Source organism: Comamonas guangdongensis (assembly GCF_041079535.1).
In the GTDB taxonomy this organism is placed as follows: domain Bacteria; phylum Pseudomonadota; class Gammaproteobacteria; order Burkholderiales; family Burkholderiaceae_C; genus Comamonas; species Comamonas guangdongensis.
In genome coordinates, this window is the sequence record NZ_JBFYGN010000014.1 from 57,672 (window position 1) to 112,223 (window position 54,552).

The 54,552-nt window shown below is 64.4% G+C and carries 43 protein-coding genes and 1 pseudogene (1 of these 44 cut by a window edge); 21 read left to right on the forward strand and 23 right to left on the reverse strand.

What is annotated here, in order from left to right; translation table 11 throughout:
• On the reverse strand, window positions 1-575 hold the 5' portion of the coding sequence (gene purU / locus AB6724_RS13310; protein WP_369339010.1) for a formyltetrahydrofolate deformylase. It extends 274 nt beyond the left edge of the window; only the first 575 of its 849 coding nucleotides appear in the window; its start codon is at window positions 573-575; its stop codon lies off the left edge, out of view.
• Window positions 576-626: 51 nt separating this feature from the next.
• Between purU and AB6724_RS13315 the strand changes: the two genes are divergently transcribed.
• Window positions 627-3,341 carry a sensor domain-containing protein gene (locus tag AB6724_RS13315; protein ID WP_369339011.1) on the forward strand — a complete coding sequence of 905 codons (2,715 nt, stop codon included), beginning with the start codon at window positions 627-629 and terminating at the stop codon, window positions 3,339-3,341.
• 21 nt (window positions 3,342-3,362) lie between these two features.
• On the opposite strand, the gene AB6724_RS13320 is transcribed toward AB6724_RS13315, so the two are convergent.
• Window positions 3,363-4,241 carry a ChaN family lipoprotein gene (locus tag AB6724_RS13320; RefSeq protein ID WP_369339012.1) on the reverse strand — a complete coding sequence of 293 codons (879 nt, stop codon included), beginning with the start codon at window positions 4,239-4,241 and terminating at the stop codon, window positions 3,363-3,365.
• Between the two features lie 148 nt (window positions 4,242-4,389).
• Here AB6724_RS13320 and AB6724_RS13325 point away from each other — a divergent pair, with 148 nt between their 5' ends.
• Complete coding sequence (locus AB6724_RS13325; protein WP_369339013.1) at window positions 4,390-5,496, forward strand: AbrB family transcriptional regulator; 1,107 nt, start codon at window positions 4,390-4,392, stop codon at window positions 5,494-5,496.
• A gap of 85 nt (window positions 5,497-5,581) precedes the next feature.
• On the opposite strand, the gene AB6724_RS13330 is transcribed toward AB6724_RS13325, so the two are convergent.
• The 4 genes from AB6724_RS13330 to AB6724_RS13345 form a co-directional block, all read right to left on the reverse strand.
• Window positions 5,582-7,705 (reverse strand): c-type cytochrome, encoded by a 2,124-nt coding sequence (locus AB6724_RS13330; protein WP_369339053.1) that lies wholly within the window; start codon window positions 7,703-7,705, stop codon window positions 5,582-5,584.
• A gap of 492 nt (window positions 7,706-8,197) precedes the next feature.
• On the reverse strand, window positions 8,198-8,494 hold the full coding sequence (locus AB6724_RS13335) for a BTH_I0359 family protein (protein ID WP_369339014.1): 297 nt from the start codon (window positions 8,492-8,494) through the stop codon (window positions 8,198-8,200).
• A gap of 241 nt (window positions 8,495-8,735) precedes the next feature.
• On the reverse strand, window positions 8,736-9,848 hold the full coding sequence (locus AB6724_RS13340) for a DUF3108 domain-containing protein (RefSeq protein WP_369339015.1): 1,113 nt from the start codon (window positions 9,846-9,848) through the stop codon (window positions 8,736-8,738).
• Window positions 9,849-9,881: 33 nt separating this feature from the next.
• Entirely contained in the window at window positions 9,882-10,673 is a 792-nt protein-coding gene (locus AB6724_RS13345; RefSeq protein WP_369339016.1) for an IclR family transcriptional regulator, read from the reverse strand.
• Between the two features lie 110 nt (window positions 10,674-10,783).
• Here AB6724_RS13345 and AB6724_RS13350 point away from each other — a divergent pair, with 110 nt between their 5' ends.
• The 3 genes from AB6724_RS13350 to AB6724_RS13360 all read left to right on the forward strand — a co-directional run bounded on the left by AB6724_RS13350 (window position 10,784) and on the right by AB6724_RS13360 (window position 13,953).
• Window positions 10,784-11,845 (forward strand): fumarylacetoacetate hydrolase family protein, encoded by a 1,062-nt coding sequence (locus AB6724_RS13350; RefSeq protein WP_369339017.1) that lies wholly within the window; start codon window positions 10,784-10,786, stop codon window positions 11,843-11,845.
• Window positions 11,846-11,862: 17 nt separating this feature from the next.
• Entirely contained in the window at window positions 11,863-12,891 is a 1,029-nt protein-coding gene (locus AB6724_RS13355; RefSeq protein ID WP_369339018.1) for a TraB/GumN family protein, read from the forward strand.
• A gap of 87 nt (window positions 12,892-12,978) precedes the next feature.
• A complete protein-coding gene (locus AB6724_RS13360) occupies window positions 12,979-13,953 on the forward strand; it encodes a Bug family tripartite tricarboxylate transporter substrate binding protein (protein WP_369339019.1) in 975 nt (324 codons plus the stop codon).
• 92 nt (window positions 13,954-14,045) lie between these two features.
• Here AB6724_RS13360 and AB6724_RS13365 read toward each other — a convergent pair whose 3' ends face one another.
• The gene (locus AB6724_RS13365; RefSeq protein ID WP_369339054.1) at window positions 14,046-15,575 is read right to left on the reverse strand and encodes a sensor domain-containing diguanylate cyclase; all 1,530 of its coding nucleotides are present in this window, start codon (window positions 15,573-15,575) and stop codon (window positions 14,046-14,048) included.
• 183 nt (window positions 15,576-15,758) lie between these two features.
• Window positions 15,759-17,819, reverse strand: a complete 2,061-nt coding sequence (locus AB6724_RS13370; protein ID WP_369339020.1) for a molybdopterin-containing oxidoreductase family protein — start codon at window positions 17,817-17,819, stop codon at window positions 15,759-15,761.
• A gap of 160 nt (window positions 17,820-17,979) precedes the next feature.
• On the opposite strand from AB6724_RS13370, the gene AB6724_RS13375 reads away from it, so the two are divergent.
• Complete coding sequence (locus tag AB6724_RS13375; protein WP_369339021.1) at window positions 17,980-19,134, forward strand: ABC transporter substrate-binding protein; 1,155 nt, start codon at window positions 17,980-17,982, stop codon at window positions 19,132-19,134.
• Window positions 19,135-19,218: 84 nt separating this feature from the next.
• The gene (locus AB6724_RS13380) at window positions 19,219-20,424 is read left to right on the forward strand and encodes a M20 aminoacylase family protein (RefSeq protein WP_369339022.1); all 1,206 of its coding nucleotides are present in this window, start codon (window positions 19,219-19,221) and stop codon (window positions 20,422-20,424) included.
• Window positions 20,425-20,530: 106 nt separating this feature from the next.
• Here the strand turns inward: AB6724_RS13380 and AB6724_RS13385 are convergent, their stop codons facing one another.
• Window positions 20,531-22,075 carry an MFS transporter gene (locus AB6724_RS13385; RefSeq protein WP_369339023.1) on the reverse strand — a complete coding sequence of 515 codons (1,545 nt, stop codon included), beginning with the start codon at window positions 22,073-22,075 and terminating at the stop codon, window positions 20,531-20,533.
• Between the two features lie 38 nt (window positions 22,076-22,113).
• On the reverse strand, window positions 22,114-22,638 hold the full coding sequence (locus AB6724_RS13390; RefSeq protein WP_369339024.1) for a MarR family winged helix-turn-helix transcriptional regulator: 525 nt from the start codon (window positions 22,636-22,638) through the stop codon (window positions 22,114-22,116).
• Window positions 22,639-22,834: 196 nt separating this feature from the next.
• Between AB6724_RS13390 and AB6724_RS13395 the strand changes: the two genes are divergently transcribed.
• The gene (locus tag AB6724_RS13395) at window positions 22,835-23,089 is read left to right on the forward strand and encodes an acyl-CoA-binding protein (protein WP_369339025.1); all 255 of its coding nucleotides are present in this window, start codon (window positions 22,835-22,837) and stop codon (window positions 23,087-23,089) included.
• Window positions 23,090-23,200: 111 nt separating this feature from the next.
• Here AB6724_RS13395 and AB6724_RS13400 read toward each other — a convergent pair whose 3' ends face one another.
• Window positions 23,201-24,199: an isopenicillin N synthase family dioxygenase gene (locus tag AB6724_RS13400; RefSeq protein ID WP_369339026.1), complete on the reverse strand. Its 999-nt coding sequence runs from the start codon at window positions 24,197-24,199 to the stop codon at window positions 23,201-23,203.
• Window positions 24,200-24,672: 473 nt separating this feature from the next.
• Between AB6724_RS13400 and AB6724_RS13405 the strand changes: the two genes are divergently transcribed.
• The 5 genes from AB6724_RS13405 to AB6724_RS13425 are packed head-to-tail and all read left to right on the forward strand — an operon-like array spanning window position 24,673 to window position 28,970.
• Complete coding sequence (locus AB6724_RS13405) at window positions 24,673-25,689, forward strand: ABC transporter substrate-binding protein (RefSeq protein WP_369339027.1); 1,017 nt, start codon at window positions 24,673-24,675, stop codon at window positions 25,687-25,689.
• A 13-nt stretch (window positions 25,690-25,702) separates the two neighbouring features.
• The gene (locus AB6724_RS13410; protein WP_369339028.1) at window positions 25,703-26,203 is read left to right on the forward strand and encodes a nucleoside deaminase; all 501 of its coding nucleotides are present in this window, start codon (window positions 25,703-25,705) and stop codon (window positions 26,201-26,203) included.
• 53 nt (window positions 26,204-26,256) lie between these two features.
• Complete coding sequence (locus tag AB6724_RS13415; RefSeq protein ID WP_369339029.1) at window positions 26,257-27,285, forward strand: ABC transporter substrate-binding protein; 1,029 nt, start codon at window positions 26,257-26,259, stop codon at window positions 27,283-27,285.
• Between the two features lie 57 nt (window positions 27,286-27,342).
• Window positions 27,343-28,191: an ABC transporter ATP-binding protein gene (locus AB6724_RS13420; protein WP_369339030.1), complete on the forward strand. Its 849-nt coding sequence runs from the start codon at window positions 27,343-27,345 to the stop codon at window positions 28,189-28,191.
• An 8-nt stretch (window positions 28,192-28,199) separates the two neighbouring features.
• A complete protein-coding gene (locus tag AB6724_RS13425) occupies window positions 28,200-28,970 on the forward strand; it encodes an ABC transporter permease (RefSeq protein WP_369339031.1) in 771 nt (256 codons plus the stop codon).
• 98 nt (window positions 28,971-29,068) lie between these two features.
• Here AB6724_RS13425 and AB6724_RS13430 read toward each other — a convergent pair whose 3' ends face one another.
• Both AB6724_RS13430 and AB6724_RS13435 read right to left on the reverse strand, forming a co-directional pair.
• Window positions 29,069-30,751, reverse strand: coding sequence for a phosphoethanolamine transferase (locus AB6724_RS13430; protein WP_439329867.1), 1,683 nt, complete (start codon window positions 30,749-30,751; stop codon window positions 29,069-29,071).
• Between the two features lie 66 nt (window positions 30,752-30,817).
• On the reverse strand, window positions 30,818-32,023 hold the full coding sequence (locus AB6724_RS13435; protein WP_369339033.1) for an aminopeptidase: 1,206 nt from the start codon (window positions 32,021-32,023) through the stop codon (window positions 30,818-30,820).
• A 42-nt stretch (window positions 32,024-32,065) separates the two neighbouring features.
• Here AB6724_RS13435 and AB6724_RS13440 point away from each other — a divergent pair, with 42 nt between their 5' ends.
• The 3 genes from AB6724_RS13440 to AB6724_RS13450 all read left to right on the forward strand — a co-directional run bounded on the left by AB6724_RS13440 (window position 32,066) and on the right by AB6724_RS13450 (window position 34,408).
• The gene (locus AB6724_RS13440; protein ID WP_369339034.1) at window positions 32,066-32,683 is read left to right on the forward strand and encodes a hypothetical protein; all 618 of its coding nucleotides are present in this window, start codon (window positions 32,066-32,068) and stop codon (window positions 32,681-32,683) included.
• A gap of 121 nt (window positions 32,684-32,804) precedes the next feature.
• Window positions 32,805-34,067: a class I SAM-dependent methyltransferase gene (locus AB6724_RS13445; protein ID WP_369339035.1), complete on the forward strand. Its 1,263-nt coding sequence runs from the start codon at window positions 32,805-32,807 to the stop codon at window positions 34,065-34,067.
• 11 nt (window positions 34,068-34,078) lie between these two features.
• On the forward strand, window positions 34,079-34,408 hold the full coding sequence (locus AB6724_RS13450; RefSeq protein ID WP_369339036.1) for a DUF1840 domain-containing protein: 330 nt from the start codon (window positions 34,079-34,081) through the stop codon (window positions 34,406-34,408).
• A gap of 67 nt (window positions 34,409-34,475) precedes the next feature.
• On the opposite strand, the gene AB6724_RS13455 is transcribed toward AB6724_RS13450, so the two are convergent.
• The 8 genes from AB6724_RS13455 to AB6724_RS13490 form a co-directional block, all read right to left on the reverse strand.
• Entirely contained in the window at window positions 34,476-35,468 is a 993-nt protein-coding gene (locus AB6724_RS13455; protein WP_369339037.1) for a tripartite tricarboxylate transporter substrate-binding protein, read from the reverse strand.
• A 173-nt stretch (window positions 35,469-35,641) separates the two neighbouring features.
• On the reverse strand, window positions 35,642-36,889 hold the full coding sequence (locus AB6724_RS13460) for a phenylacetate--CoA ligase family protein (protein ID WP_369339038.1): 1,248 nt from the start codon (window positions 36,887-36,889) through the stop codon (window positions 35,642-35,644).
• Between the two features lie 189 nt (window positions 36,890-37,078).
• A complete protein-coding gene (locus AB6724_RS13465; protein WP_369339039.1) occupies window positions 37,079-37,918 on the reverse strand; it encodes an ABC transporter ATP-binding protein in 840 nt (279 codons plus the stop codon).
• A gap of 117 nt (window positions 37,919-38,035) precedes the next feature.
• Complete coding sequence (locus AB6724_RS13470) at window positions 38,036-39,349, reverse strand: ABC transporter substrate-binding protein (protein ID WP_369339040.1); 1,314 nt, start codon at window positions 39,347-39,349, stop codon at window positions 38,036-38,038.
• A 185-nt stretch (window positions 39,350-39,534) separates the two neighbouring features.
• Window positions 39,535-40,599 (reverse strand): branched-chain amino acid ABC transporter permease, encoded by a 1,065-nt coding sequence (locus AB6724_RS13475; RefSeq protein ID WP_369339041.1) that lies wholly within the window; start codon window positions 40,597-40,599, stop codon window positions 39,535-39,537.
• An 18-nt stretch (window positions 40,600-40,617) separates the two neighbouring features.
• Window positions 40,618-41,547, reverse strand: coding sequence for a branched-chain amino acid ABC transporter permease (locus AB6724_RS13480; RefSeq protein WP_369339042.1), 930 nt, complete (start codon window positions 41,545-41,547; stop codon window positions 40,618-40,620).
• Between the two features lie 139 nt (window positions 41,548-41,686).
• A complete protein-coding gene (locus tag AB6724_RS13485) occupies window positions 41,687-42,472 on the reverse strand; it encodes an ABC transporter ATP-binding protein (protein WP_369339043.1) in 786 nt (261 codons plus the stop codon).
• Window positions 42,473-42,483: 11 nt separating this feature from the next.
• The gene (locus AB6724_RS13490) at window positions 42,484-44,412 is read right to left on the reverse strand and encodes an AMP-dependent synthetase/ligase (protein ID WP_369339044.1); all 1,929 of its coding nucleotides are present in this window, start codon (window positions 44,410-44,412) and stop codon (window positions 42,484-42,486) included.
• 235 nt (window positions 44,413-44,647) lie between these two features.
• Between AB6724_RS13490 and AB6724_RS13495 the strand changes: the two genes are divergently transcribed.
• From AB6724_RS13495 to AB6724_RS13520, 4 genes and pseudogenes are all read left to right on the forward strand, one after another.
• On the forward strand, window positions 44,648-45,379 hold the full coding sequence (locus tag AB6724_RS13495; RefSeq protein WP_369339045.1) for a Crp/Fnr family transcriptional regulator: 732 nt from the start codon (window positions 44,648-44,650) through the stop codon (window positions 45,377-45,379).
• A gap of 88 nt (window positions 45,380-45,467) precedes the next feature.
• Window positions 45,468-47,402 carry a pseudouridine synthase gene (locus tag AB6724_RS21840; RefSeq protein WP_439329868.1) on the forward strand — a complete coding sequence of 645 codons (1,935 nt, stop codon included), beginning with the start codon at window positions 45,468-45,470 and terminating at the stop codon, window positions 47,400-47,402.
• Window positions 47,403-47,705: 303 nt separating this feature from the next.
• The gene (htpG, locus tag AB6724_RS13515) at window positions 47,706-49,649 is read left to right on the forward strand and encodes a molecular chaperone HtpG (protein WP_369339049.1); all 1,944 of its coding nucleotides are present in this window, start codon (window positions 47,706-47,708) and stop codon (window positions 49,647-49,649) included.
• A gap of 91 nt (window positions 49,650-49,740) precedes the next feature.
• Window positions 49,741-51,148 (forward strand): annotated as a pseudogene (locus AB6724_RS13520) (IS3 family transposase).
• Between the two features lie 86 nt (window positions 51,149-51,234).
• Here the strand turns inward: AB6724_RS13520 and AB6724_RS13525 are convergent.
• A complete protein-coding gene (locus tag AB6724_RS13525; protein ID WP_369339050.1) occupies window positions 51,235-52,062 on the reverse strand; it encodes a hypothetical protein in 828 nt (275 codons plus the stop codon).
• 513 nt (window positions 52,063-52,575) lie between these two features.
• Between AB6724_RS13525 and AB6724_RS13530 the strand changes: the two genes are divergently transcribed.
• A complete protein-coding gene (locus tag AB6724_RS13530; RefSeq protein WP_369339051.1) occupies window positions 52,576-53,808 on the forward strand; it encodes an anion transporter in 1,233 nt (410 codons plus the stop codon).
• A gap of 82 nt (window positions 53,809-53,890) precedes the next feature.
• Here the strand turns inward: AB6724_RS13530 and AB6724_RS13535 are convergent.
• On the reverse strand, window positions 53,891-54,552 hold a 662-nt coding region (locus AB6724_RS13535), incomplete at its 5' end, for a diguanylate cyclase (RefSeq protein WP_369339052.1).

Here is a 54,552-nt window from a genome sequence, read left to right on the forward strand (position 1 = left end):
CTGTGGTGGATGTTGATCGCGCGGCCGGACAGCTTTTTGCACAGATCGTTGGACAGCACCTGCATGTAGCGGGCCAGCACCACGAGTTCGGCGCCTTCTTCCTGGATGATCTCGTACTGGCGCTCCTCGGCCTGGGCCTTGGTGGCCGCGGTCACGGGGATGTGGTGGAACGGGATGTTGTAGCTGGCGGCGAGCTGATAGAACTCGCGGTGGTTGCTGATGATGGCCTTGATCTCGATGGGCAGCAGGCCGGACTTCCAGCGGAACAGCAGATCGTTGAGGCAGTGGCCTTCCTTGCTGACCATGATCACGGTCTTCATGCGCTCGGTCTTGGAGTGCAGGCTCCACTGCATCTCGTACTGTTCGGCCAGCGCGGCCACGGCGGTCTTGAGGGCGGCGGTGTCGGTGTTGCCGACGCCGAACTGCACGCGCATGAAGAACAGGCCCGTGGCGGGGTCGTTGTACTGGGCGGCTTCTTCGATATTGCCGCCTTGTTCGAGCAAAAAGCCCGAAACGGCATGCACCAGACCCAGTCGATCTGGGCAGGATAGGGTCAAAATATAGGCTTGGGTCATAGCTGGGCAATTGTCGCAGCAAGGCAGGGACCCTGCGGACAAAGGAATTACATGAAAAGCGAGGGAGGGCGTTCCCGCGTCACGTCGGGGAGCCTGATGGCTCTTTACGTATGCGCAGGGCTGCTCTGGTTATGGGCGCAGGAGTGGCTGCTGGCTTATTTCGAAGTCACGGAGCCGCAGTCTACGCGCTGGCAGATAAGCTGTTTTGTCGTCTGGCTGCTTGCCACTGCGCTCGCCGGGGGCTGGCTGCACCGGCGCAAGCGCGGCGCCGAACGCCTGCGGCAGGAGACGGTCCAGGAACTGGAGCTGGTGGTGCGCCACGCTCCGGCCGGAATGGCGCGCGTGCATGTGGGCGGCGCCGAGATCGTCTGGGCCAATGCCAAGCTCGCGGGCTGGCTGGGGCGCAGCGTGGATTCGCTGCGCGGCCAGGATTTCCGCGTGCTGGTGCCTGTCGACGACCCCCAGCAGGTGGCGCAGCTGATGGAGCGCTTGCTCGATGGCAGCAGCGACCACTTCCAGGTGCTGCGCCAGTGCGTGCATGCGACCACGGGCAAGGTCACGCCGGTACTGTGCACCACCAGCCGCGTGGCCGCGTCGGGCGCACACGGCCCGATGGCCCTGGTCTGCGTGCTGCAGGATCTCAGCGAGATGGTCTGCGCCAGGGATGCCATGCACCGCAGCGAGACCATGCTGCGCATGGCGCTCGAAGGCAGCGGCAACGGCGTCTGGGAGTGGGATGCGAGAGAAGGCCGGCTGAACCTGTCCTCGGGCATGAGCGCGCTGCTGCGCTACACGGGCCAGGACCTGGCCCGGGATTTCGATTTTCTCCAGCGTTTGCACCCCGACGACGCCCCCCTGGTGCGCCTGGAGGTGGAGCAGGCGCTGGAGCGGGGCAACATGCTGGTGTCCACGGCGCGGGTGCTGTGCTTTGACGGCATGTACCGCTGGTTTCGGGCGCGGGGCCAGGCGCACAAGGACGTTCACGGCCGTCTGCTGCGCATCTCGGGCCTGCTGGCCGACCAGACCGCGAGCCGCGAGGCCGAGGAGCGTCGCCGCCTGGCCGCCGCCGTGGTGGACAACACCATAGAGGGCGTGATCGTCACCGATGCGCGTAGCCGCATTCTCTCGGTCAATCACTCCTTCGTCCGGCTGCTGGGCTACAGCGAGGCCGAAATCCTGGGCCAGACTCCGCGCATGTTCAAGTCGGGCCGCCACGACAAGGCGTTCTATGACGCCATGTGGGCCAGCCTGTATGCCACGGGCCACTGGCAGGGCGAGATCTGGAACAAGCGCAAGAACGGCGAGGTGTTCCCCGAGCGCATGTCGCTGAGCGCCGTCAAGGATGCGGCGGGCGTGGTCACCCACTATGTCTGCATGTTCACCGATATCTCGGCCGAGAAGGCGCGCGAGCAGCAGCTCGAGTTCCTGGCCCACAGCGACGCCTTGACCGGCCTGCCCAACCGCACGCAGTTTGCGCGCCTGCTGGGCGAGGCCGTGGAGCGGGCCCAGGTGACGGGCCGCGGCATGGCCGTCATGCTGCTCAATATCGACCGCTTCAAGGATGTGAACGACAGCTACGGCCACTCCATAGGCGACGAGGTGCTCAGGCATACCGCGGCCCAGGTGCAGTCAGCGTTGCGCGCAGGGGATGTGATCGGCCGCCTGGCCGGCGACGAGCTGTGCGTGGTGGCCCAGTCGCTGAATGCGCGAGCCGACGCGGTCGAGGTGGCCGAGCGCCTGATGGCCGCGGCCGGCAAGCCCTGGACCACGCCGGACGGGCTGTCGGTGGTGGTCAGCGTGAGCGTGGGAATCTGCCTCTATCCCGAGCACGCGCTGAGCCCGGAGGATCTGCTGCAGGGCGCACATGCGGCCGTCTATGGCGCCAAGAGCCGCGGCTCCAACGCCTGGTGCTTCTTCCACGAAGACATGACCCAGGCCGCACGCGAGCGGCTGGCGCTGGAGGCACGGCTGCGCCGCGCGCTGGATCTGGGCCATATGCGCCTGTACTACCAGCCGCAGGTGGACCTGGCCACGGGCCGGCTGGTGGGCGCCGAAGCGCTGCTGCGCTGGCTGGATCCGGAGCAGGGGCTGATTTCTCCGGCACGCTTTATTCCGGTGGCGGAAAGCTCGGGCGTGATCGGCCCGCTGGGCATCTGGGTGCTCAACGAGGCCTGCCGCCAGGGCCAGCGCTGGCGCGACCAGGGGCTGCCCGAGCTGACAATTGCCGTCAACGTCTCGCTGCATCAGTTTCTGCTCACCGATATCGTGGGTGCCACGACCCAGGCGCTCACGGAGTCGGGCTTTCCCGCGCGGCTGCTGGAGCTGGAGATCACCGAAAGCGCGCTGGCCGAAAAGCCCGAGGAAGCGCTGTTTGTGCTCAACCGCCTGCGCGAGCAGGGGCTGAGGCTGGCGATCGACGACTTCGGCACCGGCTACTCGTCGCTGGCCCACCTCAAGCGCTTTCCGGTGGACCTGCTCAAGATCGACCAGGGCTTTATCCGCGACATCCCGAACAGCGCGGACGATATGACCATCAGCAGCTCGGTCATCGCCCTGGGCCACGCCATGGGTCTGAAGGTGCTGGCCGAGGGCGTGGAAACGCGCGAGCAACTGCAGTTTCTGCAGCAAAAAGGCTGCGACTGCTTCCAGGGCTATTACTGCAGCCGCCCTCTGCCAGCGGAGGACTTCGCGCGCTTGCTCGAAAAAGAGCGCGCCGGCCTGCCACAGGTCGAGGTCCAGCTCAGCGAGGCCGACCTCGGGGCCTGAGTCGGGCCCGTACAGTCGAGCTCAGGGCCTGGCCGCGGCCCGGTCCTGCCACTGCTGGCGCAGCTGGGTGCACTGGTCCTCGGCCGCCGAACCCGGCAGGGTCAGCAGCTTGTCGGCTTTCATCTGCCCGGCGTCCGGTGCCAGATCCGACTGGGCGATGGCGACCTTGACCGAGAGGCCTGCGGGCAGCCAGGTCGGCACGCCGATATCGGCGCGCACATGGCCGCGGCCCGCAATCAGCAGCACGCTCCGGCCCGGCCCGGCAAGATCGCGCACGGCCGTCGCGGCGACCCCGGCCATGGTTTCGTCGCGCGCCAGCTGAACCCTGGCCATGGGGGCAAACTGCGATTCGGGCAGCAGGCCGCAGTGGCCGCTCTTGATCGCGTCGAGCTGCAGCTGCCAGCCGGCCTGGCTCAGGTGGCTGTCATAGCGGGTCTCGGCCATGGCCGTCTTCATCTGCGTGCGCGGCAGATTGCCGCCCAGCACGGGCACGCCGGCGCGCACGGCGCTCATTACCACGGGGCCGTAGTCCTGCCAGGGCCAACCGCCGCCCTGCTCCCAAAGCAGCGCGGCTTTGACCTCTTCCTCGGAGGCGCCGGCCGGCAGAGCTCTGGTGCTGCCGCCGGCGGCAGCCATTTCCACCACCACGGCGGCCAGCCGGCCTTGCGCGGTCAGGCTGCGCACGGTGTCGGCCTCCCAGCGGTGGTGGGCGGCCTGGTCATGCTGCTCGCCGAGCAGGATGAGGCTCGCGTCCCGCCACTGGCTCAGCGTCTGCGGCCATGGCTGGTCAGCAGCGGGCAAATTTGCCTGGAGAGCACAGCCGCCCAGCAGCAGCGCGGCCGCCAGGGCCCAGGGTTTGAAGAACGGGCGCGGCTGTGCCGCAGAAACAGAAGTCCACATATCAAGCTGAGTGCGTTCGTCATAGACGGGGCATGGCTTCGTAGCTGTAGATTTCGTACCGGCTTTGCCCACCGTGAATTGCCGCGATACTGCGGGGCATAGCCCCTATCGCCTCGCCATTGTCGCGCCTTGCCGGATTCCCGTGCACATGCCAGCCTTGCCATCTCCTCGATTTCTGGCCCGCGTGGCCGCCACCCTCGCTCTGGCCTGGCTGGCCGCGCAGCTGTGCCTGGCCCTGCACACGCCGCTGCCCTGGATGCTGGGGCCGCTGATTTCGGTATCCCTGGCCTCGATGGCGGGTGCGCCCACGCAGAGCTGGACCAAGCTGCGCAATCTGGGGCAGTGGACCATAGGCGCGGGCCTGGGCCTGTACTTCACGCCCGCGGTGATGGAGCTGATCGCCGGTCTCTGGTGGGCGATTGCACTGGCCGTGGGCTGGGCGCTGCTGCTGGGCTGGGCGTTTGGCTGCTGGCTGTACCGGGTGCAGGCGCCGTCCATGCTCAAGCAGCCCGGCATGAGCGCGGCCAGGCTGCGCGCCACCACCTATTTTGCGGGGGCGATCGGCGCGGCCTCGGAGATGACGCTGCTGGCCGAGCGCGAGCAGGCGCGCACCGATCTGGTCGCCGCCAGCCACAGCCTGCGCCTGCTGATCGTGACCGTGAGCATTCCTTTTGCGCTGCAATGGGCGGGCTTGCATGGCGAGCCGGGTCTGGCGGCGCCCGGCATACGCGTGGTGCAGTGGCCGGGCCTGGCCTGGCTGGCGGTGGCTACGGGCCTGGGGGCGCTGCTCATGCTCGGACTCAAGCGCGCCAATCCCTGGTTTCTCGGCGCCCTGACCGTCGCCATGGGTCTGACCCTGGCGGGCATAGAGCTGTCCGCCGTGCCGCAGTGGCTGACGAATGTCGCGCAACTGGCGATAGGCGTGAGCCTGGGGGTGCGCTTTCGCCGGGAGTTTGTGCATACCGCTCCGCGTTGGCTGGCCATGGTGGCCCTGGGAACGCTCGGGCTGATGGCCATCTGCGCCGCGTTTGCCTGGCTGCTGCACCGGGGCACGGACCTGCCCTGGGTCACGCTGCTGCTGGGCACCTCGCCGGGCGGCATCACCGAGATGGCGATCACCGCCAAGGTGCTGCAGCTGGGCGTGCCCGTGGTCACCGCCTTCCAGGTCTGCCGGCTGGTGGCGGTGCTGCTGCTGGTGGCGCCGCTGTACCGCGGGCTGGAGCGTCGCCTGAATCGGCCGGCCCTGCAGCCCTGAGCACGCATGAAAAAAGCCGCAGCTTCCGAAGAGGCTGCGGCTTGCGTGGCAGAGCCACCGGCCCTGAGGCCGGCGGCGGCCGCTCTCAGTAGCGCGCGTCGGCCGGCTTCTTGTCCTTGGGCCAGTCCTTGACCTTGGGCGCGAAGTCCGGGCGCGGCTGGTGGCTGAAGAACTCGGCCACGTCCACGGCATCCTGGTCCGAGAGGCCGCCCTGACCCAGCGGGAAGTTGCCATGCATGGCGATGGGCATGTTGCGCTTGACAAAGGCCGCGGCCGTGTAGGTACGGGCCATGCCCGCGCCGATGTTGAAGGACTCCTCACCCCACAGCGGCGGATAGACCCACTGGCCCTTGGCGTTCTTGATGCCCTCGCCGTCGGCTCCGTGGCAGAGCGCGCACTGCTGGGTATAGACCTTCTGGCCGTTTTCCACATTGGGCAGGATCTTCTGGCTGATCTTGCCCACGCCCCGGCCCTCGACCTTGTCCTCGGGCTTGGTCTCGTTGCGCATCCAGTCGAACAGCGCGACCATGGCCTTGAGTTCGTCGGAATCCAGCGGCAGCGGCTTGCCGTTCATGGAGCGCAGGAAGCAGCCGTTGATGCGGTCTTCCAGCGTGATGGTGCGGCCCGCGCGCGGCGCATAGCTGGGGAAGAAGGCCGAGATGCCGATATAGGGCGAGCCATCGGCCACGGTACCGGCGTTCAGATGGCAGCTCGCGCAGTTCAGGGCGTTGCCCACGTTCTTGGGTAGCAGGTCGCGGGTCTCGATGTTCAGGCGCGCGCCATAGACCAGCTGCTCGGCATTCTTTTCCTTGAGCATGTCGGCCAGGCGAGGAGTCTCGAACGGACGCGACTTCTCACCCTTGGCATCCAGCGTCTTGCGCAGTGCCAGCACGTCCTTGGCCTGAACCTCGGGCGCGTCCTTGCGGCCCCAGTTGCGGCGCGTGAAGTTCAGGATGTCGGCAATCTCCTGGTCGCCGAGCTGGGCGAAGGCCGGCATGGTCAGCGGCCTGCTGTGGGTCTGGGTCACGGGAGTGGTCCAGCCGGTCAGCATGATGTGGATCAGCGTGCTGGGGTTGTCCGACAGCAGCGAACGGTTGCCTGCCAGCGAGGGGAAGACCTTGTCCACACCGCCGCCGTCCGAGCGGTGGCAGTCGGCGCAGAACTGCAGATAGCCGAGGCCGCCGCGCGTGCGGTAGAGATCGGCCGGCACGTTGTAGTGCGCGGCGTCGGGCGCCGAATCCTTGGTGGCGCGCGCCGGGATGTCGATGCGCGGTGCCGGGCCCTGGGCGATCTGCATGGGAAGATCTTCCTTGCCCGCAGGCAGGGCCTTGAGGTAGCTGCCAATGGCCAGCAGGTCGCTGTCGCTCATGTACTGCGTGCTGTGCTGGACCACGTCCACCATATTGCCGGAGACCGTGCCGTGGCTGTTGCGGCCGGTCTTGAGCAGCTCGGCGGTCTCGGCCGGCGTCCACAGATTGCGCAGGCTCAAGGCGCGCCAGCCCTCGACGGTTTCACCCGCCAGGAAGAACTGGCCGTTCTTGCCCTCGCCGGTCATGGTCTTTTCCTGGAAGGCGATGCCGCGCGGAGTGTGGCAGGCGCCGCAGTGGCCAAGACCCTGGACCAGATAGGCGCCGCGGTTCCATTCGGCGCTTTGCTGGGCCTGGGGCTGGTAGGGGGTGTCGTCGAGGAACAGCCAGTTCCACAGCGACAGGCCCCAGCGCTGGTTGAAGGGGAAACCCATTTCCGAGGGCTTGTTGGCGGCCTGAACCGGGGCCACGCCCTGCATCAGATAGGCGTACAGCGCCTGCATGTCCTCGCCCGTCATCTTGGCGTAGGAGGGGTAGGGCATGGCCGGGTAGAGGTTGCGGCCGTCGGCGGCCACGCCCTTGCGCATGGCGCGGTCGAACTGCTCGAAGCTGTAGCCGCCCATGCCGCTGCTTTTGTCGGGCGTGATGTTGGTGGAATAGAGCTTGCCGAACGGCGTCTCCAGCGCCAGGCCGCCGGCCATGGGCTGGGTCTTGCTGCCCGTGTGGCAGGCCACGCAATCGCCGAGGCGGGCCACATAGCGGCCGCGCTCGATCAGCTCGCGCTGCGCGGGCGGCAGGTCGGCCGAGTAGTTGGCCGGCAGATCGTCGATGATCTTGGACTCGCTGCTGGCCGCGGGCGCAGCGGCGGCCAGCTGGGCCTCGTTGACCGAGGCCCAGGTCATATGCCCGAACACCGCCAGCGCGGTGGCGACCGGCAGCAGGCTGTACTTCAATGCAGAGTTCATGTTTTTCCCTGGTGCTAGATATTGATTGAAGCGATTTTGAAGAGCGTGTTGGTGATTAATTCTTCGCGCTATTTACACCGGTTAATTGATATGGATCAATATTGGGTGAGGCCGGATTGGCTTGGTGCGAGCCGGGGCCCGAGCACTTCCGGAGTGCTCCGAATAGCATTGCTGAGAATTACCGTCCCATAAGGCCTGCGTCGTAATCGGCTGATGGCGTGGAGGCCTGGGGTTTCGGGCTCTATTTTAAATTTCTGCTTAATCTCGATTTACAAAGTTTGATTGGAAAACTGTGGCGAATAGATGATTTAACGAAGGCTTAATATTTTCTCGAAGATGATTTGAAAATATCGAGTTCGATAATCGGCAGCAGGCGCAAAAAAAGGAACCTGCAAGCAGGTTCCTTTTGGGGGCCGGTGAGGGCTAAATTCAGTGGATGATCACAGGCTGCTGAGCCAGACCCGCGTACTGATCGAGGATGTCCTCCACTTCTTCCTCGGTGGGGGCATCCTGTTGCCAGGCCAGGATTTGCTTCTGGAACATTTCGGCCCAGGAGCCATCCAAGTACACCTCTTTGCCCGAACGCTTGTCCACGATCTCGAAACCGTGGCGCGGCAGCTGGTGGGCGTGGGCTTCAGTCTCGGCGTTGCCTGCCGGAGCGTCTGCTTCCATGTCTGGACGCAGGTGGAGCACCGCAAAGGATTCTGAGTCGTAAAGCATTTGCATGGTGTTCCTCCTTTCACTTCCGTTATGAGCATGCCCACCAAGGAAATGGTGGTTGGGTGCGGTATTTCAAGATACGAAATGCCTGCTCTTGCACTTGAGGACAGTATTCCATGGATTTGAGGGCTCTGCGACGAAGCGCTATCCCGAATTTCGGTAGGTCGGCCGCAGTTCCGCGCGCCAGTGCAGCGCCTGAGCCGGTGCAGGCGCCGGCCTGCGTGGGCGGCCCGCAAGCAGGCCGCCGTCACTGGGGCGCGGGCGCGTATTTCTTGAGCTGCAGGTCGACAAAGTCGTCCTGGCCCTGGGTGAGCTTGATGCGCACTGGCAGATACTGCATGGCCGGCGCCAGCCAGACGGAGCCGCGCTGATCGCCGCTGCTCTTGCCGGGCAGCTTGTCCAGGCGCAGTGCCATGACGCTGCCAAAAGGCAGGCTCAGCGCCTCGGCCGCTCCCACGCGGAACTGCCAGCGCGTGGCGGCGCGGGCGCTGCTGGTGGTCAGGTCGATCAGCGTGCCCGGCGGGTATTTGTCGGGCGCGGCCGCGATCAGGGCGGACAGCTGCAGGAACACGCTGAGGCGGTCCTGCACCCCGTCCGAGATGGCGGCCTCGGCCGTGCCGCTGCTGTAGCTGGCCTTGCCGCCGGCCACATCGAAGTTCGCGGACTGGGTCTTGCGTCCCTGGTCGCTGAAGTTCAGCGGCTGCAGGCCGTGGGGCGTGATCAGTCCTTCGCTGGTCTGGGCACGCTCGCCCAGCAGGAACATGCTGACCGACTGGCGCGCGCTGTAGTACTGGCCGTCGTGCTGCCATTGCAGCCGGGCTCCGGCCGAGTAGTGAAAGCCCTTGACCTGGCCCGAGGCGTCGAACTCCAGCGTGGCCGAGTTGGGCAGGGTGACCGGCAGCACCGTGCCGGGCGGCAGCGGCGCCGCGCCTGCCGGAGTGACCTGGATGGGGCGTGCGGTATCGGCCTCGTTGGCCTCGGGGGGCTCGGGCGCGGGCGCCGGGGGCTCTGCGGGCGCTGTGGATTCAGGAGCGGGCGGTGCAGGCGTATCAACGGCTTGAACCGGATTCGGCTCGGGTTCCGGCGCTGCGGGGGCGGGCTCGGGCGCGGCGGCCGGGGCCGGCGGCTTGGGCGCAGGCCTGGCTTTTGGCGGCGGCGGAGCGGGAGCGGGCTTGGGAGCGGCGGGCGCGGGGGGCGGAGGCGGGGCCGGCAGCTCCACCAGGCGGGTATCCATGACCACGGCCGCGGGCTGGGGCGGCTGCTCGAGCGCGGGCACGCCCAGCAGCACGATGGCGTGCGCGGCCAGCACCACGGCGGTCACGGGAATCAGGACTTTGCTTGCCTTGGGAGAGCGGCCCATGCGAGGTCTTTGCTATTGGCTTGACAGGGGGCTTCAGTCTGCGGCCGTGGCGCCCCAGCCCAGATCGCGGGACAGCTGGCGGGCCGCGGCCTGCAGCGGCGCGTCGATGGCTCCACCATATTCGGGATCGAAAGTCGCCAGCGAGCCCAGGGTCATCAGGCCCAGCACGATATGGCCCGAGGCATCGAACACCGGCACGCAAAAGGCCACGATGCCCGGCAGCACGGTGTCAACCACGCGGGCCGTGCCGCGTTCGCGCACCTCGGCCAGCATGGTGCTCACGGCCTCTTCGGACTGCGGCAGGTCCTGGCGCTTGGCCTTGCGCGCGCGCTCCATCTCGGGCTCCAGCAGCGGCGCCGTCATCTCGCGCGGCAGCCAGGCCGCAAAGCAGCGGCCCGTGGCCGAGGCCAGCATGGGCATGACGTCGCCCAGGCGCAGATTGGCCGTCACGGACTGTGCGCATTCCTCCCAATGCACGATGGTGGGGCCGTGGTTGCCCCAGACCGCAATCGCCACCGTGTGGTCGATGTCCTGCATCAGCGCAGGCATGCGTTCGCGCGCCAGGCGCACCGGGTCGAGCCGGGTCAGCGAGGCCAGGCCGATCTTGAGCGCCGCGGGCCCGAGGTCGTAGCGCGAGGTGCGCTCGTCCTGCGCCACCAGGCCTATGCGCTGAAAGCTCACCAGATAGCGGTGGGCCTTGGCGGCGCTCATGCCGGCCGCGGCGGCTAGGTCCTTGAGCATCAGCGGCCCGCGTGCCTGTGCCAGGGCCTCGACCAGAGAGAAACCCACTTCGACCGACTGAATCCCTGCGCGTTCCTTATCCATTGCAATAGAATCGTGTTTTGTTTAGTTAAATCAATTTAACCAATCGTAATTTTGGCTAGCGCTGCCTGGCATTGTGCCAGCAGCCTGTGCTGCGAGGACAGGGAGAACGCATGAAACTGGCAAGCTACAAGGATGGCTCACGTGACGGGCAGCTGGTCGTGGTGTCGCGCGACCTGAGCCAGGCCTGCTATGCCACGGGCATCGCCAACCGCATGCAGCAGGTGCTGGACGACTGGAGCTATATGGCGCCCCAGTTGCAGGACCTGTCGCACGAGCTCAACCACGGCAAGGCCCGCCATGCTTTCGCCTTCGATCCCCGGCGCTGCATGGCCCCGCTGCCGCGAGCTTACCAGTGGGCCGACGGCTCGGCCTATATCAACCATGTGGAGCTGGTGCGCAAGGCGCGCAATGCCGAGGTGCCGGCCAATTTCTATACCGACCCGCTGATGTACCAGGGCGGCAGCGACGATTTCATCGGCCCCTGCGACGACGTGATCGTGCCCAGCACGGCCATGGGCATAGACTTCGAGGCCGAGATTGCCGTCATCACCGGCGACGTGCCCATGGGCACGGACGCCAAAGAAGCGCTGGACGGCATCCGTCTGGTCATGCTGGCCAACGACGTGAGTCTGCGCAATCTGATACCGGGCGAGCTGGCCAAGGGCTTCGGTTTCTTCCAGAGCAAGCCCGCCACGGCTTTCAGCCCCGTGGCCGTGACACTGGACGAGCTGGGCGAGGCCTGGAAGGGCGGCCGCCTGCACCTGACGCTGCAAAGCACCTGGAACGGCCGCAAGGTCGGCATGTGCGATGCGGGCGAGGAGATGACCTTCCACTTCGGCCAGCTGATCGCCCATATCGCCAAGACCCGCAACGTGCGTGCCGGCTCCATCGTGGGCAGCGGCACGGTGAGCAACAAGGGCGTGGAAACCGGCAAGGGCAAGGAAAAGCGCATGGAATGGCCCAAGGGCTATAGCTGCATCGCCGAAAAGCGCTGCATAGAGACCATCCAGGACGGCGCGCCCAAGACCGAGTTCATGCAGTTCGGCGACACCATACGCATCGAGATGAAGGGCAAGGACGGCCAGAGCATCTTCGGCGCCATCGACCAGAACATTGCACCGCCCGGCGGCAGCGAGCCGGAACCCGAAACCGTGGATACTGCGCAAGCCTGAACCGCCTGGAGAAGCTCATGCGCATCCTCTGGAGTCGAACCCTGATCGAGCGCGGCCTGCTGGCCGTCGCCCTGGCCCTGTGGGCCGGTCTGGCACCGGCTGCCGAGGCACCGGCACAGCAGCCGGCCTGCCCGCCCAAGGCGGCGATGCCGGCGCCGGCCCAGCTGCAGCAGCTGGCGGCCCGGGCGCAGGACCGCGGCCTGCTGTGGCGCGTGCGCCATGATGGGCATACCAGCTGGCTCTACGGCACCATGCATGTCTCCAGGCTCGACTGGTTCATGCCGGGGCCGGAAGTGGTGAAAGCTCTGCGCGGCGCCGACAAGCTGGCGCTGGAGCTCGATGTGCTGGACCCCCAGGTGCTGGCCGAACTGGAGGCCGGCCTGAAGGCGCGCGACGGTGCGCCCGCGTTGTCGGCCGCGCTGGCCGCACGTCTGGACAAGCAGCTGCGGCTGGCCTGCGCCGAGGCGGACGTCGCGCGGCTGCGGCCCGAGGCGCAGGTGCTCAGCCTGCTGGCGCAGGCGGGCCGCCGGCAGGGCCTGGACCCCAGCTATGGCGTGGACCTGATTCTGGCGGGCGCGGCCCGGGCCATGGGCAAGCCCGTGATCGGCCTGGAGACGCCGCAGCTGCAGCTCAAGGACCTGGTGTCGGACGACCCCAAGGAAGTGGCCGAGGCCGTGGACGACGGCCTCAAGCAGCTGGAAAGCGGCAAGGCCGGACCCATGATGGTCATGCTGGCCGATATGTGGTCCGAGGGCCGGCAGGAAAAGCTCGAGAGCTATGCCCAATGGTGCGGCTGCGTGAATACGCCGCGCGAGCGCGCCCAGCTCAAACGCATGCTGGACGGCCGAAACCCCGGCATGGCCGATGGCATTGCGAGCCTGCTCAAGCAGGGCGACAGCGTGTTTGCCGCCGTGGGCGCGCTGCACATGGTCGGCCCCGGCGGCCTGCCCGCGCTGCTGCGCAAGAAGGGCTATCAGGTCGAGCGCGTGAAGTTCCCCGTGCAGACGCCGCCGAAATCAGAGTCAAAACCCGTGGAAACGCCATAAATACAAGCGTCAGCTGCTATCAAGAACTACAAGCCAGGCAGCTGCGCAGAAGCCGCAAAGCATTACCTCACCTCAAGGAGACAAACGATGGATCGTCGTCAATTTCTGGCTGCCGTGGCAGCCGGCTCGGCAGCAGCCGCTTCCCCCCTGGCCATGGCCCAGGAATGGCCTGCCAACCCCGTGCGCTGGGTCGTGCCCTATCCTCCCGGAGGCGGCACCGACGTGCTGGCTCGCACCGTGGCCGAGGCCATGCGCAAGACGCTGAACCAGACCATCGTGGTGGACAACCGCCCCGGCGCCTCCACCAATATCGGCGGTCAGATCGTGGCCTCGGCCAAGCCCGACGGCTACACCATCATGTCGGCCGACAACGCCATCCTGGCCTACAACGAGCACCTGTTCTCCAAGCTGCCCTTCAGCCCCGAGAAGGACTTCAGCTATGTGGGCGGCATCAGCCGCTTCCCCATGGCGCTGGTGGTGCACCCGAGCTTCGAAGCCAAGGACTTCGCCCAGTTCCTGGCCTATGTGAAAGCCCACCCGGGCCAGGTCAACTACGCCTCGCCGGGCAATGGCTCGCCTCACCATCTGGCCATGGAGCTGTTCAAGAACCGCACCGGCACCAGCCTCACCCACATCCCCTACAAGGGCGCAGCGCCCGCGCTGGCCGATGTGATGGGCGGCCAGGTGCCCTGCATGTTCCTGGACCTGGCTTCGGGCCTGCCCGTGATCCAGTCCGGCAAGGTGCGCGCCCTGGCCATTGGCACGGCCAAGCGCGTGGCCAATCTGCCCAATGTGCCCACGCTGGCCGAGCAGGGCCTCAAGGACTCCGAGGTCTATGCCTTCCAGGGCATTCTGGGCCCCAAGGGCATGCCGCCCGCCGTCGTGCAGCGCATCAACGGCGATCTGCAAAAAGCGCTGAAGGACCCCGACGTGGTCAAGCGCATGGCCGACTTCGGCATGGAGGCCCTGCCCGGCACGCCCGAGCAGTTCCAGCAGCTGGCACGTGCGGAATCCAAGCGCTGGGGCCAGGTCATCAAGGCTGCGGGCGTCAAGCTGGACTGAGCGCCGCCGCTCCATCTCAAAGGCCCGGGATCACCGGGCCTTTTTTGCTTGAACGGCCTTCGAGCGCTGGTGTCGCGTTGCTTGCCCCAAGCCTATCCCGCCACGCGATTGCGGCCGCCGTGCTTGGCGGCATAGAGCATGGCGTCGGCCTGCTGGAACACGGCCCTGATCTCGTCGTCGCTGTCGGGCCAGTGTGCGACTCCCGACGAAATGGTGACGCGTCCCACCTCGGGCAGCTCGGTGCTCTCCACCAGCGCGCGCAGGCGCTCGGCCATCTGCAGGGCGCTGAGCAGCGGCGCCTGGGGCAGCAGCAGCAGGAATTCCTCGCCGCCCACGCGGCAGGGAATGTCTTCGGCACGCGAGACCGTGCGTATCTGCTGGGCCAGCTGCTTGAGCACCGCATCGCCGGTGTCGTGCCCGAATCTGTCGTTGATCTGCTTGAAGTGGTCGATGTCGATGGCGACCACGGCAAACGGCGTCTGCTGGGCCTGGAGGGCGGCGATCGCCGCCTCCAGATGGCGGCGGTTGCCCAGTCCCGTGAGCGGGTCGGTGTTCACGTCCTCGCGCAGCTTGGAGATATTGCGCTGCAGCAGGCCCATGCCCTTGAGCATGGCTTTCTTCATTTCCTGCGATTCGAAGTACCAGGATTTGACGGAGCGGATGGTCTGCGCGGTCTCCGGTCTGTCCATGTCGCGCGCGCCGTCGGCCAGCTGGCGCAGGGGGCTGGCGATGTGGCGGGCGCTCCACCAGATCACCACCAGCATGATGAGGACCAGGGGCAGCGTCTTGTAGAGCACGGAGCTCATGAGCGCATTGAGCGGGGCCAGCGTGGCGAGCTTGGGCCGCTGGGCCACGATGCCCCAGCCCGTGGAGGGCACGACCGCATAGCCGGCCAGCATCTCCACGCCCTGGCTGTTGGTCAGGGACGCGCGGCTGGATTCGCCGGCGCTGACCCGGTCGATGGCCAGATTGTTGTGGACGACATCGCCCACGCGCTTGTCATCGGGGTGGTAGATGATGTGCTTGTTCTTGTCCACCACATAGACATAGGAGCTGTCCTGGTAGAAGTGCGAGCCCAGCAGCGTGTCCAGCATGTTGTCCCGCTTGAGGTAGATGCTGCCGCCCACGGCGCCCAGGTATTTGCCGCTGGCGGCAAAAATCGGCTGGGAGATGAAGACGATGAAATTGCCCGCAACCGACATATAGGGCTGGCTGATCACCGGGCCCTTGGCCATGAGGGTTTCGACCACGCCCGCGCTCTGCAGCGTCTTGCCCTTGATCTGCAGGGTCTCGGGAGAGGTGGCCAGCACATAGCCGGTGTCGTCGATGATGGTGACGGAATTGAAGCTCTGGGTCTGCAGCCGCAGCCGGTCGACTTCGCGGCCCAGGTAGCGCTCGTCCCGCATATGGGGAGCTAGCAGCTTGGCGCTGTAGGCCAGCTGCTGCAGCGCCGACTGCAGAAAGTCGTCCGTGCTGCGCGCGAGCTTGGTGGCATAGGCGTAATGCCCTTCCAGCGTGTTGTCTATCAGCTGCTGGCGCTGCACCAGATAGCCCGCGTAGAAGGTGTTGGCAAACGGGACCAAGGCGCTGCACAGGGTCAGGGCCAGAATCAGGCGGCGCAGATCCAGGCGGACCAGTGGCCGTATCTTGGCCCTGCCGGGCGTATTCAGCTTGGGTGATTTCGTCAATTCAATCGGGCGAGCGGGGCGGGCCCCATCCCTCATCGGGGACGCAGGCGGCTCGCATGGTCGTTGGAAGGCTGGTCTGCATTATCCGGCTGCGGCCCGCAGCCGGGGGGCTAGGGCTTATGCCCCGATTTCGGCCCTGCTCACCTGCACCGCGCAGTCGTAGAAGCAGGGCGCACGTCCGATGTCGGTGAGCCGCTGGTGCGTGAGTTCGTTGACATTGGTGCCGTTCTCTCCATGCTTGCGCCACCACAGACCCAGTCCCACGACCACACCCGCGCGTGCGCGGCCGTTGATGGCCGCATGGCAGACATGCTCGCCGCGGGCGTTGAACACGCGCAGCATGTCGCCGTCGGCAATGCCGCGGGCCGCCGCATCGTCGGGGTGCAGCTCCAGCAGCGGGCGCTCTTCCACGCGGGCCAGGCTGGCCACGTTGGCAAACGTGCTGTTGAGGAAGTTGCGCGCCGGCGGCGAGATCATGGCCAGCGGGAACTCCGTGGTCGGCGCCTCGTAGTTCGGCACATGGTCGGGCAGGGTGTTGATGCCCAGCCTGGCCAGGGCCGGGTTGTCGAATTCGCATTTGCCCGACGGCGTGGCAAAGCCGCCTTGGGCAAAAGGCGCTTCGGGCAGCGGAATATGCGCAAAGCCATGCTGCAGCAAGTCCTCGAAATCAATAGCCGTACCCGCAACTGCCGTGCGGCATAGCGCTTCATCGGAGTCCTGGAAATGGGCGGCGGCAAAGGCCGGCTCCAGCCCGGCCATCCGGGCTGCCAGATCGCGGAAGATCTGGGCATTGCTGCGCGCCTGGCCTTGGGGCGCGATCGCGGGGCGATTCAGCAGCACATCGGTGTGGCCGTAGCTGCCGTGGATGTCCCAGTGCTCGAGCTGTGTGGTGGCGGGAAGCACATAGTCGGCATGGTCGGCGGTATCGGTGAGGAAGTGATCCAGCACCACGGTGAACAGATCCTCGCGCGCAAAGCCCGCGGCCACCTTGGCGGAATGGGGCGCCACGGCCACGGGGTTGCTGTTGTAGACCACGATGGCCTCCACCCTGGGGCCGAAGCTCGCGTCGCCCTCGTGCAGCAGCACGTCGCCTATGGTGCTCATGTTGAGCGTGCGCGGCCGGCGTGAGCCCAGCAGCTGGGGCATCTGCAGTGCCGCCCTCTTGAATGGCGATACCCCCGAGCTTGAGAGCAGCAGGCCGCCCGCGCGATGGCGCCAGGCGCCCACCAGCGCGGGCAGGCAGGCAATGGCGCGCACGGCATTGCCGCCGCCGCGCACGCGCTGCATGCCGTAGTTCAGGCGAATCGCCGCGGGCTTGGTCGTGCCGTAGTCGCGCGCGAGCCCGCGAATCTGCTCCACCTCCAGGCCGCAGACCTGGGCCGCGCGCTCGGGCGGCCATTGCAGTGCTCTGGCTTTAAGAGCGTCCCAGCCTTGTGTGTATTGGGCGAGGTAGTCGTGGTCGAGCCAGTCGTTGACGATCAGCTCGTGCATCAGAGCCAGGGCCAGGGCCGCGTCGGTGCCGGGCAGCAGCTGCAGATGCTCATGGCATTTATCGGCGGTCTCGCTCTTGCGCGGGTCTATGCAGACCAGCTTGGCGCCCTGGCGCTTGGCCTCCTGTGCGTAGCGCCAGAAGTGCAGATTGCTGGCAATGCTGTTGCTGCCCCAGATCAGAATCAGCCGGCTCTCGGCAAAAAACTCCACGCGCATGCCCAGTTTGCCGCCATAGGTGGCGGCCAACGCCTCGCCGCCGGCATTGGCGCAGATGGTGCGGTCCAGCAGGCTGGCCCCGAGCTGGTGGAAAAAGCGCCGGTCCATGCTTTCGCCCTGCACCATGCCCATGGTGCCCGCATAGCTGTAGGGCAGTATGGCTTCGGGATCGCGCTGCGCGATGGCGTGCAGCCGGGTGGCGATGTCGTCCAGGGCCTGGTCCCAGCTCACCGGCTCGAAGCGGCCGCTGCCCTTGGGGCCGACGCGCCTGAGCGGCTGCAGCACGCGCTCGGCGTGGTAGGTGCGTTCCGTGTATTTGCTGACCTTGGCGCAGAGCACGCCGCCCGTATGTGCATGTTCCTGGTTGCCTTGAACCTTGATGGCCGTGCCGTCGGCAACGGTGGTCACGAGGGCGCAGGTGTCCGGGCAATCGTGCGGACAGGCGCCGCGTACTTGAACAATGTGGGTCATGGCGTGGGGGGCGCAAAAATCAGGGGTAACCCTCGTTAGGGGTATTCAGGCAGCCTATTATGCGGGCCGCATCCACGCCAAGAAAGCGTGAGATTCCGCATGACAACGACCGGGCCGATCGGGCCCGCAACGATGGACTGGTGCTAAGAGAGGGCAAACAATGCAACAAGAGGGATGGAGCCGCAGGCATTTCGTGGGGGCTGCGGCGGGCATGGCGGCCGCAGCCTGGGGGGGCGTGGTCCGGGCGCAGGATGCGGGCGGCAGCATCGTGCTGGGGCAGTCCTGCGCGCTGAGCGGGCCTTCGGCCCAGCTGGGCACGGATTTTTCCCAGGGGGCCAAACTGTTCTTCGATCAGCTCAACGCCCAGGGCGGCATAGGCCGGCGCATGGTGGAGCTGCGCACGCTCGACGACGGCTATGAGCCCGAGCGCTGCATCGCCAACACCAAAAAATTCCTGTCCGAAGACGTGCTGGCCCTGTTCGGCTATCTGGGCACGCCCACCAGCATGGCGGCCCTGCCCCTGCTGCAGCAGGCCAGGGTGCCGCTGATCGCACCGCTGACCGGCGGCCAGGGCTTGCGCGACCCCAGGCTGGCGCAGCTGGTCTTCAATGTGCGCGCCTCCTACGCCGAAGAAACCGCGCTCATGGTCAAGCAGCTGACCGCGCTGGGTCTTAAGAAGATCGCGGTCTTCCACCAGAACGATGCCTACGGCCAATCGGGCCTGGACGGCGTGACCGAGGCCTTGCAGGCCCAGGGCCTCAAACCCCTGGGCTCGGCCACGGTGGAGCGCAATTCGCAGGATGTCGCCAAGGCCGTCAAGACCCTGGTGCCGCTGGGCGCCGATGTGATCGTGCAGGTCAGCACCTACGCCGCCAGCGCCGCCTTTGTGCGTGCGGCGCGCCAGGCCGGCTACGGCGGGCAGTTCTACAACGTCTCGTTCGTCGGTACTTCGGCCCTGGCCCAGACCCTGGGCAAGGCGGCCGAAGGCGTGGTGGTCAGCCAGGTCGTGCCCTCGCCCTACAAGACCTCCCTGCCCATTGCCCGCGAATTCCAGAGCGCGGTGCAGAAAGACGGCAACAAGGTGGCGCTCAACCATTCGAGCATGGAAGGCTATCTGGCCGCGCGCATCGTGGCCGAGGCCCTGAAGACGGCTTCGGCCGGCGGCAAGCCGCAGCGCGAGGCCCTGGTGGCCGCGCTGGATGCCATGAACGGCCACCAGGTCGCAGGCTTTCCCATCGCCTTCAAGACCCAGGCCGGCAGGTCGCGCTTTGTGGAGCTGTCCATGCTCACGGCGGATGGCAAGGTCCGCGTCTGAGGCTTTTCGTCTGCCGGGGCGCACGCGCTCTCGCTTTGGCTCATCATGTAGGCCCTGCCATTGATGATCCCAAGGAGAGAGCGCATGGCCTTGCTGCCCGAACTTCAGGAAAGCGCAACCGAGATCGCCGCGCTGCGCCGCGATATCCATGCCCACCCCGAGCTGTGTTTTGAGGAAATCCGCACCTCGGATCTGGTTGCGGCCAAGCTGAGCGAATGGGGCATAGCCATGCACCGGGGCCTGGGCAAGACCGGGGTGGTGGGCATCATCCACGGCCGCGACGGCGGCAAGAGCGGCCGCGCCATAGGCCTGCGTGCCGACATGGATGCTCTGCCCATGCAGGAGTTCAACACCTTTGAGCATGCGAGCCGCCATGCGGGCAAGATGCATGCCTGCGGCCATGACGGCCATACGGCCATGCTGCTGGCGGCGGCCCAGTATCTGGCGGCCCACCGCGACAGCTTTGAGGGCACGGTCTACGCCATCTTCCAGCCCGCCGAGGAAGGCGGCGGCGGCGCGCGCGAAATGGTCAAGGACGGGCTGTTCACGCAGTTTCCCATGCAGGCCGTGTTTGGCATGCACAACTGGCCCGGCATGAAGGCCGGCACCATGGCCGTGGGCGCCGGGCCGGCCATGGCCTCCAGCAACGAGTTCAAGATCGTGGTACGCGGCAAGGGCGGCCATGCGGCCATGCCGCATATGGTGATCGACCCCGTGCCCGTGGCGGCCCAGCTCATCATGGCCCTGCAGACCATCGTCAGCCGCAACGTCAAGCCCATAGAGGCCGGCGTGGTCTCGGTCACCATGGTCCATGCGGGCGAGGCCACCAATGTGGTGCCCGACAGCGTGGAGCTGCAGGGCACGGTGCGGACCTTCACGCTGGAGGTACTGGACCTGATCGAGCAGCGCATGCAGCAGGTCAGCGAGTCCATCTGCGCGGCCCATGGCGCGCGCTGCGAGTTCGAGTTCGTGCGCAACTATCCGCCCACCATCAACAGCGCCCCTGAAGCCGAGTTTGCCCAGCAGGTCATGCGCGAGATCCTGGGCGATGCAGGCGTCGTGCCCCAGGAGCCGTCCATGGGCGCCGAGGACTTCGCCTTCATGCTGCTCGAAAAGCCCGGCGCCTATTGCTTCATCGCCAACGGTGATGGCGACCACCGCGCCCTGGGCCATGGCGGCGGACCCTGCACGCTGCACAACCCCAGCTACGACTTCAACGATGAGCTGATTCCTCTGGGCGCCACCTTCTGGGTCAAGCTGGCGCAAAGGTGGCTGAACTCCACCCCCTGAGGCGCTGCGCGCCTTCCCCCTCTCTCTTCGGGAGGGGGGCGACAGCCTCGCTGCGGGGCGGCCCTTGCTCGCTGTCCTGGCTTGGCGGGAGCCAGTGGCTGCGGGGCTACTTCAGGTGCCGCTGCACGCTGACCACCACGGCCGCCAGCGCGGCGACCAGGGCCAGCCACTGATACAGGTTCTGGCAGGCCATGAAGAAAGCCTGGTGGTGGACCACATTGCTCAGTTCCGCGAGTGCGGCGCCATGGGCCTGGCCGGCCGCATAGCCCAGGCCCTCGAATCTGGCCTGCAGCTGAGTGAGCCACGCCACGGCGGTCTGGTTGCCGGGCGTGACGCGGCCCATGAGCTCGGTGTATTCGGTGAACTGACTGTCCTGCAGCGCCACGGCGGCCACGGCCGAGGCGAACGAGGCCATCATCTGGCGCATGATGTTCTTGCTCTGGTAGCCCTTGGCGAACAGCTTGTCGCCCAGCGCGCGAAAGGTCAGCGCGGCCACGGGCAGCACCATGAGCACACCGAAGAAGCCCTTGACGACCAGCGCTCCGAGCAGCGCGCTCACGGGCGCATCCGGCGCGATCTTGCTCATCCACCAGCAGGCCAGTGCCATGGCCGTGCAGCCCGTCATCATCATGGCGCGCTTGTTGCTCACCTTGCCCGCATACCGGATGTAGAAGATGGCGACCACGAGGCTGATGGCCGCGGAAAAGCTGTTGAGCCAGCCCGTGGTGAGCAGCGGAATGCCCAGCCCCTGTTCGGCGAACTGCGGAAACAGGTAGTTGCTGAAATTGATCACGAAGTAGTACAGCGCATACAGGGATATGCCCACGAGAAAGCCCGGATGCGTGAGGTCGCGCAGATGCAGCAGCGGCTCGTCGTGTTTCCACTGGTGCAGGCCGAACAGGCCCAGCAGCAGCACGCCGGTCAGTACCACCAGGATCAGGCGCTCGGGCCGGTCGAACAGCTCGTAGCGGGCCTCGGAAAAGCTCCACTGCACGCAGCCCACGGCCAGCACGAACATCAGCACGGGCGCCACGGAAAAGTGCACCGGCGTGTGGCTGCGGCCCAGATGGCGCGGCAACAGCCAGCGCACCCCCAAAGCCAGCAGGCCCACCAGGGGCAGCACGCTCCAGAACACCCAGCGCCAGCCCCAGTTGTCCACCAGCCAGGCCGAGAGCACCGGGGCGATGGCGCCCACGCTGAAGATGCTCAGCATGTAGATGCGCACGGCCTTGGGGCGCTGCTGGACGGAGAACAGCAGCGGGATCAGCACCCGCGTGCTGATGAAGAAGGCGCCGCCGCCCATGCCCTGCACCAGGCGGGCCGTGGTGAGCTCCGCCAGATTGGTGGCGTTGGCCGAGGCCAGGTCGCCGACGCCATAGAGCAGCAGGGCGATCAGCAGATAGTGGCGGTAGCCGAAATGGCGCGTCAGCCATTGCTGCAGCGCAATCATGAGCATGCTGCCTATGGCGTAGGCGGCCTGCACCTGCGCAAATTCGCGCGGCGCCACGCCTATGCCGCCCAGGATGTGCGAGGAGCCGAAGACGAACATGCCGTTCTCGAGGAACTCCATGCCCACCATGGCGCCGAGCAGCCACATCAGCAGCCACTGCTTGCGACGGTGCATGAACGCTTGCCAGCGCTGGGCTTTCATGGGGCAGTTATGGATTCAGAGGGCTTGGCGCAGATCCGTCAAGCCTTGGTTGTGGCGCTGGCGCCGGTTTGGTCCGCGGTCTCCTGCTCCTGCAGGCCGCTGTGCACCTGGCGCAGCTGCTGCTGCAGCACGCGCGTGGCCTGCTCGCCCAGGCCGGCCCAGGTCTGCAGATAGACCTGCTGCACCGTGGGCACGCAGCGCTGCAGCAGCTGCGTTCCGGCCGGCGTCAGCGCCAGCTGCAGGCTGCGCCGGTCCTGTGCGTCCTGGCTGCGCACCAGCAGGCCTTTTTTCTCCAGCCCGTCGAGCAGGCGCGTGACCTGGGTGCGCGTGGCGTCCAGCGACACGCTGAGGTCGGAGGGGCGCAGAGGCTCGTGCACGCTGTCGGACAGCAGGTGCAGAGCCAGGTATTCGCGCATATGCACCGCAAACGGCGCCAGGGCCTCGTCCACGCGGCGCTCCAGCAGGGTGGCGGTATGCAGCAGCAGGCGGGAGGCGGCGACCGCATCCCGGTGGCGGGCCGGCTTGCCGGCCAAGATTCGCTCCAGGCGTGAATCCAGACTCATGGCGTGCTTTCGATTTGATTTCAGATGAAATTATATCTTTTGAAATCAAATCGTCTGTAGGAGCCGCTAGACCCTGCGCAGAAAGGGGTCGCAACGAGGGCAGCGTTGGGGTTGTGAGAAAAAAAGAACGATCGTTCTAATTTATGGGTTTTTTCGCTACACTGGCCGGGATATCTATAAACCCGGAGACCTATCCATGTCCGATCTGAACGCCAATTTCGAAGCCGCCGTCAAGAACTCCACCTCGATCAGCGAGCGTCCCGACAACGCCACCTTGCTGAAGATCTACGCGCTGTACAAGCAGGCCACCGAGGGCGACAACGAGACCAAGAAGCCCAGCTTCACCGACATGGTGGCCCGCGCCAAGTGGGATGCCTGGGCCAAGCTGGAAGGCACGACGCTGGATGAGGCCAAGCAACAGTACATCGATCTCATCGAGTCGCTGCGCTGATCAGCGCCACTCCTGATCGCCGACAAGGCCCCGGGCTCCGGGGCCTTGTCGTTTCAATCCAGGCCGCGCCAAAGACTGGGACGCTGGAAACTGGCGCAGCCGCGCAGAGGCTCAATACTGGTTCGAGAAATTGGCGCTGATGCGCTGGCGCAGATATTCCGCCCCGGTGATGGGCGGATATTTTTTGGCCGGCCCTTCGATCACCGCATCCTCATTGGCCTGGCAGAAGAAGGCCAGGCTGTAGCGCGCACCCTGGTATTCATGGGGCTGAGGGTTGCGCACGCGATGGAAATTGCTGGGCAACTGGTCGTCGCTCCAGCGTGTCAGCATGTCGCCGATATTGCAGGTGATGACACCGTCCACAGGTTCCACGGGCGTCCATTGCTGGGCCTCGGCCTCCTTGCCGGGCAGCACCTGCAGGCCGCCCTGGCCGGCGCGCTGGAACAACAGCGTCAGGCAGTCGAAGTCCGTATGTGCGCCCGCCCGCCACAGGCCTATTTCGTCCTGGAGTGCCGGGTCCACGGCAAAGTAATGCAGCATGCGCAGCGTGCTCTGGTAGCTGCCGGCCGCGGGGTCATGCGCACGCGTGAAGAACTCCTCATCAAAGCCCAGCTTGTAGGCAAAGCATGACAGCAGCTGCATGCCCACCTGCCAGCATTGGCGCTCGAAGGCCAGCGTGGCCTGCTTGAAGCCGGGCAGTTCTTGCTCGCTGGGCCACAGGCCCTCCATGCGCGGGCGTGTGACCTGATAGGACTCCTTTTGATCTGGCGTTCGGGTGGATGGGCGAATTTGCGCCTTGTGTTCCCAGCCCGCATTGCGCGCCAGCGGCCATTGCGCCTTGGTTTCGGAGGGCAGGGCGAAGAATTGCTCGGCGCGCCCGAATGCCGCATCGATATCGGCCTGGGCAATGCCATGGCCGCAGACCTGGAAGAAGCCGATGTCCGTCGAGGCGTTCCAGATCTGCTCGGCAATCTCCTGCTTGCGCTGCTCGAAGTCGCTGATGTCTATGACGCGAACTTCGCGCGCCGAGGTTTCTGCGCCTTGCCCGCCCATGCGGGCTTCCTTGTTCAGTTCGCCAAGGCCGTAAGCGTGGCTGGTCATGCTCTGCATAAAGCTCTCTCTTGCAATGACTTCAGACACCGGCTTTGCCAGTAGGTGCGGAGCAGCGGGCATCTGAAGTGTGGATACCAGGCGCGGCCTGCTGCCGCACCCACTTCAAGAGCAATGACCCGCGAAGCTGCTGACCAAGGGCTGGTCAGGGCACCGTGCTGAACGCTTCTACTCTTGATTTGAGTGCAGCAAACAACGTGCCAGCCGGCTGGCGAGACGCCGGCGCTCTTGGTTTTGGTGCATGGCCTCAATCTGGTGCGTCGCCGTGCATAAAGCCATGCATTTCCCCTGCTTGCATGCACCTTGTCGATACCCGGCAAGGTGCAGCCAAAAGCAGGCACGCCAATTGCTAGATGGTTGAACGAGTAGAAGCGTTCAGCCTGCATCTGCGTGCAGTGCCCGGAAATTGCTCAAGTCCTGCCAGTGGCTGTCGCTGCTGGATCCTTCGCCGCCAGAGACCTGAGAGTTCCACCATGCAACGTCGCCATTTTCTTGCTGCCCTGCCTCTTTGCAGCGCACCCTGGGTTCATGCCCAGGGCAAGTCGCTGACTCCGCTGAAATTCACGCTGGATTTCCGCGTCAACGGCCAGACGGCGCCGTTCTTTCTGGCGCAGCAAAACGGCTATTACCGCGAAGAAGGGCTGGATGTGAGCCTGGATGTGGGATCGGGCTCGGTGGCCTCCATCACCCGCATCGCCAGCGGCGCCTACCAGCTGGGACTGGGCGATATCAGCTCGCTGATCGAGTTCAATGCGCAGAACGCCGGCACGCCGCGCTTACAGGCCGTCTACCAGTACTACAACCGCGCGCCCTTTGTGATCATCGGGCGCAAGGACCGGGGCATCACTTCGGATTTCGCAAGTCTCAAGGGCAAGAAGGTGGCTGCAGCGGCCGTGGAGTCCACGCGCCGTGCCTGGCCCATGGTGGCGCGGCGCAGGAACCTGCCCGCCGATCTGTTTGCCTGGTCGACGACGGAGTTCTCGGCCCGCGACAACGTCATGGTGCGCGGCGATGTGGATGCCGCCACTTATTTCCATGACTCGGCGGTATCGCTGTTTGCGCGCCTCAAGCCCGAGGAGCTTTCCATACTGCGCTACAGCGACGCAGGCGTTCATCTGTATGGCAATGCGATCCTCGCGTCCAGCCAGCTGATCGCCGAGAAGCCGCAGGTCGTGGCCGCTTTCCTGCGCGCCACCAACCGCGCGATCGTGGAATGCCTTGCCAACCCCGCAGCAGGCATTGCCGCCGTGCGCCAGCGCGAACCGATTCTCGACGAGAAACTGGAGCTGGAGCGCTGGTCCATCACCGCCCAGTATGTGGCCGCGGCAGACACAAAAAGCCATGGACTGGGCGACTTCAGCAAGCGCTTGCTGGAGCAGCAGCTGGACAGCGTGGTGCAGACCTTTGAGCTCAAGACCGCGCCATCTGCCGATGCACTGTTCAACAGCAGCATGCTGCCCGCCAGGTCGGCGCGCATGCTCAAGGCCTGAGGAGGAGCCAGCCATGTCCTTGCCTCAAGCCCAGGCCTTGAATGACGCCGATGGCCGTTATTTGCGCGAAGCCATTGCGCTCGCGGATACGGCGCGCGAGCGCGGCAACCGGCCGTTTGGCGCGCTGATCGTGGCTGCCGACGGGCGCGTGCTGGCCCAGGCCAGCAATGCCAACGGCGAGAGCGGCGATTGCACGGCCCATGCCGAGCTGTCCGCCATCCGCCTGGCCAGCCCTCTGCATTCACGCGATGAACTGGCCGTCGCCACGCTGTACTCGTCTGCCGAGCCCTGCGTGATGTGCGCGGGTGCGATCTTCTGGTCCGCCATCGGCCGCGTGGTCTATGGCATCGACGCCGAGCGGTTGCGCGTGTTCCGCGGCGAGCGATTCGATCAGAAGGATGCCGAGCTGTCCTGCCGCGATGTGTTCCGGGCCGCTTCGCACGCCATCGAATGCATCGGGCCGGCCCTGATCGAAGAGGCCAGCAGCTCGCACCAGGGCGCCTGGAAGGTCTGAGCGCCGGCACGTGTTCAACCGCAATTCATTGACATAGAGAGAGGGAAGCCACCATGCAAACCAAGCGCCTGTTCCTGCAATCCGTTCTGGCCCTGGGCAGTTTTGCCAGCGCCACGGCGGCCTTTGCCGCCACACCCATCAAATTCCAGCTCGACTGGCGTTTTGAAGGGCCTGCGGCGCTGTTTCTGCAGCCTGTCGCCAAAGGCTATTTCCAGGCTGCGGGTCTGAATGTGGCGGTGGACGCCGGCAGCGGCTCCGGCGGCGCGATTCAGCGCGTGGCATCGGGCTCTTACGACATGGGCTTTGCCGACCTGGCCGCGCTCATGGAGTTTCATGCCAACAACCCCGATGTCAAGGACAAGCCCGTGGCCGTGATGATGGTCTACAACAACACGCCGGCCTCGGTCATGGCGCTCAAGAAGAGTGGCATTGCCAAGCCGGCGGATCTGACGGGCAAAAAGCTGGGTGCGCCGGTGTTTGATGCGGGCCGGCGCGGTTTCCCGCTGTTTGCCAAGGCCAACCAGGTCGGCGACGTGCAATGGACCACCATGGACCCGCCGCTGCGCGAGACCATGCTGGTGCGCGGCGATATCGATGTCATCACGGGCTTTACCTTTACCTCGCTGCTGAACCTGGAGGCGCGTGGCGTCAAGGTCGCCGAGGTGACGGTCATGCCGTTTGCCGACAACGGCGTCAAGCTCTATGGCAACGCCATCATCGCCAGCGCCAGGCTGGTGCGCGAGAACCCCGAGGCCGTGCGCGCCTTCCTAAAGGCCTTCAGCAAGGGCGCCAAGGAAGTCATGGCCAACCCCGGTGCCGCCATCGCCTATGTGAAGGAGCGCGACGGCATCGTCAACACGGCGCTCGAAACCCGCCGTTTGCAGCTGGCGATCGACACGGTGATCAACACCGCCGATGCGCGCGCCGAAGGCTTTGGCCAGGTCAGCCCCGCGCGCATGGCGCTGATGGCCTCCCAGGTCTCGGACGTCTACGCGACCAAGACACGCGTGAACCCCGAGACGCTCTGGAGCGGCCGCTTCCTGCCGCCCGTGGCGGAACTCGACGTCTTCCCCAAGAAGTAATTGCTCATTGATTGATAGCTGGATGCGCTTGTGAGACAAGCGCTAAAGCCTGCTTTTATGAAATCATCAGATACAGAAGCTGCCCGGCCCTTCGTCGAATTCAAGGACGTCTGGCTGGCCTATAACGAAGAGCTGCTGCAGGCCAACCACTTTGCGGTGGAGGCCATAGACCTCAGGGTGCAGCGCGGCGAGTTCATCGCCATCGTCGGTCCCTCGGGCTGCGGCAAGTCCACTTTCATGAAGCTCACCACGGGCCTGAAGATGCCGTCCATGGGCCGCATCACGGTCGATGGCCAGCGCGTGACCGGGCCGCTCAAGATCTCGGGCATGGCCTTCCAGTCGTCCTCGCTGCTGCCCTGGCGCAGCACGCTGGACAATGTGCTGCTGCCGCTGGAGATCGTGGAGCCGCACCGTTCCCGGTTCAAGCAAAAGCGCAAGGAATACGAGGCGCGGGCCGTCGAGCTGCTGGGCAAGGTCGGACTGGCGGGCTATGAGCGCAAATTTCCCTGGCAGCTTTCGGGCGGCATGCAGCAGCGCGCCAGCATCTGCCGCGCCTTGATTCACGAGCCGCAGATGCTGCTGCTCGACGAGCCCTTTGGCGCGCTCGACGCCTTCACGCGCGAAGAGCTGTGGTGCATTCTGCGCGACCTGCAGGCCGAGCAGAAGTTCAATGTGATCCTGGTCACGCACGATCTGCGCGAGAGCGTGTTCCTGGCCGATACCGTCTATGTGATGAGCAAAAGCCCGGGCCGCTTCGTGGTGCGCCGCGATATCGACCTGCCGCGCCCGCGTGACCTCGAGGTCACCTACACGCCCGAGTTCTCGGACATCGTCTACGAGCTGCGCGGCCATATCGGCGCCCTGCGCAAGAGCGGCACCGACACCGCCGCCGCCATTCCTCAATAAGGCGCATCATGAAACATCAAAAAACCGCCGAGCGCTGGGCTCCCTGGCTGCTATTGCTGCTGATCGTCCTGCTCTGGCAGATCATCTGCTCGGGCCTCGGCGTTTCGGAATTCATCTTCCCCAGCCCCTGGGCCATAGGCCACCAACTCTATGAGTTTGCGGGCACGATTGCCATGCATGCCTGGCGCACCTACTGGGTGACCATGGCGGGCTTTGTGCTGGCAATTGCAGTGGGTGTGCTGCTGGGCTTTCTGATCGGCTCCTCGCGCCTGGCCTATGCGGCCTTCTATCCGCTGATGACGGCTTTCAACGCCCTGCCCAAGGCCGCATTCGTGCCGATTCTGGTGGTCTGGTTCGGCATCGGCGCAGGACCGGCAATTCTCACGGCCTTTCTGATCAGCTTTTTCCCCATCATGGTCAACATCGCCACGGGTCTGGCCACGCTGGAGCCCGAACTCGAAGACGTGCTGCGCGTGCTGGGCGCCAAGCGCTGGGATGTGCTGATCAAGGTCGGCCTGCCGCGTTCCCTGCCGTATTTCTACGGCTCGCTCAAGGTCGCGATCACGCTGGCCTTTGTGGGCACCACGGTCAGCGAGATGACGGCTGCCAACGAGGGCATCGGCTATCTGCTGGTCTCGGCCGGATCTTCCATGCAGATGGGTCTGGCCTTTGCGGGGCTGATCGTGGTGGGGGCCATGGCCATGGTGATGTACGAGCTGTTCAACCTGCTCGAAAAGCACACCACGGGCTGGGCGCGCCGCGGCTCCCAGGGCGAGTGATGCACTGCTTTTGATAGCTTCCAGCACAGAAACTGCAATGGCAAAAGGCCTGCTGGACCATTAATCCGGCAGGCCTTTTTGTGCTTGGCAACCAATGCCTAGCTGGCTGCGCGGCAGCTGGCAAGTGCATCCAGAGGTTGTTTGTAGGTTGGGGAGGTGACGTTCATCAGACCCAGTACCGTGTGGAACAGGTTGTCATGCGAGACGGGCTGGTCCAGCGTCTTGTTCAGGCAGCTCTGGTCCAGATGGGTGCGCGCGCCCAGGGTGCCCAGCCAGGCGATCATGGGCACATGTTTCTGATCCTCGGGCGCCATCGCATAAGGCATGCCGTGCAGGTAGATGCCCATCTCGCCCAGCGATTCGCCATGGTCGGACATGTAGAACATGCCGGTTTCGTACTGGCTCTGCTGGGCCTTGAGCCAGTCTATGGTCTGGCTCAGGAAGTGGTCGGTGTAGCGGATCGAGTTGTCATAGACATTGACCACGTTCTGCTGGGGGCAGCTGGACAAGGCATTGGTCTCGCACTCGGGCTTGAAGGCCTTGAGATCGGGCGTGGAGCGCTTGTAATAGGCGGGCCCATGGCTGCCCATCTGGTGCATGACGAGCACCAGGCCCTTGGCGCGGCGTGCGGGGTCGAGCTTGGCGATGCGCTCCTCCAGGCCGCTGAGCAGCATGCCGTCCAGGCACTCGCCGTCGGCGGCGCACAAGGCCTTGCCTGCGGGGCTGTTCACGCTGTCGGCCGTGTCCGCGAATGGCACGCGCTTGCACACGCCTTTGCAGCCCGCCTGGTTGTCCACCCAAAGCACGGCCAGACCCGCGGCCTGCAGCACGTCGAGAAGGTTGTCATGCTCGACCTTGGAGCCGTAAAAGCCCTCGCGGCCCAGGTTGGAGAACATGCAGGGCACGGATTCGCGCGTGCTGGTGCCGCAGGAGTGAGCATTGCGCCAGCTCAGCACCTCTTGCCTGGCAAGCTCGGGATTGGTGTCGCGTTCATAGCCGTTGAGGCTGAAGTTCTTGGCGCGCGCGGTCTCGCCCACGACCAGTACCAGCAGCGGCGGTTTCTGGGCCGTCGCATAGGAGCTGCCCAGGGCTGCGCCACCCGTGATGCTGACAAAAGGCCGGGGCTTGTTGAGGACCGGGTCCAGCAACACGCCGACCGCGGACAGCACGGGGTTGACGGGATTGATCATGAAGCGCAACCACAGATTGTTGCGCACCACGGGCGCCAGCTCCTTGTACGAGACGCCGACGGAGGCGGCCACCAGCGCGACGGCGCCCGCCAGCAGCAGCAGGGTGCGCAGCACATTGCGCCAGGCCTGGCCCGTGCCCCTGATGGGCGTCTTCCACAGCCAGATGGCAGGCAGTATGGCGATCAGCAGCAGCTCGGCCAGCAACTTGGGATTGAACAGGTCCGAGCTTTCGCGCACATCGGTCTGCAGTATGTTGTGGATCATGCCCTGATCCATGATGGTGCCGTAGGACACCATGAAGTACTGGGAGCTGGCCGAGATCAGCAGCAGAGCGATCCAGAAGGGCTTCATCCAGCGCGGCCAGGCGAACAGGCTGGTGATCAGCAGAATCGCTCCCAGTATCAGCGGCAGGGTGCGCAGGGCCAGCAGGGCCAGGCTGCCGTGATAGCCGTCCAGCGTGGGCAGGCGCAGCCACAGCGCCCAGTTGGCCGTGAGCGTCAGCCAGAGGGCCAGGCACAGGGCAACGAACTGAGGGGTGCGGGGTTGGAGCAGGTGCTTACTCAGGCGTGAGGTGAGAGCGGATATGGCCAAGGCAGACGGCAAAATGGAAAGTAAGCTGAAAGTGTGGGCGGGATTTCTTAAAACACTCTGAAACTGTCAATCCCCAGGAACCCCGGTCTGTGCCAGGCAGGCCGGGGGCGGGGATTGATTGGCCGGCACATGCTGGCACAGCAGCCGGGTGCGCGCCTCGGGCTCCATGGCTGCCAGCTCGCGCATCCGGGCATAGAAGCGGCGCCAGCCTGCGGGAGTGGGCGGACTGGCGCCCTGGAGCTGCTGCCACCATTGTGTCATGGCCGGCACCCAGTCGTCATAGGCGGCCAGGGCGCCGAAACTGGCGTTATTGGCCTGGGCCACCCAGTCATCGGTCTGCTGCAGGCGCTCGTAGTACTGCTGGCGCAGGGCTTCGGTAGTCAGCAGCGGCTCGTCGGCCTGCAGCCATTGCGCGCGCAGGCCCGCATAGGCAAAGCGGAAGTCCTTGAAGATGCGGGCTTTGCCGGCATCAAGCGCTTTTTCATCAGGGCTTTTTTCGGAGTTTTGCCCGTAGAGGGCCTGCAGGCGCTCGCGCGTGTCGCGGGTCAGCTGCTGCCAGAGCTTTCTGCGCTGCTGGGCCTGCAGCCAGCGCTTTTGCGTGGCTGCATTCGCCTGGGCCTGCAGCCACAGCGGTGTGGCGCTGCGCTCCACCGCGGTGGCGAAGGATTCGTTGAAGGCGGTGTCGCCCTTCACGTACAGCAGCTGATGAGCCAGCTCGTGGAACATCAGGCCCGCAAAATCGCCTTCCTGCCAGTCGATGAAGGTGCTGAGCAGCGGATCGCCGCCGAGCCAGTTCAGATAGCCCAGGGTGGAATAGGCGGGCACGCCGTAGACGCTGGTCTCCAGCCCCTGGGCCTGCAGCGCATGGGCCTCGGCCTGCGCATCGGCCTGGGCGAAATAGCCGCGGTAGGCGATGCAGCCCGTGACCGGAAAGCACCAGCGGTGCATCTCCAGGCTGTACGCGGGAGCAGCCACCACGTTCCAGACCGCATACCTGCGCTGCAGCAGGGCGTAGCGCGTGTAGCTGGGGTTGTCGGGCAGGGCCAGCTCCTGGCTTGCAAAGCGGCGCATCTGCTGCGCGGCCAGCAGGCGCTGGCGCAGCGCCGGGCTCAGGGTCTCGTCGGCCAGCCAGCTGTCTATGGGCTGGGCCGCCTGCATGATCTGCATCTGCCCCTTGAAACCCTGCCAGTAATAGCCGATGCTGCTGCAGCCGGCCAGACTCACAATTGCGGTGGCAATGAGCAGGGAGGCCGCCAGGCTGACTACACTCATTCTTTTTCTCATTGCACTTGTCCGCCCGTCGGGTTCGGTTTCATGGATTTCCTCACTCTTGCCATCATTGTCACCACCGTGCTCTACCTGCTCAAGAAGCAGGAGCAGCGTCAGCACACCCAGCTGCTGGCCCAGCATTTGTCGCGCTTCCAGATCGAGAAGCTCATGGCCGGGTTGATGGAAGGCTATCTGCGCGTGATCGGCGAGCCCGATGTCCAGCGCCGCGCGCAGATCTGGACGGTGCTCGAGAACACCGAAAGCAGCCTGGTGGCCGAGTTCCAGCGCTTTGCCGACGAGTTCGCGACGCTGCCGCTGGAGTCGACCCGCGCCAGCACGCTGCCGCTGGCCCTGCCCTATATGGATCGCCTGATCCCATCTGCTACCTTGGATATGCGCGCGGCCATGAAGTTGCATGCCCAGTCCATCGCCGCCGTGCAGGTGGGGGCGGCCCGCGACGAGGAGGAGCGCAAGCGCCGCGCCTTCACCATGACGGCCGAGCTGATGCTGATGCAGCACAGCTGCCACTGGTTCTGCAAAAGCCGAACCGTGGCCTCCATGCGCCTGATCGCGCGGCACAAGACGGCTTACGAGCAGGTGCTGCAATCGGTGGCTCCGGCCACGCTGAAAGCGTATGAAAAACTGGTGCATCGACGCAACTGAGGGCATGTCCTGAGCCGGGCGCATAGCGCTGCGCTCCGCCAGCCATCTCCTGCATCGGCTGACAGATAGGCGCCACGCGCCGTCTTGACCCTGCAATACTTGATGTGAACAATAGGTTTTCATGAAAAACCTGTTGAGCACGTTGGAACCGCTTCTCGCAAGACTTCCTGTGACAGCCTCGGTGCAGCTCCCTTCGGGCGAGCGGGTCGGCCCCGAGAACAGCGCGGTTCAGTTGATTTTTCGCTCTCCCAAGGCCCTCGCGGCGCTGCTGGACGGCCAGGTGGGCTCCGTCGGCGCGGCGATTGTCGAGGGCTGGGTGGAGGTCAAGGGCCAGGCCCGCGACATCATGGCGGCGGCGGCCGGCCTGCTGCAGACCGACCCCGTGCAGCACCGGCCCACCTGGCTGGAGCAGACGGTCTCCAAGGCCAAGTCCCTGACCATGCACACGCTCACGCGGGACGCCGAGCAGATCCAGTTCCATTACGACCTCTCGGACGACTTCTACGCGCTGTGGCTGGACCCGCGCCGTGTCTACTCCTGCGCCTATTTCAAGGATCGGGGCATGAGCCTGGCCCAGGCCCAGGAGGCCAAGCTCGACCACATCTGCAAAAAGCTCAGGCTGCAGCCCGGCGAGCGCTTCTGGGACATAGGCTCGGGCTGGGGCGGGCTGATTTTCTGGGCCGCGGAAAACTATGGCGTGCAAGCCCATGGCATCACGCTGTCGCGCAACCAGTTCGAGCATGTGCAGCGCCAGATCGCTGAAAAAGGCCTGCAGGGCCGCGTACAGGTGGAGCTGCGCGACTACCGGCAGATGGATGGCGTGGAGCCGTTCGACAAGATAGGCTCGGTGGGCATGTTCGAGCATGTGGGCAGCGCCAATCTGCCCGAATACTTCGAGACCATCCACAAGATGCTCAAGCCCGGCGGGCTGGCGCTGGTGCACGGCATCACCGCGGGCGGGGTGAGCAATGCCGAACTGGGCGCCGGCATGGGGGACTTCATCAACCGCTATATCTTCCCCGGCGGCGAACTCATGCATGTGAGCCGCGTGCTCCACGACCTGGGCGCCAGCGGCCTGGAGATGCTGGATACCGAGAACCTGCGGCCCCACTATGCGCTCACGCTCTGGGCCTGGTCCGACGCGCTGGAATCCCGGCTGGACGAGGCGCAGCGGATTCTGGCGGCCCAGCATGGCCCGGAACCGGCCGCGCGTGCCCTGCGCGCCTACCGCCTGTATCTGTCCGGCTGCGCCATGGGCTTCGAGCGGGGCTGGACGGCCCTGCACCAAATGCTGTGCTGCAAGCCCGACGGCGATATGCGCACCGGCGTCATCAAGGGCGCGCAGAGCAGCTATCCTTTCAACCGGGAATACATCTACCGTTGAAGGAACAGTCCATGCTCTACAAATTCAAATCGCGCGCCACGGCGGACCTCATCATGCTGGAGGCCAATGGCCGCCAGCTGCTGGAGATCATCGGCAAGTCGCCCGATGAGCTGCATGGCATCCTCACCGTGGAGCAGATCCCGGCTGCCATCGCGGCGCTCGAGGCCGCTGCGGCGCAGGACGCCGAGCGCCGTGCCGCGCAGGCCCAGTCCGAGGACGAGGAGCTGCAGGAGGAGGCCAAACCGGGCTCCAGGGACACCGTGGGCCTGAGCCAGCGCATCGTGCCCTTTGTGGAGATGCTGCGCCGCAGCGCCGCCCACGACAAGGAAGTGGTCTGGTAGCCGCATCCCGGGCGCTCAAATGAAAAAGCCCGCTTGCGCGGGCTTTGTTTCTCAACGGGACCTCGGCTTAGTCGGCGTAGATGCCGGCCGCCTTGATCACCTTGCCCCACTTGGCAATTTCGCTTTCCACAAACTTCTTGTGGCCCGCGGGGCTGGTGCGGTCGTCGCTGGCAATCACGGCGCCCAGGGCTTCCTGGCGCTTGATGAATTCGGGATCCTTGAGCGAAGCCTTCATGGCCTCGTTGATCTTCTTGACCACCTCGGCCGGCGTGCCCTTGGGTGCATACAGACCGTGCCAGATGGTCACGTTGAAGTCCTTGATGCCCAGCGACTGCAGCGTGGGCAGGTCCTTGAGCGCGGGCGTGGTCAGGGGCTTGGAGGTGGTCACGGCATAGGCCTGGACCTTCTTGGCCGCGATCTGGGAGGTGGTGTTGGTGGTCTGGTCGCACAGCAGGTCGACCTGGTTGCCCATCAGATCGGCAATGGCGGGAGCGGCGCCCTTGTAAGGCACGGGCGTCATTTCCTGCTGCAGCGAAGCCTGGAACATCAGGCCGCACAGATGCGATGCGGAGCCGACGCCGGCATTGGCCAGATTGACCTTGCCCTGGTTCTTGCCCACCCAGTCCTTGACCTCGGCGAAGTTCTTGGCCGGCAGCGTCGGGCGGCCGATCAGCGTCATGGGCACATCGTTGATGATGCCCGCATATTCAAAGTCGTTGAGCACGTTGAACGACAGCTTGCGGTACAGCGTCGGGATCGTGGACATGCCGATGTGCGTGAGCAGCAGCGTGTAGCCGTCATTCCTGGAGCGTGCGGCCTTGGCCGTGCCGATGGTGCTGCCGGCGCCGTCGGCGTTGTCGATGACGATGGTGGCATTGTTCAGCTGCTTGCGCATGGACTCGGCCAGATCGCGCGCCACCTTGTCGGTCGGGCCGCCGGCCGTGAAGGGCACGATGATGGTAATCGTCTTGCCGGCCACGGGGTAGCTGTTGTCGGCATGGCTGCTGACGGCCGCGGTGGCGGCCAGTGCAACGGCGGCGATCTTGAACATGGTTTGCATGGAGTCTCCCTAAAAAATACCTCGTCCAAACACGCCCAGACAGTTGGGGAATTCGGCGGGAAGGTCGGATTCTAGGTAGAACAATCTCGTAGGGTTTTATGAATTTTCTAAGTGTTATCCCGACAGTTGGCGACTTTTGAGCCGGGCTTTGCGATGTCGCAAACCGTCGGGCCTTATTGGTAGGAGCGCGCGTCTTCGACCACCTTGCCGTCGTTGGGCAGGCTGCCCGGCGCCACCATCTGCACCTCGCCGCGCAACTTGGTCACTTCGCGCAGCGCATCCACCACCTGCTGGGCAAAACCCGGGGCGGTCTCGGTGGTTTCCACCAGCAGCTGCATGCGGTCGTTGGCCATTTCCCCCGTCACCACCAGGCGCGCCTTGCCGATCTGGGGAAAGCGCTGCACGACTTCGGCCACCTGCTTGGCATGCACAAACATGCCGCGCACCTTGGCCGCCTGGTCGGCCCGGCCCAGCCAGCCTTTGATGCGCGCATTGCTGCGGCCCGTGGGGCAGGTGCCGGGCAGATAGGCCGAGAGGTCGCCGGTGCCGAAGCGGATCAGCGGATAGTCGGGGTTGAGGCTGGTGACCACCAGCTCGCCGACTTCGCCCTCGGCCACGAGGTCGTCCGTGCCGGGGCGCACGATCTCCACGATCACCTCTTCGTCCAGCACCAGGCCTTCGCGGGCGCTGGTCTCGTAGGCGATCAGGCCCAGGTCGGCCGTGCCGTAGCTTTGGTAGGCGTCTATGCCATGTTCCAGCATCCAGTCGCGCAGCGAGGGTGGAAAGGCCTCGCCGCTGACCATGGCCTTGGTCAGGCTGGGCAGCTTCACGCCCATCTCCTGCGCCTTCTCCACAATGATCTTGAGAAAGCTGGGCGTGCCCACATAGCCCGCGGGCCGCAGATCGGCCATGGCCTGCACCTGCTGCTCGGTCTGGCCCGTGCCGCCCGCAAACACCGTGCAGCCCAGCGCATGGGCGCCGGTCTCCATCATCGAGCCCGCGGGCACGAAGTGGTAGGAAAAGCAGTTGTGCACCAGTTCGCCCGCCCTGAAGCCCGCGGCATGCATGGCGCGCGCCATGCGCCAGTAGTCGGCGCGGCGGCTTTCGGGTTCGTAGATCGGGCCGGGGCTGGCAAACAGGCGCGGCATGTCCCGGCCGACGGCAATCGCGTTGAAGCCGCCGAAGATCTGCTGCGGCCGGTGCGCGGCCTGGCGTTCCAGCAGCTCGCTCTTGCGCGTGACGGGAAGCCGGGCCAGGGCGCTGCGGCTGGCGACCCCCGGCGCCTCCACGCCCTGCAGAATCTCGGCAAACGCCGGGCTGTGCTGCTGGGCATGGGCGATCTGCCTGGGCAGCCGCGCCATCAGATCTGCCTCGCGCTGCTCGGGAGCGCGGGTTTCCAGGTTGTCATAGAACTGGCTCATCATCGATCTCCTGCACGCATTTCAAGGAATTTGGGCGAAAAACGCCTGAACCGCAGGGTTGGCATGCGGTAGCAGCTATGAATTTAGAGGTTGTCCGGGATGGGGTTCTGCTGACGGGTCAAACGCCGGACCTGTCGGCTCGGCTTGCACGCAGACGCTTGATCCGGCTCCGGAACCCGGGCTGTCTGGCTAGGCCAGCCAGCGCTTGCGGCGCTTGTAGCTCTTCACGTCCTTGAAGCTCTTGCGTTCGCCGCCGCCCACGCCCAGGTAGAACTCCTTGACGTCCTCGTTGCTGGCCAGGTCGCTGGCCTTGCCGTCCATCACGATGCGGCCGCTTTCCATGATGTAGCCGTAGTCCGCGTACTTGAGCGCCATATTGGTGTTCTGCTCGGCCAGCAGGAAAGTGACTTTTTCCTTGCTGTTGAGGTCTTTGACGATGTGGAACACCTCGTCCACGATCTGCGGCGCCAGTCCCATGGACGGCTCGTCGAGCAGCACCATGCGCGGGTTGCTCATCAGCGCGCGGCCTATGGCGCACATCTGCTGCTCGCCACCCGAGGTGTAGGCGGCCTGGCTGGTGCGCCGGGTCTTGAGGCGCGGAAAGTAGTTGTAGACCTTTTCCAGATTGGCAGCGATCTCGCCCTTGTCGCTGCGCGTGTAGCTGCCGGTCATCAGGTTTTCTTCGATGGTCAGGTGGGCGAAGCAGTGGCGCCCCTCCATGACCTGGACCACGCCGCGCTTGACCAGCTCGGCCGGCGAGAGATTGGCGATCTGCTCGCCCTCGAGCGTGATGCCGCCCTTGGTCACCTCGCCGCGCTCGCCCTTGAGCAGATTGGAGATGGCGCGCAAGGTGGTGGTCTTGCCCGCGCCGTTGCCGCCCAGCAGGGCGACGATGCTCTGGTGCGGCACCTTGAGCGAGACGCCCTTGAGCACCAGGATCACATGGTTGTAGATGACCTCGATGCCGTTGACCTCCACCAGCGGCGCGGTGGGGGCTACAGCAGAAGCTGGGTGCGGAGAATCGGTCATGCTCATCACCTGATGGTCTCGAAATTCATAGCGGTTGGCGCTTGCCTGTGAAGCGCGGAAGGCGGTTTGTATGCCGGTCCGGGCACGGCCCCTGGTGGAGCCGTGCCTCGGCGTCGATCAGCTGCAGCTACGCACCTTGATGTTCTTTTCCTTGGCGTACTTGTCCGCATATTCCTTGTAGAGCGGATCGACCAGGGACTTGTCGGCCTGGTACCAGTCGGAAGTCACCTTGAACTTGCTGCCGTCCCAGGTAGCGATGCGCTGCCAGTCGGCGCCCAGGTGGTTGTCGCAGCTGGTCTTGAAGGGGCGGATGATCTTGCCGAAGCCCAGCTCGTTCAGGCGCTCCTGGGTCAGGTTCAGGTTCTCCAGGCCCCAGCGCACCTGCTCGGGCGTCATGACCTTGCCCTTGCCGAACTTCTCTTGTGCGGTGCGGATGGCCTCGACCTGCAGCATGGAGATCACCATGCCGCGGGTGTGAGCGAGCTGGCCCAGTTCCTTGGCGTCCTTGCCCGTGCCCTGGCCCTTGTCGTAGATCTGGGCCTTGACCTCGTCGTGGATCTTGTCGTGGTCGGCCGTGTTGTGGATGGTCACGGTGTTGTAGCCCTTGGCGCCGGCGCCGATGTCCTTCACGTCATGGTCGGAGCCGCCCCACCACACGGCATACATCTTCTCGCGCGGATAGCCCGTGGCCTGCGCCTCGCGCACGGCCGTGGGCGTCATCACGCCGGCGGACCACAGCAGCACATAGTCGGGGCGGTTCTGGCGGATCTGCAGCCAGGTGGACTTCTGCTCCACGCCCGGGGCCGTCACCGGCAGCAGCATCAGCTCGAAGCCGTCCCGGGCGGCACGCTTTTGCAGCAGCGCGATCGGCTCCTTGCCGTAGGGAGAGTCGTGGTAGACCAGGGCGATCTTCTTGCCCTTGAGGCTGCCTTTTTCCTTCTTGGTGATGTCCTGGATGATGGAGTCGGCCGCGGTCCAGTAATTGCCCAGCAGCGGGAAGTTCCATTCGAAGACCTTGCCGTCCACCGACTGCGACAGGCCGTAGCCGGGCGTGACCACGGGTATCTTGTCGCCGGGCGCCTTGTCGGTCACGGCAAAGGTGATGCCGGTCGACTGGGTGTCGAAGCCCGAGGCTCCGCCGTCCTTGTTCTTCAGGCGCTCATAGCACTCCACGCCCTTGGCCGTGTCGTAGGCGGTCTCGCATTCCTCGTACTTGATCTTCACGCCGTTGATGCCGCCCTTGGCATTGACCAGCTTCAGATAGTCCTGCTTGCCGTCGGCCCATGGAATGCCCAGGGGCGCGAACTGGCCGGTGCGGTAGACCAGCAGCGGCACGAACTGTTCCTGCGCCTGCGCGGCCGGCGAAGCCATCAAGCCACCCATGCCGGCTGCCACGGTGGCGGCGGCAATCGCAATCTTCTTGAACATCATCAACTGTCTCCTTGGGTTGTATGGGACGGGGTCCCGGACAGGCACTCTGTGGTGTCTTGTAAATAAATCAACTATCTTTCAATCAAGCACTCACTAACTCAGGGGCACCGAGCAAGAGCCGCCTCGCGGCGAAGGTGCCGTCCCCCTTGGGGGAAGCCGCGTCAGCGGCACAGGGGGTAGTCATTTCAATGCGGGAAAGGCCAGACGCGCAGTTTCTGTCTTGCCGTGGCCCAGAGCTTGGCCAGGCCATGGGGCTCGACAATCAGAAAGAACACGATCAGCGCGCCGAAGATCATGTGCTCCAGATAGGTGGCCGTGGCCGTGGACAGCGGCAGGCCCAGCCAGTGGGGCACCTGGTTGAGCAGCAGCGGCAGCAGCACGAAGAAGGCCGCGCCGAAGATGCTGCCCACCACCGAGCCCAGGCCGCCGATGATGATCATGAACAGCAGCTGCAGCGAGCGGTCCAGGCTGAAGGCCGCGGGCTCCCAGGCGCCCAGGTGCACAAAGCCCCAGAGCGCGCCGGCCACGCCGACGATGAAGCTGCTGACCGCAAAGGCCGACAGCTTGGCGTAGGTGGGACGGATGCCGATCACGCTGGCGGCCACGTCCATGTCGCGCATGGCCATCCACTCGCGGCCGATGGCGCTGCGCACCAGGTTCTTGGCGGCCAGGCCCAGCACGCACAGGATGACCAGGCACAGCAGGTATTTCTCCATGGGCGTGTCGATGGCCCAGCCCAAAATGGCCAGCGGCTTGGCGCTCACCGAGCCCGAGGAGGAGTTGTTCGTCACCCAGGCGGCGCGGGTCGCGAGCCAGTCCACGAAGAACTGCGCCGCCAGCGTGGCCACGGCCAGATACAGGCCGCGAATGCGCAGGCTGGGCAGGCCGAACACCACGCCGAACACCATGGCCACCACGCCGCCGCCGATCAGGGCCAGCAGCAGCGGCATGCCCTCGAAGCGGGCCTGCAGGTTGTAGGCCGCATAGGCGCCCACGGCCATGAAGGCCGCCGTGCCCAGCGAGATCTGGCCGCAGTAGCCCACGAGAATATTGAGGCCCAGCGCCGCCAGCGACATGATGACGAAGGGAATCAGAATCGCCTGGTAGGTGTAGTCGCTGGCCACCAGGGGAATCGCCAGAAAGGCCAGCGCCAGCATCAGAAGAATGGCCCAGCGGTCCTGCGCCACGGTAAAGATCTGCTGGTCTGCGGCGTAGCTGGTCTTGAACTGGCCGTTTTCACGATAAAACATGGATGCGCTCCTCCGGCCTTAAACGCGGTCGATAATTTTGTCGCCGAACAGACCTTGTGGCCGTACCAGCAGGAAGCAAAGGGCCAGCCCATAGGCAAACCAGGTCTCTATGCCGCCGCCCACCATGGGGCCCAGATAGACCTCGGACAGCTTTTCGCCCACGCCGATGATCAGGCCGCCGATGATGGCGCCGGGCAGCGAGGTCAGGCCGCCCAGGATCACCACGGGCAGGGCCTTGAGTGCCACCAGCGACAGCGAGTACTGCACGCCCAGCTTGCTGCCCCAGATGATGCCGACCACCAGGGCCACGCCACCGGCCACCGACCAGACGATGACCCAGATGCGCGACAGCGGAATGCCTATGGACTGGGCCGCCTGGTGGTCGTCGGCCACGGCACGCAGCGCGCGCCCGGTCTTGGTTTTCTGGAAAAAGATGCTCAGGCAGATCACTAGGATGGCGGCGATGCAAGCCGCATACAGGTCTTCCAGGCTGATCATCACTCCGCCCTGGAACAGGCTGTCGAGGATGAAGACCGGGTCCTTGGGCATGCCCACGTCGATCTTGTAGACCTCGCTGCCGAAGATCATGGGGCCCAGGCCGTCGAGCAGATAGGCAATACCCAGCGTGGCCATCAGCAGGGTGATGGGTTCCTGATTGACCAGATGGCGCAGGGCCAGCCGCTCGATCACCCAGGCCACGGCCACCATCAGCGTCAGGGTGATGACGATGGCCAGCAGATTGCCGACAAAACCGGGCTCCATGCCCAGCCAGCCGGGAATCCATTGCGAAAAGCGGGCCATGGCCAGGGCCGAGAACAGCACCATGGCGCCCTGCGCGAAGTTGAAGACGCCCGAGGCCTTGAAGATCAGCACGAAGCCGATGGCGATCAGCGCGTACAGCGTGCCCACCATCAGGCCGCCGAACAATGTCTCTAAGAAAAATCCCATGACTGCTCCTGTCAGTTATCCGTGGCGCCGTCCAAGCGAGGGGCTGCCAGCAAGGGCCTGTGCCGGCCGCGCCGTCCCGCAGCAAAGGCCGTCGTCCCCCTTGGGGGAAGACGCGCAGCGGCTCAGGGGGTACTTCATCTCAATGGCCCGCGCCCAGATAGGCGCGGATCACGTCTTCGTTGTTGCGTACTTCATCGGGAGCGCCGTCGCCGATCTTCTTGCCGTAGTCCAGCACCACGACACGGTCCGAGATGTCCATGACCACGCCCATATCGTGTTCGATGAGCACAATCGTGGTGCCGAATTCGTCGTTCACGTCGAGGATGAAGCGGCACATGTCCTGCTTTTCCTCCACGTTCATGCCGGCCATGGGCTCGTCCAGCAGCAGCACCTGGGGCTCCATGGCCAGGGCCCGGCCCAGGTCCACGCGCTTTTGCAGGCCGTAGGGCAGCTGGCCCACGGGCGTCTTGCGGTAGGCCTGGATTTCGAGGAAGTCAATGATGTGCTCGACGAATTCGCGGTGTGCGATTTCTTCACGCTGGGCCGGCCCCAGACGCAGAGCCTGCATCAGGATGTTGCTCCTGATCTTGAGGTTGCGGCCGGTCATGATGTTGTCGATCACGCTCATGCCCTTGAACAGAGCCAGGTTCTGGAAGGTGCGTGCGACACCCATCTCGGCCACCTGGCGGCTGTTCATATGGCTGAAGGTCTGGCCGCGGAAGGTGATGGAGCCTTCGGACGGCGTGTAGACGCCGTTGATGCAGTTGAGCATGGAGCTCTTGCCGGCGCCGTTGGGGCCGATGATGGAGCGGATCTCGTGCTCCTTCACGTTGAAGGAAATGTCCGTCAGCGCCTTGACCCCGCCAAAGCGCAGGCTGATGTTCTTGATGTCCAGAATGACATCGCCCGTGGTTCTGGTATTCATGTCGTTCCCTCTCAGACCGTGGCCGCCGGGTGGATCTTGGTGTCCACAATGGTCAGCGTGGCGCTCACGCTGCCGGTGCGGCCGTCTTCAAACTTCACCTGGGTCTCGATGAACTGCTGCTTCTTGCCGGTATAGAGCGCTTCCACCAGCACCCCGTACTTGTCGGCGATGAAGTTGCGGCGCACCTTGCGGGTGCGGGTGAGCTCGTCGTCGTCGGGGTCCAGCTCCTTGTGCAGCACCAGAAAGCGCGCCACCTGGGTGTCGGCCATGCCGGGCTCGGAGGCCAGGTCGGCGTTGACCTTGTCTATACACTCGGCCACCAACTCCAGCACCTTGGCCTTGCTGGCCAGGTCCACATAGCCGCCATAGGGCAGGCCCTGGCGCTCGGCCCAGTTGCCCACGGCCTCGTAGTCGATGTTGATGAAGGCGCAGACCTCGTCCTTGCCGTGGCCGAAGCACACGGCCTCCTTGATGTGGGGGAAGAACTTGAGCTTGTTTTCTATGTAGTTGGGCGCGAACATGGCGCCGCGGCTGGTCTTGCCCACGTCCTTGGCACGGTCGATGATGCGCAGCTGGCCGTCCGCGTCGATCACGCCCGCATCGCCGGTGTGGAAGTAGCCGTTGGCGTCGATCACCTCGGCCGTGGCGTCGGGGCGCTTGTAGTACTCCTTGAGCACGGAAACGCCCTTGACCAGCACCTCGCCGTTGTCGGCAATCTTGAGCTCAATACCGGGCGCCGCCTGGCCCACGCTGGAGAGTTCCACCTGACGGTCGCGCTGCAGGCAGACATAGGCGCAGGTCTCGGTCTGCCCGTAGAGCTGCTTGAGGTTGATGCCTATGGAGCGGAAAAAGCGGAACAGCTCGGGGCCGATGGCCGCGCCGGCCGTGTAGGCCACGCGGATGCGCGACAGGCCCATGGCGTTGCGCAGCGGCCCGTAGATGAAGAGATTGCCAAGCTGGTACTTGAGCCGGTCCACGGCACTCACGTTCTTTCCGTCCAGGATGTCCGAGCCCACGCGGCGCGCCACCTCCATGGCCCTGGCATACATCCATTGCTTGAGTGGCGAGGCGTCCTCCATGCGGATGGAAACCGAGGTCAGCATGCCCTCGAAAATACGCGGCGGCGCAAAGTAATAGCTGGGGCCGATCTCGCGCAGGTCGATGGCAACCGTGGCAGCCGACTCCGGGCAGTTGATGGTGAAGCCCGCCACCAGCCATTGCGCGAACGAGAACAGGTGGTCGCCGACCCAGGCCGGCGGCAGGTAGCAGATCACATTGTCCGAAGCCTGCAGACCGTCGGTAGCCACGCCGCCGCGGGCCGAATCGCCGAAGCTGGCATGGGTCTGGCATACGCCCTTGGGCTTGCCCGTGGTGCCCGAGGTATAGAGGATGACCGAGATATCCTCGGGGCGCACGGCGGCCACCATGGCGTCGTAGGCGCCGGGGTGCTGCGCGTCCCACTCCTGGCCCTTGGCCTGCAGCGCCGCGGTGCTGATGAGTCCGGGCTGGTCGTATTTGCGCAGGCCGCGGGGGTCGTCGTAGATGATGTGGCGGATGCCGGGCACCCATTCCCGCACCTCCAGCAGCTTGTCCACCTGCTCCTGGTTTTCGGCAAAGGCGAACGCGATCTCGGCGTCCTCCATCACAAAGCGCATTTCGGCGGCCACGGCGTCCTGGTACAGTGGGATGGGCACGGCGCCGCAGGTCTGCACGGCCAGAAAGCCCAGGTAGACATGGGGCCGGTTGTCGCTGATGAAAGCCAGGTTCTGACCGCCGCCCAGTCCCAGCGCACGCAGGCCGCAAGCCATGTGGCGCACGGACTGCGCGGCTTCGCGCCAGGTCCATGTCTGCCAGATGCCGTATTCCTTCTCACGCAGGGCGGGCGCGTCGGGGCGCTCGGTTGCGTGCTTGAGCAGCAAGTGCGGGAACGTGGTTGTCATTCCTAGTCCTTGTATCTTCAACGACCTGTAGGCGTTGTCTGTGCCGGTTCTGCGTAAAAGTCTTGCAGGAATGCTATGAACGACTTTGACGTCAAACAGTCTGTTTGACGACAATCCGAGGGAAACTCTCCATAGTGAAAATCCGCTGTGGCAAATGCTGCTGAAAGAGGTGCATTTGCTGCCTCGGGGGAAATACGGCTTCCGCAGAGAGGCCGCATTCGCAATGCTGGCGGCCATGAGTCAAGAACTGTCCTTGCATCAAAGGCGACGCAAACCCAGGGGCGATGAGCTGGAGGGAATTCCATGGTTGTCCGTGCTGCTGCCGCAGGAGCGCGAAAACGCCTTGCGCGTGCTGGTGGTCGGAGATGCCGAGCCCGGTGACTATGTCTGCCGCATGGGCCGGGCCCCCACCTACTGGTTCGGCGTGGTCGACGGCCTGCTCAAGATGAACACGGACAGCGCCGACGGCGTCAGCCTGACCCTGGCCGGCCTGCCGCCCGGCGGCTGGTTCGGCGAGGGCACGGCCGTCAAGCGCGAGCCCTACCGCTATAACGTGCAAGCCATACGCCGCTCCGTCGTGGGCGGGTTGCCCATAGACATGTTCCACTGGCTGCTCGACCACTCCATAGGCTTCAATCGTTTTGTGATGAACCAGCTCAACGAACGCCTGGGCCAGTTCATTGCGGCACGCGAGATCGACCGGCTGAACAATCCCGACCAGCGCGTGGCGCGCAGTCTGGCGGCTTTGTTCAACCCCCTGCTGTATCCGGGCGTGGGCGAGGTGCTGCGCATTACCCAGCAGGAGCTCGCGAATCTGGTGGGCCTGTCGCGCCAGCGCGTGAACGAGGCGCTGGCCGTGCTGCAGCGCGAGCGTGTGATCCAGGTCGAATACGGCGGTCTGCGCGTGCTGGACCTGGACGCACTGCGCCATGGGGTGTTTGCGCCGGTACGCCGAGTGCTTGCCTGAAAAACAGGCAAAACAAAGACCGAGCGCCACGCTGGAATTGTGGATAACTGCAGCCGAGAGCCGCGCGTCGCGCGACAATGGCGGTCAAATGTCAGTCAATTCCCCTAAAGAGTCTGGCGCCCCCGGCGCTGGCAAATCCTCCGCGCCTTCCGAATCCTCGTCGGCGCGCCCTGTTTTGCGTGCGCCGGCCAAGCCCGCCAAGGCGGAAAAGCCCGCGGCGGCCCGTGGCTCCAAGCCCGCTGGCGGCTCCGATCGTGGCCAGCGCGGTGAAGGCCCGCGTGGCGAGCGTGGCGCACGCCCTCAGCGTGACCGCGACGAGCGCCCCCGCGCTTCAGGCTTTGGTCGTCCCGATGGCGGCGGCCGTCCTGCTCGTGATGACGGTGAACGTCGCGGCGGCTTTTCGCAGCGCGACGAGCGCCGTCCCCGCGCTGATCGCGATGACCGCTTTGCCGAAGGCGGCGAGCGTCGCTTTGGCGGCGGTGATCGTGGCTTCAAGCCCTATGGCGAGCAGCGTGGCGATGGCGAACGTGCAGATCGCGGTGAGCGCCGCGAACTCCGCCCCCGTGACGAGGGTCGTCGTGACTTTGGCGATCGTCCCCAGAGCCGTGGCTTTGGTCGCCCGGATCAGGGTCGCCCCGAGCGCGCCGAAGGTAGCGAGCGCCGTTCGTTCCGTCCCCGCGATGAAGAGCGCCGTGACGACGGCCGCCGTGGCGGCGATCGTTTCGAAGGTCGTCGCGACTTTGGCGATCGTCCTCAGAGCCGTGGCTTTGGTCGCCCGGATCAGGGTCGCCCGGACCAGGGTCGCCCCGAGCGCGGCGAAGGTGGCGAGCGTCGTTCGTTCCGTCCCCGCGATGAAGAGCGTCGTGATTTTGGCGATCGTCCGCAAGGTCGTGATTTTGGGCGCTCAGATGACCGTGCGCCGCGCCGCTCGGACGAGCGCCCCGAGGGCCGTGCTTTCGAACGTGGCGAGCGCCGTGATTTCGCGCCCCGCAACGACCGTGGCCCGCGTGGTGACGACCGCCGCAGTGACGACCGTCGCAGCGATGACCGCCGTTTCGGTGATCGTCGCAACGACGAACGCCGTGGCGAGCGCCGCGACGACCGCGGTGGCGAGCCCGAGAAGCGCCATATCCCCGGCTCGTTTGTGTCGGAAGCCACGCGCCGCCCGACCACGGGCATCCGCACCTACCGCCCCGCGGCCGATGGCTCGGACCGCGCGATTCCCGTCAAGCGCGCGCCCGAAGTGGAAGCCCGCCAGGACGACCGCCCCGGTGCGATTCGCATCAACAAGCGCATTGCCGACATGGGCCTGTGCTCGCGCCGCGAGGCCGATGAATGGGTGGAGAACGGCTGGGTCACAGTCAACGGCGAAGTCGCGACCATGGGCCAGAACGTGGTGCCCGGCGACAGGATCGAGATCGACCAGAAGGCTCAGGACCGCCAGGACCAGCAAGTGACCATCCTGCTGCACAAGCCCATGGGCTATGTGAGCGGCCAGGCCGAGGACGGCCATGAGCCGGCCGTGGTGCTGATCACCAACGAAAACCGCTGGAACGAGGACCGCAGCAAGACCCGCTTCAACTTCAGCCAGCTCAAGGGTCTGGCGCCTTGCGGCCGCCTGGACATCGACTCCGTGGGCCTGCTGGTGCTGACCCAGGACGGCCGCGTGGCGCGCCAGATCATTGGCGAGGATTCGGAAGTCGACAAGGAATACCTGGTGCGCGTGACCTTTGGCGATCGCGACGTGGACGTGCAGTCCGTCTTCCCCGAGGAAAAGCTGGCGCTGCTGCGTCACGGCCTGTCGCTGGACGAACAGCCGCTCAAGCCGGCGCAGGTGGACTGGCAGAACCCCGAGCAGCTGCGCTTTGTGCTGACCGAAGGCAAGAAGCGTCAGATCCGCCGCATGTGCGAGCTGGTCGGTCTCAAGGTCGTGGGCCTCAAGCGCATCCGCATCGGCGGCGTGACCCTGGGCAATCTGCCCGTGGGCCAGTGGCGCTATCTGGCGGCGCATGAGAGCTTCTAATACCCTCTGAGCGGCTTTGCCTAGGCGGCCCCGCCGCTTCCCCCAAGGGGAACGGGCAGCTTCGCCGCAAGGAGGCTTTTGCTCGCCGCCCCCTGGTCAGGGCTGATGCCTTTTTTCAGTGAAATTGGCCTGTAGCCATTGATTGACAAGCGCAAGAAGCTATTCTTTTTGAATCAGCACTTGCGCTTTTTTCCTGCCCTAAAGCCCCTTGAAATACCAGGGACGGTCCCTAGCTATGACAGCGAATCGCCTTGAGTGACGCTTGGGGCGGCTTGTTGAATCCAGTTTTTCGCTCACAGATACATGACCAAGCAAACCCATTCCTTCCAGGCCGAAGTGGCCCAGTTGCTGCATCTCGTCACGCATTCTCTGTATTCCAACCAGGAGATTTTTCTGCGCGAGCTGATCTCCAATGCTTCGGACGCCTGCGACAAGCTGCGCTTCGAGGCGCTGAATGACAGCAGCCTCTACGGCGACCAGCCCAATCTGGAAGTGCGCGTGTCCTTCGACAAGGCCGCCAGGACGCTGACCATCACCGACAGCGGCATCGGCATGAGCGAGCAGGAGGCCATCGACAACCTGGGCACGATCGCCAAGAGCGGCACCAAGGCCTTTGTGGAAAAGCTCAGCGGCGACCAGAAGGCCGACTCCCAACTGATCGGCCAGTTCGGCGTGGGCTTTTACTCGGGCTTCATCGTGGCCGACAAGATCACCGTGGAAACTCGCCGCGCAGGTGCTCCGGCAGCGGCCGGCGTGCGCTGGATCAGCGGCGGCACCGGCGATTTCGAGATCGAGCAGATCGAGCGTGCCCAGCGCGGCACCAGCATCATCCTGCACCTGCGCGACGATGCCGAAGAATTCCTCAATGGCTGGAAGCTCAAGCAGGTTATCTCCAAGTACTCCGACCACATCAGCCTGCCCATCCTGATGGAAAAGGAAGAGTGGAAGGACGGCGAGAACGATCAGCCCGGCGAAATGGTCAAGACCGGCGAGTGGGAAACCGTGAACAAGGCCAGCGCCCTGTGGACCCGCCCCAAGAAGGACATCACGGACGAGCAGTACCAGGAGTTCTACAAGGCCATCAGCCATGACTTCGAAGACCCGCTGACCTGGAGCCACAACCGCGTCGAAGGCAATACCGAGTACACGCAGCTGCTGTACATCCCGGCCAAGGCTCCGTTCGATCTGTACCAGCGCGACAAGCACGCGGGCATCAAGCTGTACGTGAAGCGCGTCTTCATCATGGACGAGGCCGAGGCGCTGATGCCCCAGTACCTGCGCTTCGTCAAGGGCGTGATCGACTCGGCCGACCTGCCGCTGAACGTGAGCCGCGAGTTGCTGCAGGAAAGCCGCGATGTGCGCCTGATCCGCGACGGCTCGGCCAAGCGCGTGCTGTCCATGCTCGAGGACCTGGCGCGCCACGACAAGCATGAAGTGGCCGTGGAAGGTGGCGTGACCGATGTGGTCAGCGAAGAGGACAAGGCCAAGGAAGGCAAGTTCAGCCGGTTCTACGCCGAATTCGGTGCCGTGCTCAAGGAAGGCCTGGGCGAGGACTTCGGCAACAAGGAGCGCATTGCCAAGCTGCTGCGTTTCGCCACGACCACCCAGGACGGCCTGAACACCTCGTTTGCCGACTACAAGGCGCGCATGAAGGACGGCCAGGAGGCCATCTACTACATCACGGCCGACAACCTGGCCGCCGCCAAGAACAGCCCGCAGCTCGAGGTCTTCAAGAAGAAGGGCATCGAGGTGCTGCTCATGACGGACCGCGTGGACGAGTGGGCGCTCAACTATCTGCAGGAATTCGACGGCACGCCGCTGCAGTCCGTGGCCAAGGGCGCCGTGGACCTGGGCAAGCTGCAGAACGAAGAAGAGAAGAAGGCTGCCGAGGAAGCGGCCGAAGCCTTCAAGCCCCTGCTGGCCAAGCTCAAGGACGCGCTCAAGGACCGCGCCGAAGACGTGCGCGCCACTAGCCGCCTGGTCGACTCGCCGGCCTGCCTGGTGGTCAGCGATGGCGACATGAGTCTGCAACTGGCGCGCCTGCTCAAGCAGGCCGGCCAGGCCGCACCCGAATCCAAGCCCGTGCTGGAAGTCAATCCCGAGCACCCGCTGGTCAAGAAGCTCGACGGATCGGTGCATTTCCACGATCTGGCGCAGATTCTGTTCGACCAGGCCGTGCTGGCCGAAGGCGGCATGCCCGAGGACCCCGCAGCCTATGTCAAGCGTGTGAACGCGCTGCTGGTCTAAACAGCCGGCCTCAAAAAATCCCCGCAGAGCCTAGTGGCCCTTGAACTGCACCCCAAAAGTTGGACACCCGTCCAACCTTTGGGGTTTTTTCATGGCAAAACATGACGATCAATTCAAATTAACCGTAGTTCAAGACTACCTGTCCGGGTCAGAGGGGTTCGAACAGGTGGCGAGGAGATATGGCATGGACAAGTCCTTGCTCCGTAAGTGGGTGGACTGTTTTCGCCTGCATGGTGAAGCGGGGTTGGCGCGAAAGAAAAAGCGCCAATACTTCAGCGGCAGCTTCAAGCTCTCGGTGCTAAAGCGAATTCGGCAAGAAGGTCTGTCCTACCGTCAGGCAGCTGCCATGTTCAATGTGCATGGAGGCAATGGCACCATCGCTAGCTGGGTACGTCAGTATCATGAGGGCGGTCTTGAAGCGCTTGAACCTAAACCTCGCGGCGGCAAGAAGAAGATGCCTATACCTACCTTCCCTCCCCCAGCAGAAACGCTACAACCGTCAGCCCCTTCCGCGCTCAGTGTTGACGAGCGTCAGGAGCTGCAAAAGTTGCGCGAGGCAAACGAGTACCTCCTTGCGGAGGTTGCCTTCCTAAAAAAAAATTAAAGGCCTTGGTTCGGTGACAGCAGTCGACTGCGCCCTAAAAGCGCAATTCGTGACCGAGCTAAGGCTTGAATTTCCTCTGGCACTACTGCTGAAAGTTGCTGGGATGGCTCGTAGCACGTACTACTACCAGTGCAAGGTGGTAGCAGCAGGAGACCCCGATGCGGAGTTGAAGGCATAGATCCGCGAGATCTTTGATCGGCACAAAGGACGCTACGGTTACCGTCGAATCACGGCGACCCTACGCATCGTGGTAGGCCTAGTGATCAACCACAAGGTGGTGCAGCGCCTGATGCAGGAGTTAGGTCTGAAGTCTGTGGTGCGTCCGAAGAAGTATCGTTCTTATCGCAGCGAGAACCACGTGAAGGTGCCGAATCTTCTGAACCGTGAATTCACGGCTGATGGACCCAACCAGAAGTGGACGACGGACGTTACCGAGTTCAAGGTGAAGGGGGAGAAATTGTACTTATCCCCAGTGATGGATCTTTACAACGGCGAGATTGTGGCCTATGAGTTAAAGAAGAGGCCTGACTACCCTTTAGTGGGAAGGATGCTTGATAAGGCCCTGAAAACGCTTGATGGCAAGCAAGCTCCGTTGTTGCACTCTGATCAGGGGTGGCACTACAAGATGCCGGCCTATCGCAAGAAGCTGGCTACCAAGGGCATCAAGCAAAGCATGTCACGCAAAGGGAATTGCCTGGACAACGCAGCTATGGAGAGCTTTTTCGCGACGCTAAAGACGGAGCTGTTTTACACGCGAAAGTTCAGCAGCATCTGGGATCTCGGTTTCGAGGTGTACCGGTACATCAACTACTACAACCTCACCCGTATCAAGAGCCGTTTGAATGGTCTGAGTCCGGTGCAGTACCGCACTCGGGCAATGGAGCTGGCAGGCTAGTGCGCCGGCGAATGCATGGCGCGTAAGAGCTCGGCTGGCCAAGTAGGCTGTGTGCTCCACCGCGATGTCTACGCATTGACGCTGGCCTATTTGGACTGGAAACTCACCCAAGTGAGTGCCCCTAGCGCCACCAGCAGCAGTGCACCTTTCAGGAGGGGCTGTGCTAGTCGCCACCATAAATGGCGTGCAGCCCAGCGGACGGGATGATTCCGAGCCTCTTCCAGTTTCACGGTCAGGTTCTGGATGACCATGGCGTGCTGTGATGCGTCCATCATCATGAGTTCACGTTCATGGAGCAGTTCTGCCAGGTATTCACGCGGATCGTGCTCGCCAATATTGGCTTCCCAGGACGTGACAGGAGTCAGAGACTTGACGGGCATAGGCTTTGACACTCCTTCGCGCTGTTCCGAATCTTGGTACCTGAACACTAGGCCAAATCTCTCGTAAAAGCGGTTGCGTCTTGTGCGGTTTTCATCATAAGCTTGGCCGGACAGTAGTTTGATAGGTCTGACGGTAGCTTCAGGCCATTGCTGGGCCCAAGTCACGATCTCGTTCATTAGGTAAGTACCGATCCTTTGACCACACAGCTCTGGAGGATCGAAGAAAAGCGCTCCATCCACCAGCGACACTGATCCGTTGCCTTCGTAAAAGCCACGTGAGTAGCTGGCGTCGAACGATCCGCTAGTGCGATGTCGTAGCGAGTATTTAGGCTCTATGGTCTCATAAGACAAACTAATCGAGGCTTCGTATATCTTCCCTTCGTCGTCGCGCTTGTAGCGCTCCTCTCGCTGGACGAACAGTCTAGCGATCGGCTTGCCGTCAGGCGCATTCCGATCCCGCACCTCTAAGATGCAGATGTGGGGTTTGATCCGTTGTTTTTCACGCCAAGCGTCGTTGAAAGCGGGCAGTGTCATTGTGCTTGCGAGGGGGTGTTGAAGGTGATACCTGATTGCGCGAATCTCAGGCAAGGCCATTCAGAACCGCATAGCGACTGACCTTCACCGCATCCCCTGTGACCAAGGCCCGCGCGCGGCGGGGCTCGTTGCATTATCCGGTTGACCTGACCACCTGTGCCGGGTTGGGTTGATCAGCCTGCGGGTCGTGACCGGCTGCGTTCGGCCGATTCTGTTGAAAAACTCGAAAGCTGTTGAGCAGCCTACGTCGGTCGGAAAATCTACCTTTCAGATCGCTCTAGGAGCGGCGATCTCACATGTGGGAAGGGGTAAGGCACCCCCAAAAACATGATTCAAGGAGGTGCTAGGGAGTTTTTCAACAGAATCGGCCAAGAGCGGTCCCCCCCACAGAATGCTCCACAGCAAGTGGAGGTTAGCTTAGGTGATCGTTTGCTCCATAGGAATTTTCGGGATCTCTCAAGGCTCCTGCAATAGCCCGGTTTCCCTGGCCAGAGCCTCATCGATAATGCGTCCATGACCGCAACCGTCCTGGTGATTTTTGGCTTGGTGTATCTCGGCATGATCCTCGGAGGGTTGCCGTTTTTGCAGCTCGATCGTACGGGTATCGCGCTGCTCGGTGCGATCGCCATGATTGCGACTGAAGCTGTCACGGTCGAGCAGGCGGCGCGCTCCATCGATTTGCCCACCGTGCTGCTGCTGTTTGCCTTCATGGTGGTGTCCGCACAGATGCGCCTTGGCGGCTTCTATGACTGGATCACGCTCCGTCTATCGGCATTGCCCGTGACTCCTGCGACTTTGCTGGGCGTGCTGATCGCCGTTGTTGCGCTGCTGTCTGCCGTATTCAGCAACGACATTGTCTGCCTGGCCATCGCCCCCGTGCTGGTGGATGCCTGTATGCGTCGCAAGCTCGATCCGGTTCCGTTTTTGCTTGGCCTCGCCTGTGCCGCCAACATTGGATCCGCGGCAACCCTGATCGGCAATCCTCAGAACATGCTCATTGGGCAGACATTGCATTTGTCCTTTGGAGCCTATGCCGCCGAAGCGGCCGCACCAGTGTTTGTCGGATTGGTGCTGACATGGGCGGTGATCGTGATTTGTATCAGGGGACGGTGGCAACTGACGGGCGAGGCAGTGTCCGAGGCGCAGCCCGAATTGGAGATGCAAGCCTTAAACCGTTGGCAGACCGCAAAGGGGCTGGGGATAGCGCTCGTGATTCTCTTGTCGTTTCTGTTTGCGCCGTGGCCGAGAGAGGTTGTCGCACTGACTGCGGCTGGTGTGCTGCTGATGAGCCGCCGGCTGCACTCGAGCCGGATGCTGGGCCTGGTCGATTGGGAATTGCTCGTGCTCTTCATGGGTCTTTTTGTCGTCAACGACGCCTTGCAGCGCACGGGTTTGCCAGCGCAGCTGGTGTCGGATTCAGCAGCGCTGGGTCTGCATCTGGATCACCCAGCTCCGCTGTTTGGGGCCGCCTTCTTGCTGTCCAATCTTGTCTCCAATGTCCCCGCCGTGATGTTGCTCCTGCCCGTTGCGCATCATCCGCTCTCCGGTACCTTGCTGGCTCTGGCAAGTACCTTCGCCGGCAACCTGCTAATCGTGGGCAGCATCGCCAACATCATCGTCGTCGACGCAGCCGCGCGTCGCGGGGTTGTCATCGACTGGAAGCGACATGCCCGAATCGGCGTGCCTGTGACGATCTCCACCATGGCCGTCACAGCGCTGTATTTGTGGTGGCGCATGCAAGGCTGATTTATTCATCGCACCCCGAGTGGGCAGTCAATGCTGCATCGATAGACTCAAGCGGCCCAACTGAGATGATGTGTCACCTGACTCAGCACTCGACACGATTGCGCCCGGCCGCCTTGGCCCGATACAAGGCGCGATCTGCGGCTTCAACCAGATCCACGGGGCTGTCCAGCCCGTGCTTGCCCTGCATGCTTGCCGCTCCTATGCTTGCCGTCACACGGCCAAAGTGGCTGGCCTCATGGGCGATGCCAAGCTCCCGTATGCACTCCAGCAATTGCTCGGCAACGCGCATGGCTCCCTCCGGCGCGGTGCTGGGAAGAATGATGGCCAACTCCTCTCCCCCATAGCGCGCTGCGAGATCCCCGGGACGCTTGGCCGACAGCGCCAGTTGCCGCGACACAGCCCTCAGGCATTCGTCACCGGCGACATGGCCGTAGCGATCATTGAAGCCTTTGAAATCATCCAGATCGATGAGCAAGAGCGAGAGCGGCGTCCCTTCGCGAGCTGCACGCCGGACCTCGAGCCTCAGCGTCTCATCGAAGCGTCGCCGGTTGGCCAGCCCCGTCAACGGGTCCTGGGCGGCCAACCGCCCTAGCTCTTGGTTGGCGTCAACCAGCTTCTCACGCGCGGCCACCAGGGAAGTCTCGGCCTGCGCACGCAGCCGGATGACCAGGATCAGGCGCCAGCCTATGACCGTGATCGCCGCCAGCAGACTCAGCACCACGCCCACCGTCAACAGCGCCTGGC

Coding starts and splice junctions, on each gene's coding strand:
- AB6724_RS21840 (WP_439329868.1), top strand. CDS start 45,468: ATGTCAGTCAATTCCCCTAAAGAGTCTGGCGCCCCCGGCGCTGGCAAA.
- AB6724_RS13460 (WP_369339038.1), bottom strand. CDS start 36,889: ATGAGCCAGTTCTATGACAACCTGGAAACCCGCGCTCCCGAGCAGCGC.
- AB6724_RS13435 (WP_369339033.1), bottom strand. CDS start 32,023: ATGAGTGTAGTCAGCCTGGCGGCCTCCCTGCTCATTGCCACCGCAATT.
- AB6724_RS13465 (WP_369339039.1), bottom strand. CDS start 37,918: ATGACCGATTCTCCGCACCCAGCTTCTGCTGTAGCCCCCACCGCGCCG.
- AB6724_RS13335 (WP_369339014.1), bottom strand. CDS start 8,494: ATGCAAATGCTTTACGACTCAGAATCCTTTGCGGTGCTCCACCTGCGT.
- htpG (WP_369339049.1), top strand. CDS start 47,706: ATGACCAAGCAAACCCATTCCTTCCAGGCCGAAGTGGCCCAGTTGCTG.
- AB6724_RS13345 (WP_369339016.1), bottom strand. CDS start 10,673: ATGGATAAGGAACGCGCAGGGATTCAGTCGGTCGAAGTGGGTTTCTCT.
- AB6724_RS13445 (WP_369339035.1), top strand. CDS start 32,805: ATGAAAAACCTGTTGAGCACGTTGGAACCGCTTCTCGCAAGACTTCCT.
- AB6724_RS13480 (WP_369339042.1), bottom strand. CDS start 41,547: ATGGGATTTTTCTTAGAGACATTGTTCGGCGGCCTGATGGTGGGCACG.
- AB6724_RS13330 (WP_369339053.1), bottom strand. CDS start 7,705: ATGACCTGGGCCTCGGTCAACGAGGCCCAGCTGGCCGCCGCTGCGCCC.
- AB6724_RS13395 (WP_369339025.1), top strand. CDS start 22,835: ATGTCCGATCTGAACGCCAATTTCGAAGCCGCCGTCAAGAACTCCACC.
- AB6724_RS13495 (WP_369339045.1), top strand. CDS start 44,648: ATGAGTCAAGAACTGTCCTTGCATCAAAGGCGACGCAAACCCAGGGGC.
- AB6724_RS13425 (WP_369339031.1), top strand. CDS start 28,200: ATGAAACATCAAAAAACCGCCGAGCGCTGGGCTCCCTGGCTGCTATTG.
- AB6724_RS13470 (WP_369339040.1), bottom strand. CDS start 39,349: ATGATGTTCAAGAAGATTGCGATTGCCGCCGCCACCGTGGCAGCCGGC.
- AB6724_RS13370 (WP_369339020.1), bottom strand. CDS start 17,819: ATGACCCACATTGTTCAAGTACGCGGCGCCTGTCCGCACGATTGCCCG.
- AB6724_RS13375 (WP_369339021.1), top strand. CDS start 17,980: ATGCAACAAGAGGGATGGAGCCGCAGGCATTTCGTGGGGGCTGCGGCG.
- AB6724_RS13385 (WP_369339023.1), bottom strand. CDS start 22,075: ATGAAAGCCCAGCGCTGGCAAGCGTTCATGCACCGTCGCAAGCAGTGG.
- AB6724_RS13440 (WP_369339034.1), top strand. CDS start 32,066: ATGGATTTCCTCACTCTTGCCATCATTGTCACCACCGTGCTCTACCTG.
- AB6724_RS13405 (WP_369339027.1), top strand. CDS start 24,673: ATGCAACGTCGCCATTTTCTTGCTGCCCTGCCTCTTTGCAGCGCACCC.
- AB6724_RS13320 (WP_369339012.1), bottom strand. CDS start 4,241: ATGTGGACTTCTGTTTCTGCGGCACAGCCGCGCCCGTTCTTCAAACCC.
- AB6724_RS13475 (WP_369339041.1), bottom strand. CDS start 40,599: ATGTTTTATCGTGAAAACGGCCAGTTCAAGACCAGCTACGCCGCAGAC.
- AB6724_RS13410 (WP_369339028.1), top strand. CDS start 25,703: ATGTCCTTGCCTCAAGCCCAGGCCTTGAATGACGCCGATGGCCGTTAT.
- AB6724_RS13490 (WP_369339044.1), bottom strand. CDS start 44,412: ATGACAACCACGTTCCCGCACTTGCTGCTCAAGCACGCAACCGAGCGC.
- AB6724_RS13400 (WP_369339026.1), bottom strand. CDS start 24,199: ATGCAGAGCATGACCAGCCACGCTTACGGCCTTGGCGAACTGAACAAG.
- AB6724_RS13485 (WP_369339043.1), bottom strand. CDS start 42,472: ATGAATACCAGAACCACGGGCGATGTCATTCTGGACATCAAGAACATC.
- AB6724_RS13355 (WP_369339018.1), top strand. CDS start 11,863: ATGCGCATCCTCTGGAGTCGAACCCTGATCGAGCGCGGCCTGCTGGCC.
- AB6724_RS13415 (WP_369339029.1), top strand. CDS start 26,257: ATGCAAACCAAGCGCCTGTTCCTGCAATCCGTTCTGGCCCTGGGCAGT.
- AB6724_RS13325 (WP_369339013.1), top strand. CDS start 4,390: ATGCCAGCCTTGCCATCTCCTCGATTTCTGGCCCGCGTGGCCGCCACC.
- AB6724_RS13390 (WP_369339024.1), bottom strand. CDS start 22,638: ATGAGTCTGGATTCACGCCTGGAGCGAATCTTGGCCGGCAAGCCGGCC.
- AB6724_RS13530 (WP_369339051.1), top strand. CDS start 52,576: ATGACCGCAACCGTCCTGGTGATTTTTGGCTTGGTGTATCTCGGCATG.
- AB6724_RS13450 (WP_369339036.1), top strand. CDS start 34,079: ATGCTCTACAAATTCAAATCGCGCGCCACGGCGGACCTCATCATGCTG.
- AB6724_RS13340 (WP_369339015.1), bottom strand. CDS start 9,848: ATGGGCCGCTCTCCCAAGGCAAGCAAAGTCCTGATTCCCGTGACCGCC.
- AB6724_RS13525 (WP_369339050.1), bottom strand. CDS start 52,062: ATGACACTGCCCGCTTTCAACGACGCTTGGCGTGAAAAACAACGGATC.
- AB6724_RS13420 (WP_369339030.1), top strand. CDS start 27,343: ATGAAATCATCAGATACAGAAGCTGCCCGGCCCTTCGTCGAATTCAAG.
- AB6724_RS13455 (WP_369339037.1), bottom strand. CDS start 35,468: ATGCAAACCATGTTCAAGATCGCCGCCGTTGCACTGGCCGCCACCGCG.
- AB6724_RS13315 (WP_369339011.1), top strand. CDS start 627: ATGAAAAGCGAGGGAGGGCGTTCCCGCGTCACGTCGGGGAGCCTGATG.
- AB6724_RS13350 (WP_369339017.1), top strand. CDS start 10,784: ATGAAACTGGCAAGCTACAAGGATGGCTCACGTGACGGGCAGCTGGTC.
- AB6724_RS13380 (WP_369339022.1), top strand. CDS start 19,219: ATGGCCTTGCTGCCCGAACTTCAGGAAAGCGCAACCGAGATCGCCGCG.
- AB6724_RS13360 (WP_369339019.1), top strand. CDS start 12,979: ATGGATCGTCGTCAATTTCTGGCTGCCGTGGCAGCCGGCTCGGCAGCA.